Source organism: Sphingopyxis sp. (assembly GCF_036261875.1).
Classification (GTDB): Bacteria; Pseudomonadota; Alphaproteobacteria; order Sphingomonadales; family Sphingomonadaceae; genus Sphingopyxis.
The window spans coordinates 1-54,466 of record NZ_DATAJZ010000010.1; the positions used below are offsets into that span (position 1 = coordinate 1).

Annotated in this window: 57 protein-coding genes (1 of these 57 cut by a window edge); 32 read left to right on the forward strand and 25 right to left on the reverse strand. The window is 66.9% G+C overall.

The genetic code is table 11. The features are described 5' to 3' along the window. On the reverse strand, positions 1-616 hold a 616-nt coding region (locus VHO04_RS05145), incomplete at its 3' end, for a VIT family protein (RefSeq protein WP_329627300.1). Positions 617-635: 19 nt separating this feature from the next. Beyond that, complete coding sequence (locus tag VHO04_RS05150) at positions 636-1,556, reverse strand: SMP-30/gluconolactonase/LRE family protein (RefSeq protein WP_329627301.1); 921 nt, start codon at positions 1,554-1,556, stop codon at positions 636-638. A gap of 158 nt (positions 1,557-1,714) precedes the next feature. On the opposite strand from VHO04_RS05150, the gene VHO04_RS05155 reads away from it, so the two are divergent. Together VHO04_RS05155 and VHO04_RS05160 are read left to right on the forward strand one after the other, a co-directional pair. Then, complete coding sequence (locus VHO04_RS05155) at positions 1,715-2,314, forward strand: TIGR02466 family protein (RefSeq protein ID WP_329627302.1); 600 nt, start codon at positions 1,715-1,717, stop codon at positions 2,312-2,314. A gap of 137 nt (positions 2,315-2,451) precedes the next feature. Continuing rightward, positions 2,452-3,885 carry an NAD-dependent succinate-semialdehyde dehydrogenase gene (locus VHO04_RS05160; RefSeq protein ID WP_329627303.1) on the forward strand — a complete coding sequence of 478 codons (1,434 nt, stop codon included), beginning with the start codon at positions 2,452-2,454 and terminating at the stop codon, positions 3,883-3,885. A 545-nt stretch (positions 3,886-4,430) separates the two neighbouring features. On the opposite strand, the gene VHO04_RS05165 is transcribed toward VHO04_RS05160, so the two are convergent. Next, positions 4,431-5,192, reverse strand: coding sequence for an SDR family oxidoreductase (locus VHO04_RS05165; RefSeq protein ID WP_329627304.1), 762 nt, complete (start codon positions 5,190-5,192; stop codon positions 4,431-4,433). Then, positions 5,189-5,560: a dihydroneopterin aldolase gene (locus VHO04_RS05170; RefSeq protein ID WP_329627305.1), complete on the reverse strand. Its 372-nt coding sequence runs from the start codon at positions 5,558-5,560 to the stop codon at positions 5,189-5,191. Before VHO04_RS05170 ends, VHO04_RS05165 begins: the two co-directional genes overlap by 4 nt. A gap of 108 nt (positions 5,561-5,668) precedes the next feature. Here VHO04_RS05170 and VHO04_RS05175 point away from each other — a divergent pair, with 108 nt between their 5' ends. The 4 genes from VHO04_RS05175 to VHO04_RS05190 all read left to right on the forward strand — a co-directional run bounded on the left by VHO04_RS05175 (position 5,669) and on the right by VHO04_RS05190 (position 8,701). After that, entirely contained in the window at positions 5,669-6,154 is a 486-nt protein-coding gene (locus VHO04_RS05175) for an N-acetyltransferase (RefSeq protein ID WP_329627306.1), read from the forward strand. 164 nt (positions 6,155-6,318) lie between these two features. Next, positions 6,319-6,903: a DUF1285 domain-containing protein gene (locus tag VHO04_RS05180; protein WP_329627541.1), complete on the forward strand. Its 585-nt coding sequence runs from the start codon at positions 6,319-6,321 to the stop codon at positions 6,901-6,903. Then, positions 6,903-7,490 (forward strand): CoA pyrophosphatase, encoded by a 588-nt coding sequence (locus tag VHO04_RS05185; RefSeq protein WP_329627307.1) that lies wholly within the window; start codon positions 6,903-6,905, stop codon positions 7,488-7,490. Before VHO04_RS05180 ends, VHO04_RS05185 begins: the two co-directional genes overlap by 1 nt. Further along, the gene (locus VHO04_RS05190; RefSeq protein WP_329627308.1) at positions 7,487-8,701 is read left to right on the forward strand and encodes a CCA tRNA nucleotidyltransferase; all 1,215 of its coding nucleotides are present in this window, start codon (positions 7,487-7,489) and stop codon (positions 8,699-8,701) included. Before VHO04_RS05185 ends, VHO04_RS05190 begins: the two co-directional genes overlap by 4 nt. On the opposite strand, the gene VHO04_RS05195 is transcribed toward VHO04_RS05190, so the two are convergent. The 3 genes from VHO04_RS05195 to VHO04_RS05205 form a co-directional block, all read right to left on the reverse strand. Next, complete coding sequence (locus VHO04_RS05195; RefSeq protein ID WP_257547938.1) at positions 8,665-10,344, reverse strand: putative bifunctional diguanylate cyclase/phosphodiesterase; 1,680 nt, start codon at positions 10,342-10,344, stop codon at positions 8,665-8,667. The genes VHO04_RS05190 and VHO04_RS05195 overlap by 37 nt on opposite strands. Before the next feature lie 89 nt (positions 10,345-10,433). Continuing rightward, complete coding sequence (gene parC / locus VHO04_RS05200; RefSeq protein ID WP_329627309.1) at positions 10,434-12,746, reverse strand: DNA topoisomerase IV subunit A; 2,313 nt, start codon at positions 12,744-12,746, stop codon at positions 10,434-10,436. Positions 12,747-12,819: 73 nt separating this feature from the next. Further along, positions 12,820-13,821: a pyridoxamine 5'-phosphate oxidase family protein gene (locus VHO04_RS05205; RefSeq protein WP_329627310.1), complete on the reverse strand. Its 1,002-nt coding sequence runs from the start codon at positions 13,819-13,821 to the stop codon at positions 12,820-12,822. A gap of 91 nt (positions 13,822-13,912) precedes the next feature. On the opposite strand from VHO04_RS05205, the gene VHO04_RS05210 reads away from it, so the two are divergent. Then, positions 13,913-14,371: a hypothetical protein gene (locus VHO04_RS05210; protein WP_329627311.1), complete on the forward strand. Its 459-nt coding sequence runs from the start codon at positions 13,913-13,915 to the stop codon at positions 14,369-14,371. Beyond that, entirely contained in the window at positions 14,371-15,189 is an 819-nt protein-coding gene (locus VHO04_RS05215) for a ferredoxin--NADP reductase (RefSeq protein ID WP_329627312.1), read from the forward strand. The genes VHO04_RS05210 and VHO04_RS05215 overlap by 1 nt, the downstream gene beginning before the upstream one ends. A 129-nt stretch (positions 15,190-15,318) precedes the next feature. Here the strand turns inward: VHO04_RS05215 and VHO04_RS05220 are convergent, their stop codons facing one another. Beyond that, positions 15,319-16,728: a M20/M25/M40 family metallo-hydrolase gene (locus VHO04_RS05220; protein WP_329627313.1), complete on the reverse strand. Its 1,410-nt coding sequence runs from the start codon at positions 16,726-16,728 to the stop codon at positions 15,319-15,321. Between the two features lie 115 nt (positions 16,729-16,843). Between VHO04_RS05220 and VHO04_RS05225 the strand changes: the two genes are divergently transcribed. From VHO04_RS05225 to VHO04_RS05235, 3 genes are read left to right on the forward strand one after another with little or no spacing between them, the layout of a single operon-like run. Continuing rightward, the gene (locus VHO04_RS05225; protein WP_329627314.1) at positions 16,844-17,473 is read left to right on the forward strand and encodes a lysophospholipid acyltransferase family protein; all 630 of its coding nucleotides are present in this window, start codon (positions 16,844-16,846) and stop codon (positions 17,471-17,473) included. Continuing rightward, positions 17,470-18,288 carry a DUF1295 domain-containing protein gene (locus VHO04_RS05230; protein WP_329627315.1) on the forward strand — a complete coding sequence of 273 codons (819 nt, stop codon included), beginning with the start codon at positions 17,470-17,472 and terminating at the stop codon, positions 18,286-18,288. Before VHO04_RS05225 ends, VHO04_RS05230 begins: the two co-directional genes overlap by 4 nt. Continuing rightward, entirely contained in the window at positions 18,264-18,668 is a 405-nt protein-coding gene (locus VHO04_RS05235; RefSeq protein WP_329627316.1) for a ribose-phosphate pyrophosphokinase, read from the forward strand. The genes VHO04_RS05230 and VHO04_RS05235 overlap by 25 nt, the downstream gene beginning before the upstream one ends. A gap of 9 nt (positions 18,669-18,677) precedes the next feature. Here the strand turns inward: VHO04_RS05235 and VHO04_RS05240 are convergent, their stop codons facing one another. Continuing rightward, positions 18,678-19,754, reverse strand: coding sequence for an alpha/beta hydrolase family protein (locus tag VHO04_RS05240; protein WP_329627317.1), 1,077 nt, complete (start codon positions 19,752-19,754; stop codon positions 18,678-18,680). Continuing rightward, positions 19,751-20,680: an isopenicillin N synthase family dioxygenase gene (locus VHO04_RS05245; protein WP_329627318.1), complete on the reverse strand. Its 930-nt coding sequence runs from the start codon at positions 20,678-20,680 to the stop codon at positions 19,751-19,753. The genes VHO04_RS05240 and VHO04_RS05245 overlap by 4 nt, the downstream gene beginning before the upstream one ends. 134 nt (positions 20,681-20,814) lie before the next feature. On the opposite strand from VHO04_RS05245, the gene VHO04_RS05250 reads away from it, so the two are divergent. Then, the gene (locus tag VHO04_RS05250) at positions 20,815-21,240 is read left to right on the forward strand and encodes an EVE domain-containing protein (protein ID WP_329627319.1); all 426 of its coding nucleotides are present in this window, start codon (positions 20,815-20,817) and stop codon (positions 21,238-21,240) included. Between the two features lie 115 nt (positions 21,241-21,355). On the opposite strand, the gene VHO04_RS05255 is transcribed toward VHO04_RS05250, so the two are convergent. From VHO04_RS05255 to VHO04_RS05270, 4 genes are all read right to left on the reverse strand, one after another. Then, entirely contained in the window at positions 21,356-21,670 is a 315-nt protein-coding gene (locus tag VHO04_RS05255) for a PilZ domain-containing protein (RefSeq protein ID WP_329627320.1), read from the reverse strand. An 82-nt stretch (positions 21,671-21,752) separates the two neighbouring features. Beyond that, positions 21,753-22,340, reverse strand: coding sequence for an SOS response-associated peptidase family protein (locus VHO04_RS05260; protein ID WP_329627321.1), 588 nt, complete (start codon positions 22,338-22,340; stop codon positions 21,753-21,755). 14 nt (positions 22,341-22,354) lie between these two features. Continuing rightward, the gene (gene arfB, locus VHO04_RS05265; RefSeq protein ID WP_329627322.1) at positions 22,355-22,753 is read right to left on the reverse strand and encodes an alternative ribosome rescue aminoacyl-tRNA hydrolase ArfB; all 399 of its coding nucleotides are present in this window, start codon (positions 22,751-22,753) and stop codon (positions 22,355-22,357) included. Next, the gene (locus VHO04_RS05270; protein WP_329627323.1) at positions 22,746-23,429 is read right to left on the reverse strand and encodes an RNA pseudouridine synthase; all 684 of its coding nucleotides are present in this window, start codon (positions 23,427-23,429) and stop codon (positions 22,746-22,748) included. The genes arfB and VHO04_RS05270 overlap by 8 nt, the downstream gene beginning before the upstream one ends. A 142-nt stretch (positions 23,430-23,571) precedes the next feature. On the opposite strand from VHO04_RS05270, the gene VHO04_RS05275 reads away from it, so the two are divergent. Together VHO04_RS05275 and tgt are read left to right on the forward strand one after the other, a co-directional pair. Next, a complete protein-coding gene (locus tag VHO04_RS05275; RefSeq protein WP_329627324.1) occupies positions 23,572-25,782 on the forward strand; it encodes an EAL domain-containing protein in 2,211 nt (736 codons plus the stop codon). Between the two features lie 58 nt (positions 25,783-25,840). Beyond that, positions 25,841-26,965, forward strand: a complete 1,125-nt coding sequence (tgt, locus tag VHO04_RS05280; protein ID WP_329627325.1) for a tRNA guanosine(34) transglycosylase Tgt — start codon at positions 25,841-25,843, stop codon at positions 26,963-26,965. 1 nt (position 26,966) lies between these two features. On the opposite strand, the gene VHO04_RS05285 is transcribed toward tgt, so the two are convergent. Further along, positions 26,967-27,137, reverse strand: a complete 171-nt coding sequence (locus VHO04_RS05285; protein ID WP_329627326.1) for a NepR family anti-sigma factor — start codon at positions 27,135-27,137, stop codon at positions 26,967-26,969. 199 nt (positions 27,138-27,336) lie between these two features. Between VHO04_RS05285 and VHO04_RS05290 the strand changes: the two genes are divergently transcribed. The 9 genes from VHO04_RS05290 to VHO04_RS05330 all read left to right on the forward strand — a co-directional run bounded on the left by VHO04_RS05290 (position 27,337) and on the right by VHO04_RS05330 (position 36,612). Further along, positions 27,337-28,131, forward strand: a complete 795-nt coding sequence (locus tag VHO04_RS05290; protein ID WP_329627327.1) for a response regulator — start codon at positions 27,337-27,339, stop codon at positions 28,129-28,131. A gap of 163 nt (positions 28,132-28,294) precedes the next feature. After that, positions 28,295-31,003 (forward strand): bifunctional [glutamine synthetase] adenylyltransferase/[glutamine synthetase]-adenylyl-L-tyrosine phosphorylase, encoded by a 2,709-nt coding sequence (locus VHO04_RS05295; RefSeq protein WP_329627328.1) that lies wholly within the window; start codon positions 28,295-28,297, stop codon positions 31,001-31,003. Further along, a complete protein-coding gene (locus tag VHO04_RS05300; RefSeq protein ID WP_329627329.1) occupies positions 31,000-31,464 on the forward strand; it encodes a peroxiredoxin in 465 nt (154 codons plus the stop codon). The genes VHO04_RS05295 and VHO04_RS05300 overlap by 4 nt, the downstream gene beginning before the upstream one ends. 105 nt (positions 31,465-31,569) lie before the next feature. Next, complete coding sequence (locus tag VHO04_RS05305) at positions 31,570-32,361, forward strand: ferritin-like domain-containing protein (protein ID WP_329627542.1); 792 nt, start codon at positions 31,570-31,572, stop codon at positions 32,359-32,361. A gap of 115 nt (positions 32,362-32,476) precedes the next feature. Further along, positions 32,477-33,184 (forward strand): M23 family metallopeptidase, encoded by a 708-nt coding sequence (locus VHO04_RS05310; RefSeq protein WP_297662088.1) that lies wholly within the window; start codon positions 32,477-32,479, stop codon positions 33,182-33,184. 89 nt (positions 33,185-33,273) lie between these two features. After that, positions 33,274-33,615 carry an iron-sulfur cluster insertion protein ErpA gene (erpA, locus tag VHO04_RS05315; RefSeq protein WP_329627330.1) on the forward strand — a complete coding sequence of 114 codons (342 nt, stop codon included), beginning with the start codon at positions 33,274-33,276 and terminating at the stop codon, positions 33,613-33,615. Between the two features lie 352 nt (positions 33,616-33,967). Further along, positions 33,968-34,738, forward strand: a complete 771-nt coding sequence (gene xth / locus VHO04_RS05320) for an exodeoxyribonuclease III (RefSeq protein ID WP_329627331.1) — start codon at positions 33,968-33,970, stop codon at positions 34,736-34,738. Continuing rightward, a complete protein-coding gene (locus tag VHO04_RS05325; RefSeq protein WP_329627332.1) occupies positions 34,735-35,727 on the forward strand; it encodes a cyclic nucleotide-binding domain-containing protein in 993 nt (330 codons plus the stop codon). The genes xth and VHO04_RS05325 overlap by 4 nt, the downstream gene beginning before the upstream one ends. Before the next feature lie 21 nt (positions 35,728-35,748). After that, positions 35,749-36,612, forward strand: coding sequence for a class I SAM-dependent methyltransferase (locus VHO04_RS05330; RefSeq protein ID WP_329627333.1), 864 nt, complete (start codon positions 35,749-35,751; stop codon positions 36,610-36,612). Between the two features lies 1 nt (position 36,613). Here the strand turns inward: VHO04_RS05330 and VHO04_RS05335 are convergent, their stop codons facing one another. Together VHO04_RS05335 and VHO04_RS05340 are read right to left on the reverse strand one after the other, a co-directional pair. Further along, the gene (locus VHO04_RS05335; protein ID WP_329627334.1) at positions 36,614-37,540 is read right to left on the reverse strand and encodes a class II glutamine amidotransferase; all 927 of its coding nucleotides are present in this window, start codon (positions 37,538-37,540) and stop codon (positions 36,614-36,616) included. 67 nt (positions 37,541-37,607) lie between these two features. Continuing rightward, positions 37,608-38,774 carry an N-acetyltransferase gene (locus tag VHO04_RS05340; RefSeq protein ID WP_329627335.1) on the reverse strand — a complete coding sequence of 389 codons (1,167 nt, stop codon included), beginning with the start codon at positions 38,772-38,774 and terminating at the stop codon, positions 37,608-37,610. A 126-nt stretch (positions 38,775-38,900) separates the two neighbouring features. On the opposite strand from VHO04_RS05340, the gene VHO04_RS05345 reads away from it, so the two are divergent. Beyond that, on the forward strand, positions 38,901-39,989 hold the full coding sequence (locus VHO04_RS05345) for a fatty acid desaturase (RefSeq protein ID WP_329627336.1): 1,089 nt from the start codon (positions 38,901-38,903) through the stop codon (positions 39,987-39,989). Between the two features lie 10 nt (positions 39,990-39,999). On the opposite strand, the gene VHO04_RS05350 is transcribed toward VHO04_RS05345, so the two are convergent. The 3 genes from VHO04_RS05350 to VHO04_RS05360 are packed head-to-tail and all read right to left on the reverse strand — an operon-like array spanning position 40,000 to position 41,816. Next, positions 40,000-40,695, reverse strand: a complete 696-nt coding sequence (locus VHO04_RS05350; protein ID WP_329627337.1) for a class I SAM-dependent methyltransferase — start codon at positions 40,693-40,695, stop codon at positions 40,000-40,002. Further along, positions 40,688-41,146, reverse strand: a complete 459-nt coding sequence (locus tag VHO04_RS05355) for an Rrf2 family transcriptional regulator (protein WP_329627338.1) — start codon at positions 41,144-41,146, stop codon at positions 40,688-40,690. Before VHO04_RS05355 ends, VHO04_RS05350 begins: the two co-directional genes overlap by 8 nt. A gap of 31 nt (positions 41,147-41,177) precedes the next feature. Continuing rightward, positions 41,178-41,816, reverse strand: a complete 639-nt coding sequence (locus VHO04_RS05360) for a class I SAM-dependent methyltransferase (RefSeq protein ID WP_329627339.1) — start codon at positions 41,814-41,816, stop codon at positions 41,178-41,180. Between the two features lie 258 nt (positions 41,817-42,074). Between VHO04_RS05360 and VHO04_RS05365 the strand changes: the two genes are divergently transcribed. Continuing rightward, the gene (locus VHO04_RS05365; RefSeq protein ID WP_329627340.1) at positions 42,075-42,593 is read left to right on the forward strand and encodes a GNAT family N-acetyltransferase; all 519 of its coding nucleotides are present in this window, start codon (positions 42,075-42,077) and stop codon (positions 42,591-42,593) included. 7 nt (positions 42,594-42,600) lie between these two features. On the opposite strand, the gene VHO04_RS05370 is transcribed toward VHO04_RS05365, so the two are convergent. The 4 genes from VHO04_RS05370 to VHO04_RS05385 all read right to left on the reverse strand — a co-directional run bounded on the left by VHO04_RS05370 (position 42,601) and on the right by VHO04_RS05385 (position 45,714). Next, the gene (locus tag VHO04_RS05370) at positions 42,601-43,350 is read right to left on the reverse strand and encodes an esterase/lipase family protein (protein WP_329627341.1); all 750 of its coding nucleotides are present in this window, start codon (positions 43,348-43,350) and stop codon (positions 42,601-42,603) included. A gap of 120 nt (positions 43,351-43,470) precedes the next feature. Further along, positions 43,471-44,640 (reverse strand): PQQ-dependent sugar dehydrogenase, encoded by a 1,170-nt coding sequence (locus VHO04_RS05375; RefSeq protein ID WP_329627342.1) that lies wholly within the window; start codon positions 44,638-44,640, stop codon positions 43,471-43,473. Between the two features lie 184 nt (positions 44,641-44,824). Then, positions 44,825-45,460, reverse strand: coding sequence for a sigma-70 family RNA polymerase sigma factor (locus tag VHO04_RS05380; RefSeq protein ID WP_329627343.1), 636 nt, complete (start codon positions 45,458-45,460; stop codon positions 44,825-44,827). Then, positions 45,460-45,714 carry a NepR family anti-sigma factor gene (locus VHO04_RS05385; protein ID WP_329627344.1) on the reverse strand — a complete coding sequence of 85 codons (255 nt, stop codon included), beginning with the start codon at positions 45,712-45,714 and terminating at the stop codon, positions 45,460-45,462. The genes VHO04_RS05380 and VHO04_RS05385 overlap by 1 nt, the downstream gene beginning before the upstream one ends. A 260-nt stretch (positions 45,715-45,974) precedes the next feature. On the opposite strand from VHO04_RS05385, the gene VHO04_RS05390 reads away from it, so the two are divergent. After that, positions 45,975-46,529: a sigma-70 family RNA polymerase sigma factor gene (locus VHO04_RS05390; RefSeq protein WP_329627345.1), complete on the forward strand. Its 555-nt coding sequence runs from the start codon at positions 45,975-45,977 to the stop codon at positions 46,527-46,529. 33 nt (positions 46,530-46,562) lie between these two features. Here VHO04_RS05390 and VHO04_RS05395 read toward each other — a convergent pair whose 3' ends face one another. Then, on the reverse strand, positions 46,563-47,357 hold the full coding sequence (locus VHO04_RS05395) for a response regulator (protein ID WP_329627543.1): 795 nt from the start codon (positions 47,355-47,357) through the stop codon (positions 46,563-46,565). A gap of 260 nt (positions 47,358-47,617) precedes the next feature. Here VHO04_RS05395 and VHO04_RS05400 point away from each other — a divergent pair, with 260 nt between their 5' ends. From VHO04_RS05400 to VHO04_RS05425, 6 genes are all read left to right on the forward strand, one after another. Continuing rightward, entirely contained in the window at positions 47,618-49,099 is a 1,482-nt protein-coding gene (locus VHO04_RS05400; RefSeq protein ID WP_329627346.1) for a GAF domain-containing protein, read from the forward strand. A 50-nt stretch (positions 49,100-49,149) separates the two neighbouring features. Next, positions 49,150-50,166, forward strand: coding sequence for a ligase-associated DNA damage response exonuclease (locus VHO04_RS05405; protein WP_329627347.1), 1,017 nt, complete (start codon positions 49,150-49,152; stop codon positions 50,164-50,166). Next, complete coding sequence (locus VHO04_RS05410) at positions 50,163-51,758, forward strand: cisplatin damage response ATP-dependent DNA ligase (protein ID WP_329627348.1); 1,596 nt, start codon at positions 50,163-50,165, stop codon at positions 51,756-51,758. The genes VHO04_RS05405 and VHO04_RS05410 overlap by 4 nt, the downstream gene beginning before the upstream one ends. Before the next feature lie 98 nt (positions 51,759-51,856). Then, positions 51,857-52,471, forward strand: coding sequence for a superoxide dismutase (locus VHO04_RS05415; protein WP_329627349.1), 615 nt, complete (start codon positions 51,857-51,859; stop codon positions 52,469-52,471). A 197-nt stretch (positions 52,472-52,668) separates the two neighbouring features. Further along, positions 52,669-54,048, forward strand: a complete 1,380-nt coding sequence (locus VHO04_RS05420; protein ID WP_329627350.1) for an L-serine ammonia-lyase — start codon at positions 52,669-52,671, stop codon at positions 54,046-54,048. Positions 54,049-54,194: 146 nt separating this feature from the next. After that, positions 54,195-54,466, forward strand: partial view of a hypothetical protein gene (locus tag VHO04_RS05425; protein ID WP_329627351.1) — the 5' portion only. It continues 13 nt past the right edge of the window; only the first 272 of its 285 coding nucleotides appear in the window; its start codon is at positions 54,195-54,197; its stop codon lies off the right edge, out of view.

Sequence of the window (54,466 nt, forward strand, 5' to 3'; positions counted from 1 at the left end):
CACGCACGACCGGACGGAGCATCGGCGCATTGCCCGCCCAGGCGCCGAGCGCGCCGAGCAGCGCGAGGAAGACCAGCGACGCGGCTGAAACCGTCCACGGCAACGAGCCGCCGCGATCGACGAACAGCGTCGCGAGCGGCAACGCGGCGCCGACCGAAAAGCTCGCCGCCGAAGCCGCCGCCGCCTGAACCGGCCGCGCCCGCGCTTCGTGCGTCAGGCCGAGTTCGTCGCGCAAATGGCTGTCGAGCGCATTATGGTCGGTCAGCGCCTGCGCGACCTGTTCGGCGAGCGGGCGGTCGAGCCCGCGCCGCTGATAGATTTGGGTCAGCTCTTCCAGTTCATGGTCGGGATCATTCGCCAGTTCGTGCTTTTCGGTCGCGATGTCGGCTTTCTCCGCGTCGCGCTGCGAACTGACCGAGACATATTCGCCCGCCGCCATCGACATCGCCCCGGCGACGAGCCCCGCGGTGCCGGTGACGAGGATCGACGCCTGTTCCGCGCCCGCCGCCGCGACCCCCGCGATGAGGCTGGCGGTCGAGACGATCCCGTCGTTGGCGCCAAGGATCGCGGCGCGCAGCCAGCCGATGCGCGCCACGGCGTGGGTTTCGCGGTGCATGATCCCCTGATGCCCCTCGTCAATATTGCAGCTTCAGCCCCGGCCGCGCCCAACGCGTCTTCACCAGCCGCCCGCTGCCCGACAGGGTCAGATAGGCGTCGCGCATGTCTTCGCCGCCAAAAGCGATGTTCGTGGTGAAGATATCGTCGGTTGCGACGAATTCGACCAGTTCGCCCGCAGGCGAGACGACGCTGATGCCGCATTCGCCGATCGTCGCGACGCAGATATTGCCGTTCGCCTCCATCGCGAGGCTATCGAAGAATTTATAGCCCGCGGGGCGATAGAGCGGGATGCCGGGGCCGCCGGGGCCCGCGGCGTCGTCGACCTTGCCGGGGGCGATGATGTTGAACTTCATCAGCCGGCAGGTGTAAGTCTCGGCGGCATAGAGCGTGTTGCCGTCGGGCGACAGGCCGACGCCGTTCGGGTTGTTCGACGGGAAGATCACTTCCTCGATGAAGCTGCCGTCGGCCTTGGCATAGAAGATGCCGACGATGTCGTGGGCGCGCTTGGCATAATCGACCTTGCCGTGATCGGTGAACCAGAAGCCGCCGTGCGTATCGAACATGATGTCGTTCGGGCCGCGCAGGATCACGCCATTGTCGCCCGACTTGTACAGCACTTCGACTTCGCCGGTGTCGAGGTCGATGCGCTCGATCCGCCCGCCTGAATAATCGCTCGCGATGCCGTGCGGGGCGAGATAGCCGTTCGCCTCGACATAGTGGAAGCCGCCGTTGTTGCAGCAATAGAGCTTGCCGTCGGGACCGATCGCGAGCCCGTTGGGACCGCCGCCGGGAGTTGCGACGACTTCTTTTCGGCCGCCGGGCCAGCAGCGCGTGATCCGCCCCTGCTCGATCTCGACGACGATGACGCTGCCGTCGTCCATCACCACCGGCGCCTCGGGGAAGCGCAATCCGTCGGCAATCAGTTCAAACTCGGCCATATCCTCTCCCTCTCCATTGTCCGTTTCCTTTTTCGTCACCCCGGACTTGATCCGGGGTCCCGCTTGTCCCGCTGCTTAGCGGGACCCCGGATCAAGTCCGGGGTGACGATGGCGGTGTATTCCTTGCTCTTGTCCGCGTCCTATGCTTTGCGCCCATCATGCCCGTTCGCACGCTCTTCGCCACACATTTTTACGAGGCCGACATCGGCACGCCCGAACTGCTCGAAGAGCTGGAGGAAAGCTGCCGCCTGTTCGCCGAAGAAGACCGCGCGGGGCGCGCGTGGAGCCGCGAGCATGGCTATAAGGGGTACACCAGCTATGCGAGCCTCGGCGACCTGCCCGAGCGCGATCCGGCGTTTCATGATCTGAAGCGCCTGCTCGACAAGCAGGTGAAGGCCTTCGCCAAGGCGTGCCATTTCGACCTCGCGAAGCCGCTGAAGCTCGACAGCCTGTGGGTCAACATCCTGAAGCCCGGCGGCGCTCACAGCGGGCATATCCACCCGCACAGCATCGTGTCGGGCACCTTCTACGTCGCGGTTCCGCCGGGATCGGGCGCCTTGAAGCTGGAGGATCCGCGCCTGCCGATGCTGATGGCCGCGCCCGGCCGCACCGGCGACGCGCCCGAGCATCTGCAGCCCTTCGTCTATGCCGAACCGGCGGCGGGGCGCGTTTTCCTGTGGGAAAGCTGGCTGCGGCACGAAGTCATGCCCAACGCCGGAAAGGGCGAGCGGATTAGTATCAGCTTTAACTATCGCTGAGGCGTTCCTATATCGCACCCGTCATTGCGAGCGAAGCGAAGCAATCTCCAGCCATCGGGTCGAATGAGGCCGATGGCTGGAGATTGCTTCGTCGCTTCGCTCCTCGCAATGACTATGACCAGAACGGAGCCCCGCCCATGACCGCGACCTACGACGCCGACCTCCAGCTTTTCATCAACGGAGCCTGGCGGAGCGGCGAGGGGCGCGAGGAACGGCCGGTGTTCAATCCCGCGACCGCGGCCACGATCGCCGAACTGCCGGTTGCGACCGCGGCCGACCTCGACGAAGCGCTCGCCGCCGCGGCGCGCGGTTGGCCGGTGTGGCGTGCGAAGACCCCCGACGAGCGCGCGGCGCTGATGCACAAGGCGGCGGGGCTGATCCGCGAACGCGCCGATCATATCGCGACCCTGCTGACCCTCGAACAGGGCAAGCCGATTGCCGAGGCGCGCGGCGAGGTGCTGTCGGCGGCGACGCTCTTCGCCTATTTCGCCGAAGAGGGGAAGCGCATCACCGGGCGTGTCGTCCAGCGTCCCGCCGGCCAGCGGTCGATGGTGCTGAAACAGCCGGTCGGTCCGGTCGCGGCGTTCAGCCCCTGGAATTTCCCGGTCAATCTGATGGTCAAGAAGATCGCCCCCGCGCTCGCCGCGGGCTGCGTCGTGATCGCCAAGGCGCCCGAGGAGACGCCGGGCTGCACCAGCGCGATCATGCGCTGCATCGCCGATGCGGGAATCCCCGGTGACGCCGTGCAACTCGTCTACGGCAATCCCGACATGATCAGCCGCCATCTGCTCGGCAGCGACGTGATCCGCAAGGTCAGCTTCACCGGCTCGACCGCGGTCGGCAAGCATCTGATGAAGCTCGCTGCCGACCGCGTGCAGCGGATCACGATGGAACTCGGCGGCCACGCGCCGGTTCTGATCTTCGACGATTGCGACCTGGAAGCCACGCTCGACCGCGTCGTCGCGCAGAAGTTTCGCAACGCGGGGCAGGTCTGCGTGTCGCCGACGCGCTTCTATGTCCAGCAGGGCATCTACGACGCCTTTGTCACGGGCTTTGCCGAGCGCACGAAAAAGGTTCGTGTCGGCAGCGGGCTCGACCCCGACACCCAGATGGGGCCGCTCGCCAACGCCCGCCGCGCGCCCGCTTTGGAGGCGATGATCGCCGATGCGACCGCGAAGGGCGCGCGGGTCATCGCGGGCGGCGAGGCGACCGGCACCGGCTATTTCTTTCAGCCGACCGCGCTCGCCGATGTGCCGCTCGACGCCGATGCGATGAACAACGAACCCTTCGGCCCGATGGCGTTGATCCGCCCGTTCGGCACCGAGGAAGAGGCGCTCGAGCAGGCGAACCGGCTGCCCTACGGACTCGCGGCCTTTGCCTTCACCGAGAACGGCCGCCGCATCAACCGCGTCGCCGACGGCATCGAAAGCGGGATGGTCGGGATCAACAGCTTCGTCATCTCGGCGAGCGACATGCCGTTCGGCGGGATCAAGGAATCGGGCTTCGGCAGCGAAAGCGGGCCCGAGGGGCTGGATGGCTATCTGGTGACCAAGGCGGTGCATATCCATTGATCGGAAGGGTGGCTTGTTACGGGGAACGACGACCCTTTCGCATCGTCGCCACCCCGGGCCTCCGCCGGAAGTCGAAACCAACCGGATTAGAGATGTTCATAACAGGAAATATTTTCCTGCAGCCCACAATTACAGCGAAGGTATATCGTGTGTCCTATAGAACTTCCGCGAATTATCATAACATAGGTATTCGCGGGGCAGTCTTCTATCGGATAGCCATTTTCCTTTAGAGTGCTCGTGTATGATGAGCATTTATAAACATGCTCGTTCAGGAAGCGGTCATAGTTTTCGCGCTCTGAGTCGCAACTACAGAGGTCTCTCCCCAATCGAACGGGTTCCGAGTCAACCATGCACTCGCCATTTATATTATCCAAGGCGCACCTCGCGGTCTTTACAACGCGACCACGGCATAAGCTTGCATGAACCCGTTCGGGAGTCCACCCCAAGTGATCGACCACATCCATATTATGGACACGCCGGATTGACGGTTCCGGGCGACGGGGCGGATGCGGAAGAGGGCGACGAAAGACGATGGCTGTGAAAGGTCAATCGCGCTCCAGCGCCACGAAATCGCGTCCCATCGGCGCCAGATGCGCGCCGCCGTCGACGAAGATCGTCTGCCCCGTCACCGCCTCGGCGTGCGCCAGATAGACGACCGCGTCGGCGATCTGTGCGGGCGTCGGCAGCGCGCCGAGCGGCATAAGCTTCGCCAGCCGCTCGACCTGTGCGTCCGAATAATCGTCGGTCGCCATCGTCAGCCCCGGCGCGACGGCGTTGACGCGCGCGCGGTTTCCGAAGGCGACCGCGAGCGTCGCGGTCGCCTGCCACAGCGCCGATTTCGACAGGCTGTAGGCGATCTGGTCGGGGACCGGCTGCGCGACGCGCTGGTCGACGATGTTGACGATCGCCGGCCGCGCGCCGTCACTCGCCGCGACGAGCGCTTTGGCGAGCATCACCGGCGCCGACAGGTTGACCTGCATCATCTCGGCGAGCGCCGCCGCCGACAGGTCGGGCCATTCGCCCTCGGCGAACAAGGCGGCGTTGTTGACGAGCAGGTCGGGGGCGCGGCCGAAGGCTTCGGTCACCGCCGGGATCAGCGCATCGACCGCGGCCGGATCGGCGAGGTCGGCGGCGAAGCTGCGGTGCTCCGCTCCGGTTTCGGCGAGCGCCTCCGCCAGCACCGGATCGGCGGCCGCCTCGCTCCGCTTGTGCAGCGCCAGCGCATAGCCCTCGCGCGCGAGCCGCGCCGCGATGGCGGCGCCGACGCGGTGGAGACCGCCGGTGACCAGCGCCAGCTTTTGCGTCATTTCCGAGCGCGCCGCATCGTGATCCCGATCTCCTCGCCTTCCTCGGCGATCGCCAGCTTGACGATCTTGACCTCGATCTCCTCGACCTTGTCGTCCTGCAGGAAGAGGGTGTCGATGATATGGTCGGCGACGCTTTCGATCAGCACGAAATGGACATCCTTGGGGATGCCGTCGGTCGCCGCGAATTTGAGGTGCATGTAATTCTTCGAGCGGCTGAGCGGGGTCGTCGGATCATAATGATCGGCGATCGCCAGCTTTGCGCGCACCGAGATGCGCAGCGGCTGCGGCAGGTGCGTTTCTTCGGAGTAGATGCCGGTGAGCACCTGGACGGTCAGCCCGTCCACTTCCAGCCACAATGTATCGGTCACAAGACATTCCTGTTCGGCGAGACCGATATTCGGCTTTTCATCGCCGACCCCGGACCCTAAAGCGCCGCCGCATTAGCGAAAGGGTGCGCGTTGGTCGAGTTACTTCCATTGTCCGATATCGAGCCGCAGGCGGTCGAGGCTCTCCTCGACGCCGCTTTCGGGACGGACCGCTTTGGACGAACCGCCTATCGCATCCGCGAAGGTGTGGATGCGGTGCCCGACCTCAGCTTCGCGCTCGTTGAAGCTAGCGAGCTGATCGGCACGATCCAGTGCTGGCCGGTCGCGCATCGCGCCGCCGATGGCACGGCGACGCCGCTGGTGATGGTCGGCCCGGTCGCGGTGCGTCCCGACGTCCAGCGCGGCGGGCATGGCCGCGCGCTGATGGCGCATATGCTGACGGCGGCGGAGACCAGGGCCGACAGCGCGCTGATGATGATCGGCGATCCCGAATATTACGGCCGCTTCTTCGATTTCACCGCCGAGGCGACGGGGGCGTGGGATTTGCCGGGACCGTTCGAGCGGCAGCGCCTGCTGGCGCGGGTGGTGAACGGGCACGCGCTGCCGGTCGCGGCGGGGACGATCGGGCCGCGCTGAGTCCACTTCTTCGTCATTGCGAGGAGCATAGCGACGAAGCAATCCAGAGCGTGCCAAAGCCGCCCATGGTTTACGGCGCTCTGGATTGCCGCGCCCGGCTATGCCGGGCTCGCAATGACGACGGCATGGGTTGCACCGATCGCCTATCCCCCTATGTCGGTTCCATGGTCAATCCCGCGCCTTCGCTTCCCAAGGATTTTTCGCAGCTCTCGCTCGCCGAAGCTGCCGAACTGCTCGCGGCGCGCCAACTGCCCCCGGTCGAGCAATGGCACCCCGAACGCAGCGGCGACAGCGCGATGGAGATTCGCGCCGACGGGAGTTGGTATCATGAGGGCGGGCGCATCAACCGGCCCGCGATGGTCAGGCTCTTCTCGACGATCCTGCGGCGCGAGCCCGACGGCGGCCATGTCCTCGTCACTCCCGCCGAAAAGCTCAGCATCGCGGTCGAGGATATGCCGTTCCGCGCGGTCGAGATGAAGAGCGAGGGCGAAGGGCAAATGCGTAAGCTCGTCTTTCGGCTCGACACCGACGATCTGGTGATGGCGGGCGCCGATCACCCGCTGCGTTTCGGCCGCGACCCCGATGATCCCGACCCGCGTCTGCATGTGCGCGGCGTGATCGGTAACGGACTCGAAGCGCGGATCGACCGCGCGCTTTATTACGAGATCGTCGAGATGGCGCTGGCCGAGGGCGCGGAACCGCCCGCGATCTGGTCGAACGGCGCGCGCTTTCCGCTGGTGGACGCCTGATGCTGTCGGAGAAATTGCGCGTCGCGCTCGACAATCTGCTCCCCGATTCCGGATCGGACGAGGGGTATCTGCTCCACGGTCAGAGCCTGCGCGATGCCGCGGTGCTGATCGCCTTCACCGATCGGCCCGACCCCGGCGTGATCCTGACCCAGCGGCCGCAATGGCTGCGCAGCCACGCGGGGCAGGTCGCCTTTCCGGGCGGCAAGGTCGATCCCGGCGACCGCGACGTCGTCGATGCAGCGCTGCGCGAGGCCGAGGAAGAGATCGGGCTCCACCGCCGCGACGTGGCGATCGCGGGGCCGACCGACGCCTATCGTTCGGGCAGCGGCTATCACATCACTCCCGTGCTCGGCGTGATCCCGCCCGACCTGCCGCTCGACCCCAATCCCGACGAGGTCGAGGCGTGGTTCGAGGTGCCGCTCGACATATTGTTCGACCCCGGAAATTATCAGTTGCACCATGCCAATTGGCAGGGGCAGGACCGCCATTATTACGACATGGACTGGCAGGGACGACGGATCTGGGGCGTGACGGCCGATATCATCATCAACCTCGCGCGGCGGCTGCCGCCGGGCTGGCATCGATGACGGTGCTGCCCGAGGCCGAATGGAGACGCGCGCCCGGCCTACGGCGGATCGTCGCGGCGCTGCGCGCCGACGGCGGTGCGGTCAAGGTCGTCGGCGGCGCGGTGCGCGACACGCTGCTCAGGCTTGCCGTGACCGACATCGACCTTGCGACGCCGCTGCTGCCGCTGGAGGTAACGGCGCGCCTCGAGGCCGCCGACGTCAAAGTGATCCCGACCGGCATCGCGCACGGCACCGTCACCGCGATCGCCAGCGGTGAGCGGCACGAGATCACGACGCTGCGCCGCGACGTCGCCACCGACGGGCGCCGCGCGACGATCGCTTTCGCCGACGACTGGCGCGAGGATGCGGCGCGACGCGACTTCACGATCAACGCGCTCTACGCCGACCCCGATAGCGGCGCGGTCGACGACTGGTTCGGTGGCATCGCCGACCTGGAAGCCGGGTGCGTGCGCTTCATCGGCGATGCGGCGACGCGCATCGCCGAGGATCATCTGCGCATCCTCCGTTTCTACCGCTTCGCGGCGCGCTTCGGCGGCGGCCAACTGGAAGCCGCCAGCCACGCCGCCGTCGTCGCGGCGCGCCAGTCGCTCAAGAGCCTGTCGCGCGAGCGCGTCGCCGACGAACTGCTGAAGATAGTATCGCTGCCCGACCCGCGCGCCATCGCGGGGCAGATGGCGGCCGACGGCATCTTCGCGGTCATCCTGCCCGAACTCGACGACGGTTTTGCCGGCACGCTCGACCGGCTGCTCGCCAACGAGGCCGCCGCTGCGATCGATCCCGCGCCGCTGCGCCGCCTCGTCGCGCTGCTCCCCGCCGATGCCGTTCCCGCCGAACAGGTCGCGAGCCGGCTCCGGCTGTCGACGCGGCAACGCAAGCATCTGGGCGCGGTCGCGGCGCATCGCGGGGCGCCAAGCCCCGCGCGTCAGCTTGCCCACGGCATCGGGGTCGAGGCGGCGCGCGACGCCTGGCTGTTCGCGGCGAACCCGTCCGACGCTGGAGCAGCAGTCGCCGCACTGAACGGTTGGGAGGTGCCGCTGCTGCCGGTCAAGGGCGGCGATATCATCGCGCGCGGCGTGACCGCGGGCCCAGAGGTCGCCCGCATCCTGCGCGCGGTCGAGGCGCAATGGGTCGCGGAGGATTATCCCGATGCCGTGCGCGTCGGCGCCATCGTCGATCAGATGATCGGCCGCTCCAGCGCCCCGCGCCAATAGGTGAGCGCCGCTTCGGCCTCCATCGGCCGTGCGAACAGGAAGCCCTGCCCGAAGTCGCAGCCGAGCGCCGAAAGCAACCGTGCCTGGTCGGCAGTCTCGACGCCTTCCGCCGTCGTCCGCATCCCCAGCACCTCGGCCAGGCTCTGGATCGTGCGGACGATTGCCGCCTTGTCGCGATCCTCGACCATATGATCGACGAAGCTGCGGTCGATCTTGAGCACGTCGAGCGGCAGGCGCTGGAGATAGGCGAGGTTCGAATAGCCGGTGCCGAAATCGTCCATCGCGACGCGTGCTTCGAGCGCTTTCAATTCGCTGAGCACCGACAGCGCGAGGTCGGGATCGCCGATGATCGCGCTTTCGGTGAGCTCGATCATCAGCCGCTCGCCGCCGATCGCATTGGCGGCGAGCGCGTCGCGCACCACCGCCGCGACATCGTCGCGCACGAGCTGGATCGCCGAGACGTTGACCGAGATATAGCAATCGACCGACTGGCCGCCGTTCGCCCGGTCCCAGTCGGCGAGCGTCGCCGCCGCCTTGCCGATCGCCCATTGGCCGAGCGGGACGATGAGTCCCGAATCCTCGGCGATGGGAATGAACTCGGTCGGCGGGATCGACAGCCCGTCGCTGGTGTTCCAGCGCGCGAGCGCCTCGAACCCCGCGACGGTGCCGGTTGCGAGCTCGACCAGCGGCTGAAATTCGAGGTGGAGCCGATCCTCCTCGATCGCGCTCCGCAGCTCGGTTTCGAGGCCGAAGCGATTGTCGGACAGGATCGCCGCCTCGGGCTCGTAGATTTCGATGCGGTCGGTGCGCTTGGCGCGCTTCAGCGCGATCTGCGCGTGGCGGATCTGGTCGGCGATGTCGGTGTCGATGCCGGGCTGGATCGCGCAGCCGATCGCGCAATCGACGCTGACCTTCAGTTCGCCGATGCGGAACGGATGGTCGAAGCAGCCGCGGATGCGGCGCGCCATCTCGCGCACGTCGGCCTTGCCGCCGGGGACGCGCGACGAGATGGCGAATTCGTCGCCGCCGGTGCGCGCCAATATGTCGCCGCTGCGCAGGCTCGATTTCAGCCGGCGCGCGACGGTGATGATCAGTTCGTCGCCCGCCATCGGACCGATATGTTCGTTGATGCGCGAAAAGCGCGCGAGGTCGAGCAGAAGGATCGCGTGGTCGCCGCTCGCCTCGCCATCGCTGCGCTGCTCGACGAGTTCTTCGAAGCCGGCGCGGTTGGGCAGGCCGGTCAGGCTGTCGGAGACGAGTTCGCGGCGCAAATTGCGCTCGGTCATCATTTCCTGCGTGCGGTCGATCAGCGTCAGCAGGAACAGGCCGGTGTCGCCGTCTTCGCCGGGAAGCGGGCCGATCGAGCCGCGCAGGTCGCGCGCCGCGACGCCCTTGCCGAGGCGGCACGAAAATTCCTGCGCGCCGCCGACTTCCTGCGGCGCGCGTTCGATCGCGCGGCGCAGCTCGATGGGAGCGTTCACGCCGGCGGGTGACAGATCGAGCTTGTCGAACGCGGCATTGCTCGCGTGCAGGCTGAAGTTGCCGCGCGACAGCGGGCGGATCAGCGCCGCCGGAACGGGTAGGGCGTCGATCCAGCCGACGAACAAGGATGGCCGGTCTTCGCCGGTTCTATCGATAGGCATAAGAGTGGGTTTTAAGCGACCTTTCCCCATTGGTCGTTGCCTAAAGGAGCGGAAGTAAAGAAGGGATTTACGGCAACAGGTAAATGCGATCAGTCGAAGCGGTTGTTCCGCGGGAAGCCCGTGGGCGGCATCCGCCCCGATGCGCTGCGCGCGACGCGCCAGGGGCCGAGATCACTTTCGGTGCGGGTGCGGCCGGTGTCGCCGCCCATCGTCCAGCTCAGTCCCTCGGCGAAAACGAAGCTGATCGCATCGGACAGACCGCCGTCGCGATACTTCTGCAACGTTACTCCCTGTCCCCGCGCCATCACCGGCATTTCGGTGATCGGAAAGACCACGAGCTTGCGGTTCTCGCCCACCACCGCGATGCTGTCGTCGGCCGGCGCGATCGGGCGGACGACAAGAAGCTGCGCTTTCGGCTTCAGGTTGACGACGCCCCGGCCCTTGCGCGTTTCGGCGACGGCGTCGGCCATCTGGGCGATGAAGCCGTGGCCGCTGCTCGACGCGAGGAGCAGGCGCCCCTCGGCGCTCGCCGGGATCAGCGCGACGATGCGCGCATCGGGATCGATGTCGACCATCAGCCGCAGCGGTTCGCCGAAGCCGCGCCCGCCGGGCAGTTTGTCGGCGCCGACGGTGTAGAAACGCCCGTCGCTTGCGGCGACGAGCAGCTTGTCGGTCGTCTGTGCGTGCGTCGCGAAGGCGAGGTCGTCGCCTTCCTTGAACTTGAACTCGCCCCACTGGTCGGGCGCGACATGGCCGCGCTGGGCGCGAATCCAGCCGCGCTTCGAGAGGATCACCGTCACCGGCTCCTTCTCGATCATCGCATCGAGCGGAATGTCGCGCGCCGGCGCCGCCTCGGCCAGCGTCGTGCGGCGCGCGCCCAATGCGGTGTCGGGGCCGTAGACGGCGCGGAGCGCGCCGAGGTCGCGCTTCAGCCGCGTGCGCTGGCGCGCCGGGCTTTCGACCAGCTTGACCAGTTCCTCGCGCTCGGCGGTCAGCGCGTCCTGCTCGCGCTTCAATTCCATTTCCTCGAGCTTGCGCAAACTGCGCAGGCGCATGTTGAGGATCGCTTCGGCCTGGCGGTCGGTGAGCAGGAATTCGGCCATCATCACCGGCTTGGGTTCATCCTCGGTGCGGATGATCTCGATGATCCGGTCGAGGTTGAGGAAGGCGATCAAATAACCGCCGACGAGTTCGAGCCGGTCGTCGATCTTGCCGATGCGATGCTTCGAGCGGCGGACCAGCACGACGATCTGATGCTCGAGCCATTCGGTGAGAAGCTGGTGCAGCCCCATCACCTTCGGCGTCCGCGTCGCGTCGAGGACGTTCAGATTGAGCGCGAAGCGGCTTTCGAGTTCGGTCAGCCGGTAGAGGCTTTCCTTGAGGATGTCGGGGTCGACGTTGCGGCTCTTCGGCACCAGCACGATGCGCAGATCTTCGGCGCTTTCGTCGCGGACATCCTCGAGGATCGGCAGTTTCTTGTCGGCGATGAGCTGGGCGATCTGTTCGATCAGCTTGCCCTTGGCGACGCCATAGGGGATTTCGCTGACGACGAGCTGCCAGGTGCCGCCTGGCTGCTTTTCGATGCCGGTGTCTTCCCATGCTCCGTCGGCCGCCTTGCCGGTCGAGAAGCGCGCGCGGACGCGGAAGCCGCCGCGGCCGGTTTCATAGGCATGGGCGATGGTTTCAGGGCTGTCGACGATGATGCCGCCGGTCGGAAAGTCGGGGCCTTTGACATGCTCGAGCAGGTCGGCGAGCTCGGCCTTCGGATTTTCGATCAGCAGCAGCGCGGCGTCGATCACCTCGGCGGCGTTGTGCGGCGGAATGTTCGTCGCCATGCCGACCGCGATCCCGCTCGCGCCGTTGGCGAGCAGGTTCGGGAACAGGCCCGGCATGATCTCGGGCTCTTCGTCCTCGCCATTATAGGTCGGCTTGAAATCGACGGTGCCCTCGTCGAGCCCCTGCATCAGGTCGATCGCGACGCGCGTCAGCCGCGCCTCGGTATAGCGGTAGGCCGCGGCATTATCGCCGTCGATATTACCGAAATTGCCCTGGCCGTCGACGAGCGGATAGCGGAGCGAGAAATCCTGCGCGAGGCGGACCATCGCGTCATAGACCGCGGTGTCGCCGTGCGGGTGGAATTTGCCGATGACGTCGCCGACGACGCGCGCCGACTTCTTGTAGCCTTGGCTCGGGTCGAGCCGCATCGCCCGCATCGCCCACAACAGGCGGCGGTGAACGGGCTTCAGCCCGTCGCGAAGATCGGGCAGCGACCGCGCGGTGATCGTCGAGAGCGCATAGACGAGATAGCGTTCGGACAGCGCGCTGTCGAACGGGGTATCGATGCCGTCGCCCGGGGATTTTGGGGGCTCGGAAGGGGGAAGGTCGTCGGAAGTACTCGCCATTGCCCGGAGCCGATAGCAAGCGCGACGTCACATGGCAAAGGGCGATGACGGACGGGGGTTCGCTTGGCGCGTCCTAATAGAGATTGTCCTTGTAATCCTTGTCGAGCGCCTTCTGCATCAGGCCGGGGATCGATACCGCGGCGCTGGCGATGCGGGCGCCGAGTCCCTTGTCCTTGTTGAGCCGCAGATGCTCCGCGAACATCTTCGCCGGCTTGATGTCGGCGAGCGCGGGTGCGGCGGGCCAGAGCCGGGCGCGGGCCAGCGCGGCGCTGGGCCGGAGCGTGATGGCGAGGCCCTGCACCGCGGTGACGAGCAGCGGCGTCTTGCCCTGCACCGTGAAGGGCGCGCGCGCCGCTTCGTCGCTGGTTGGCGACGCGGTGCCGGTCAGCACCGCGACGGCGGACGCGCCGGGCAGCAGCAGCGCCGCGGCGATGCGCGGCTGGGCGATGATGTTGCGGAAGCTGTCGGTGCGGCGGTTGCCGGGGCGGTCGGGAAACCAGAGCGCGCCGTCCGCCAGCCGCGCCATGCATCCCGCCGGGTCGCCCTTGGGGCTGAGGTCGGCGTGTCCCTGCGGGTCGACGGTCGCCAGCGCCATGAAGCGGCTCGCCGCGACGAAAGCGGCGACCTCGCCGGGCGCGGCGGCCAGTGGCTCTGCCGACCAGAAGTCGGAGCGGATCAGCGCCTTGGCGCAATGAACATAGCATTCCTCGACCGCGATCCGCGCGATGCCGCCGTCGATGTCCGCGACCCGGCCGTTGATGCGCAGCGTCTCGCCGATGCCGGGCAGCAGGAACAGCGAACTGAACCCCGCGCCCGCCCGGAACGGAGCAATATCGTCGATCAGGTCGAGCGGCACCGACAGCGTCGCGGCATCGGCGCTGGCAAAGCCTGGTTCGCCGCCGCCGATGGTGATCGCGATCGAGGCGCCGTCGCCGATCCCTGCGAACATCAGCGGCGATGCGGCGAGCCAGCGCCGCGCGGTCGCATCGACATGATCGATCACCTTCAGGTTGATCGCGGGCGGCGGCTTGCCGACCACCGCTTCGAGCGCGGCGATGCTGTCGATGACGCTCATGCGGTTCCTTTCGTGCAGATTTTCATCATGGCATAATTGCAAATGACTTGCAATAACATATAAGCGCGCGGCATCCTGCACGGAGAATAGCATGTACGCCCTTGTCGACCGGCCGGTCGAAAGCCTGACCAACAGCGGCCGCTTCCTTTTATGGGCGATGCGCGGTTGGGCCCATGCCGCGACGCGCGGCGCCTGTCCGCCGTCGGCGCTGCGCCGCGGCTTTGCCGATACGGGCGCACTGGCGGCGCTTCCCGATTTCCATGTCGCGATGGCGCTCCTCGCCACCGGAGCGTCCGCGCCGATCGAGCTGGCGCCGATGCCCTGTGTCCAGATTTCAGAGCATGAAGCAATTCTGCTTGGACTCTGGCGCGATTTTTCGCTGGAGGACGGGGCTGCCGCCCGTACCACCCTCGCCCTGCTCGTCGGCAATTCCAGCGTCGGACCGGTCGCCCATGCGATGTGCGCGGCGATCGAAAGACTGGCCTTCGCGGGATTCCACCTGTCGGTCCTCACGGCCGGCGCCATGAAGCATCAGGAAAGTCCAAAGTGATGAGTGATCGTATTGCCGCAGCCGCCAAACTGGCCCCCTCCGCCTCGCTGACCGTCGAGGACGTGCTGCGGGTGCGCCACTGGAACGAGCATCTGTTCAGCTTCTCGATCACCCGCCCGCCGAGCTTTCGCTTCCGTTCGGGTGAGTTCGTGATGATCGGGTTGCCGGGCGGCGAAGGACGGCCGCTGCTGCGCGCCTATTCGATCGCGAGCCCCGCCTGGTCGGACGAGATCGAATTTCTGTCGATCAAGGTGCCCGACGGCCCGCTGACCTCGCGCCTGCAGAAGATCGCGCCGGGCGACCCCATCTACCTTGGCCGCAAGCCGACCGGGACGCTCGTCGCCGATGCGCTGCTGCCGGGCAAGCGGCTATTCCTGCTCTCGACCGGCACCGGCCTCGCGCCCTTTCTCAGCCTGGCGCGCGATCCCGACATCTATGACCGCTTCAGCCAGGTCGTGATCGTCCATTGCGTCCGGCAGGTCAGCGACCTTGCGTTCCGCGAGGAGCTCGAAAGCCAGCTCGCGGGCGATCCGCTGGTGCAGGATCAGGCGCTGCTGCAATTCCATTATCTGCCGACGGTGACGCGCGAGCCCTTCCGTATCGAGGGGCGCATCGATGCGCTGATCGACAATGGCCGCTTGTTCGGCCATCCGCTGACCGGCCCCGGCGAGTTCGACCCCGCGACCGATCGCATCATGATGTGCGGCAGCATGGCGATGATCCGCGATCTGCAGGCCCGCTTCCTGTCGCTCGGCTTCAAGGAGGGCTCGAACGCCGCGCCCGGCGACTTCGTGATCGAGCGCGCGTTCGTGGGGTAATACGCCTCGTCATTGCGAGGAGCGAAGCGACGCGGCAATCTCCAGCCCTCGGCGTTGCGCAACGCCGAGGGCTGGAGATTGCTTCCCCCGGCTTTCGCCGGGGTCGCAATGACGGATTAGAGACGGCGTTCAGGGCTTCCCTGCGTAAGCCTTCACCAGATCGTACATATAGTCGCGCCCGACATAGACCGACCGCACCTCCATGCGTTCGTTGAGGCCGTGCGCGCCATTGCCGTCGGGGTCGCCCCACATGCCGGGGATGCCATAGGTCGGGATGCCGACCGCGCCGAGGAAGGTCGCGTCGGTATAGCCGTTCGCCATCGCGGGAACGACCTTCAGCCCCGGCCAATATTTGTCGACCAGCGTCTGCATCGGCCCGATCACCTTGGGGTCGAGCGGCGGCGCGGGCGGGGCGGGGCGCTTGGGCGGTAGCTGGGTGACGGTGACGCCCGAATCGCCGATCAACGTCGCCAGTTCGTCGCGGATCGATTCGATGCTGTGCCCCGGAAAGATACGGCAATTGATGTTCGCCCCGGCGCGCTGCGGCAGCGCGTTCGCCGCGTGCCCGCCGTCGAGCAACGTCGCGACGCAGGTCGTGCGCAGATTGCTGTGCAGGAAGGGGTCCTTGTTGACGATCGCCTCCGCCGCCTTGTCGGCAGGGTTCTTCGCGAGCGCGGCCATCGCGCGGCCGGTCTCGTCGCCGCGCGCCGCCCCGGCTTCGGTGAAGAAGCGCCGCGTCGTGTCGGTCATCTCGAGCGGGAAGTCATAGGCGGCGATCTTTCCCAGCGCGGCGGCGAGCTGATAGATCGCGTTGGCGGGAACCGGCGCCGAGCTGTGGCCGCCGGGGTTGCGGGTTTCGAGGCGGAAATTGGCGAAGGTCTTCTCGCCGACCTGCACCGACTGGCCGAGCACCTTGCCCTTTCCGTCACTGTCGCCGCCGCCGCCTTCGTTGAGGGCGAATTCGGCATCGATCAGGTCACGCTTGTTCGCGGCGAGCCATTCGGCGCCGTTGAACGCGCCGTTGGTCTCCTCGCCGCAGGTCAGCGCGACCTTGACCGTGCGTTTGGGCTTATAGCCTTCCTGCTTGAAGCGGATCAGCGTGTCGATCCAGACCGCCGCCTGCGCTTTGTCGTCGGCAGTGCCGCGGCCATAGAAATAGCCATTCTCCTCGACCATCGTGAACGGGTCGCGCTCCCAATCCGCGCGCTTCGCCTCGACGACGTCGATATGCGCGATCAGCAGGATCGGCTTCGCGCGCTTCGCCGTGCCGGGATAGACGGCGACGAGGCCGCCTTCCTTCGGATGTTCGGGGGTCGCGAACAAAGTGAGCTGGCCGTCGGCGAAACCCGCGGCCTTGAGCCGCGCCGCCATGCGCTCGGCGGCGAGGGTGCAGCTTCCCGACGAGAGCGTCGTGTTGGTCTCGACCAGCTCCTTATAGAGGTCGCGGAAAGCGAGCTGGTCGGGACGCGGCGCCTCCTCAGCCAGACCCGGCGTCGCCATCATCAGCGCGGACGCCAGCAGCGCGGTCGCCTTCCTCATCGTCTCTCCCCTCTTCCTGAAAGCTGAGAAAGCTAAGGAGCAGAAAGCGGAGCGGGCCGCAAGCCGCTTGCGCCCCCGCGGGCTTTCGCGCAAGTGCTGCGAAGGGGAGACGATTTTGACCGCTATCGCAGACGATCCGCCGGGACTGGTGGCGCGCGCCGTGCGGCGCTTGCTGTTGCTGCTCTATCGGATGCGCGGCTGGAAGGCAGTGGGCGAGGTGCCCGAACCGCGGCGCTTCATCATCATCGCCGCGCCGCACACGAGCAACTGGGATTTCGTCAACTATCTGGGGCTCACCGCTGACCTGGGGGTGCGGCCGCATTTCATGGGCAAGCTGTCGCTGTTCCGCTGGCCGATCGGCGGTTTCATGCGCCAGATGGGCGGGGTGCCGGTCGACCGCGCCCATGCGAGCAACGCGGTGCAGCAGATGGTGGACGAGTTCGCGCGCCGCGCCGAATTCATGCTGACCGTCGCGCCCGAGGGAACGCGCGGCAAGGCACGGAAATGGCGCACCGGCTTTTATCAGATCGCGCTGGCGGCGAAGGTGCCGATGGTCGTCGGGCTGATGGATTATGGGACCAAGACCGGCGGGCTCGGGCCGCTGATCTGGCCGACGGGCGATTTTCGCGCCGACATGATGAAGGTGTTCGACGTCTATAAAAACTGTATTCCCAAATTCCCCGAACGCGCGGTCCGTTCGATCGACGACATCGTGGGGACGGAGGAGGAAGGAGCGCGCGGATGAGCGATGCGCTGGCGATGCTGGGGCTGAATTTCGCGGCGTTGATCGCGGTGGTGCTGATCCTGTGGGGGGTCGCCGTTCGCATCCGCGACGTGTCGTTCATCGATGCCTTCTGGGCGTTCGGCATGGTGCTCTTGGCTTGGGCAAGCGTCTTGCAGGTCGGAGTCGGCGCGCCGCATGGTCTGCTGCTGCTGGGCCTCTCGACCCTGTGGGGACTGCGCCTCGCGATCCATCTGTTCCGGCGCTGGCGGGCCGAGGGCGAGGATCCGCGCTATCAGAAGATCCTCGGCGGCGTCATGAAGCAGCGCGGCTGGAGTTGGCCGCGTTCGGCGCTGGTGATGGTGTTCCTGATGCAGGCGCCGCTGCTCTTCCTCACCTGCCTTCCCGTGCAGGTCGGCATCTGGGCGAGTGCGGCGAACACGGCGTCCGCCATCGGCCTCATCGGTTGGATCGGTGCTGCGGCGGCGCTGATCGGAATCGCGTTCGAGAGCATCGGCGACGCGCAGCTCGCCCGCTTTCGCGCCGACCCAGCGAACAAGGGCAAGGTGCTCGACACCGGTCTCTGGCGCTATACGCGGCATCCCAATTATTTCGGCGATACGCTGACCTGGTGGGGGCTGTGGCTGATCGCTGCCGACCTTGGCCCGTGGGTCGCGCTGGCGAGCGTTGCGGGGCCCGTCTTCCTCACCTTCACGCTCACGCGCTGGTCGGGCAAGGCCCTGCTCGAAAAGGGGCTGCACAAGACGCGCCCCGCCTATGCCGACTATGTCCGGCGCACTTCGGGATTTATTCCATGGCCGCCAAAGACCAGGGGCTAGGCGCGCCCGAAACCGCCGCCGACGTTTCGGCGCTCGGCGATGCGCCGCGCATCCGCGCGATCCTGACCGCGGCGGCGCGCGAGGGGCGGAGCGTCAGCTACTCCGAGCTGCTGGGCGACCTCGGCTTCCGTTTCACCCGGCCCAAGATGCGCGCGGTGTGCCGGACGCTGGCCGAGGTTGACCGCCTCTGCGCGCTCGATGGCGAGCCCGACCTCGCGGTGCTGGTGGTGCGCGAGAGCGACCGGCTGCCGGGGCAGGGCTGGTGGGTCGGTGGCACCGCGCTGCTCCTAGGCTACGACGGCCCGTGGGAGGGCGCCGCGGCGGCGCGCTTCATCCGCGAGCAGCAGCAGGCGGTGTTCGATTATTGGGAGGGACGGTAGGGGAAGGCGTCAGTTCCCGATGAACCCTTGGGCCGCAAGCCAGCTCGACAGCAGCGCAAAATATTCCGGGGAATCCGGTCGCTCGGTGCCGTCGTACTTCGGATCGAGCGACGTCTTGAGGTCTTCCGACATTTGCATCGCGTGATCGGCGCCGGCGATCACATGCACCTCCATCTTCGGCATTTGCGGTGCGATGGCTTTCAGGCGTTTCATCGAGTCGGCGACCGGTACCACGGCATCATCGGCGCCATAGAGGACGAGGGTCGGCACGGTGACCGCCTTCAGATTCACCAGCGGATCATTTTCAATCTCCTTGCGCCAACCCGACACGTCGCGGTCGCGAAAGGTTTCGCCCATGTAGAGATATTTGAACCACGGCTTGGTCTTGATCCCGTCGAGCTTCGCCTGCGCCTCGGTTCGGCTCACGGAGCCGCGCATATAATCGTCGACGGCCTTTCGCGCCGCGACCATCTGGTCGACGTCGGCCTGCGAATAGCCGTTGGCCTTCAGATGGTTCGTCGAGGAGAAGATCATCTGCACGTCGGCGGTCACGACCGGCGCCGACACGGCGACGACAAAGGCGATATCGGGGCTTCGCGATGCGGCGAGCGGCGAAATCCAGCCGCCCTGGCTCAGCCCCCACGTCCCGATACGCCGCGGATCGATGCGCGGATCGGTTTTCAGATGCCTTACGGCCGCGACCGCGTCGTCGGCCAGGATCGTAAAGTCGCCCCCGGCATCCTGTTTGCCCGACGCACCCGATCCGCGCCGGTCATAGGTGAAGACGGCAATACCCAGCGTGGGTAGGATCGTTTTGAGATGATCGTAGAGGGAGGCGGACCGCAGCGGCGACGAGGCGCTGTGCGTCACGACCACCGCTGCCACGGGCTTGCCGCTGACGGGGAGATAGAGGGTTCCCGAAAGCTCCGCATCGCCGCTGGCAAACCGGCGATCCTCGGTCACCACCCTGGTCGTCGCGGGCGCGCTCCAGGGCAGGCCGCGCGGTTCCGGCGCCGCCAGGGCGGGGGTCAGCGACCCGCCGAGGCTCGCCGCGAGCGCGAACACACCGGCGGCCTTGCGCATCATGTCTTCAGCCCGATCTCGCGCAGCCGCTCCTGCAGATAGTCGTCGGCGGTGATCGGTGTCGGGTAGAGATTCGGGTGCGACGCATCGATGCAGCTTTCCAGCGTCCGAATCGGATAATCCGAGCGGAAATGCAGGAAGAAGGGCATCGAATAGCGCGCGACGCTGGCGCGGCCCGCGTCGGGGTTGCGGACGCGGTGGGTGGTCGAGGGGAGGCGGTTGTTGGTCAGCCGCTGGAGCATGTCGCCGACATTGACCGCCATCGCGCCCGGCGGCGGGCTGACCGGAAGCCACGATCCGTCCTTGTCGAGGATTTCGAGCCCCGCTTCCTCGGCGCCCAGGAGGAGCGTGATCGTGTTGATGTCCTCATGCGCCTCGGCGCGAATGCCCTTCGCGGGGCCCGCGACCGGCGGATAATGGAGCAGGCGCATCACGCTGTTGCCGTCGGCAACCGTGTCGTCGAAGAAATCGGGCGCGAGGCCGAGGTAGCGCGCGATCCCGGACAGGAGCCGGCCGCCGACGCGGTCGAATTCGGCGAAGAGCTTATCATAGACGGCGCGGAAGCCGTCGACTTCGGCGGGCCAGACGTTGTTCGGCTGCTGCGCGGCGAGCCGATGGCCTTCGGGCAGGTCGCGGCCGACGTGCCAGAATTCCTTGAGGTCGACCTCCTTCGCGCCCTTGGCGATCTCGGTCCCGAACGGCGTATAGCCGCGCGCGCCTCCGCCGCCGGGTATATGATAAGCGCGCTTCGCCTCCTCGGGCAGCGCGAAGAAGGCCTTCGCCTTCGTCCAGGCATCGTCGATCAGCGCGGGGTCGATGCCATGATCGGTGATCATCGCGAAGCCGAAGCGCTCGAACGAGGCGCCGAAGTCGTGCGCGAACTGCTCGGCGGGGAGCGACATGGAAATGACGGGAACGGCAGCGGTCATGCGTGGGAAGTCCATTCGATTCAGGGGCGGCGCCCGGCGGGCGCTGGATGAGTCGCGATTTAGGCGCTGCGGCGCGCGGGTTAAAGGGAAAAAGGCGGTTTCGCCGCGCGCGGGGCTCGGCTAGACCCGCTGCCATGGCAAAGCAATATTGGCTGATGAAATCCGAACCCGACGCCTATGCGTGGGACCAGCTTGTCAAGGACGGCACCGGTATCTGGGACGGCGTGCGCAACCACAGCGCCAAGCTCAACATGAAGGCGATGAAGGTCGGCGACGAAGCGCTCTTCTATCACAGCAATATCGGCAAGGAATGCGTTGGGGTCATGACGATCACCGAAGAGGCCTTTCCCGACCCGACCGCCGAAGAGGGTTCGCCGTGGGTGGTGGTGCGCGTCGCGCCGGTGCGCGCGCTGAAACATTCCGTAACGCTGGCGGCGATCAAGGCCGACCCGAAGCTCGCCGACATGGACCTGATTCGCCTATCGCGCCTGTCGGTCGGGCGCGTCACGCCTGTTGAGTGGAAGCATATCCTGAAGATGTCGGAGAAGGCGGAGGGCTGACGATCTCGTCATTGCGAGCGCAGCGAAGCAATCTCCAGCTTTCGAAATCGCGCGACGTTGATGGCTGGAGATTGCTTCGTCGCTGCGCTCCTCGCAATGACAGACGTGGCTGATCTCAGCGCAGCTTTACCTGCAGATGCTTTGCCACCGACGGGTGCAGCGGATGCACGAACTCGCAGCCGAAATTATTGCCGTCGGCGCGGCGGACTACTGCTTCGAGTTGTTGCAGGCCGGGCAGGTTCACCCAGATATGCTTGCCGATCTGCGGCCGCGCGAAGGTCACCATCCGGAATCCGGTCGAGGACAGGTCGAACAACTCGACGTCGAACGGATTGAAGCCTGGCTCGCGAAAGCGCGCGCGGCCGCACACGGGCGCGCGCTCGGCGCCTCGCGTCCGCGCTGCCGGTTTGCCGTTGGTTGTCGTCTGCACGGTCCTGCGTCCCAGCCTCATCTGATTCGGGCCGAAACTAGCGCCCCATTGGTTATCTCAAAGTGAAGAAGCATGGTGAATTTCACGGGTGCGGCGGCGCGTCTCCGACCGCCATCAAATGGCCGGGATAGGGCGCGACGAGCCCGCTCGCCTCGCGCCAGTCGGCGGTCAACCAGCGTTCCTGGTCCTCGGGATGGAGGATCAGCGGCATGGCGTTCGGCTGATAACGTTCGACGAGGCTGTTGGGATCGGTGATGAGCAGCGCGAAGCTCGGCCAGTCCTCGGTCTGGCGCTGGATCCCGGCAAAGGCGAAGATCGGGCGGCCGGGAAGCGAGAACCAATGCTGGCGGCGTGCGCCGTCCGGACCCGACCATTCGGCATAGCTCGTCGCCGGAATCAGGCAGCGAAGTTCGGGATGGCGCAGCGTGCCGATCCAGAAAGGGCTCGCGAGGTTGCGGACGCTGGTGATCGGCCGCGTCCCGCGTGGCGGCGGCGGGACGCCCCACAATCGCGGGCGCAGGAAACGGCGCGGCCCGCGGCTGTCGGGGACGATCACCGGCGCCGGGCGGCCCGGCGCGACATAGTCGCCTGTCCATGGATCGTCGCCGGTCTCGACCCCGAAAGCGCTGGAAATCTGCGCCGCCGTGGCGTCGAGGCGATAGAGTTGCATCGCCTCGGCGTCCGCTAGTCGAAGGACACGCGGCCGCGCCCGGCCTTGACCGTGGCGCGGGCTTTCTTGCTGTCGACGCGTCGTGCCTTGGCCGCCTTGCTCGGCTTGGTCTTGATGCGCTTTTCGGGGCGGACGAGGGCCGCATCGATCAGTTCGTTCAGCCGTTGCCGCGCGTCGGCGCGGTTCGCTTCCTGGGTGCGGAAGCGGCGCGCGAGGATGACGAGTTCGCCCTCGGTCGTCATCCGGCTGCCCGCGAGCGTCTTCAATCGCCGATAAGCGTCGGGGGGCAGGCCGAGCGCATAGACGTCAACGCGAAGCTGGCACGCGGTCGCGACCTTGTTGACATTCTGCCCGCCCGGCCCCGTGCCCGCGAGGAATTTTTCCGTGATCGCGCTTTCGGGAATATCAGCCACGGGTCGGCGCCGCGCCTTCCGGCGGCTCGAACCCCAGCGCCGCGAAGCGATCGGGGAAGGGGGCTTCCGCGATGATTGGCGGCTTGACGTCACGTTTCACGACGAGCCGTTCGGCATGGAGCATCGTGCGGTCCCTCCGCCCGCCGGTGCCATAAACGGGATCGCCGACGATCGGAAAGCCGAGCCCTTCGAGCGCGTGGACGCGAAGCTGGTGCGTGCGCCCGGTCTCGGGACGAAAGCGGAGCAGGGCGCGGCCGTTCGCGACTGCCAGCGTCTCCCAATGTGACACCGACGGCTTGCCCTTCGGGTCGACGACCATCCGCCAGCCCGCCTCGGCGGTCGACGTCTTGCCGAGCGGCAGGTCGATGGTGCCGCGATCGTCCGTCGGCACACCGGCCAGGATCGCGAGATATTGCTTCTCGACCTCGCGCCCCTCGAAGGCGCGGGTGAAGCGCCCGTGCGCCTTGGGATTGCGCGCGAGCAGCAGGCAGCCCGAGGTGTCGCGGTCGAGCCGGTGGACCGCGAGCGGCCAGCGCTTGAAGCCGAAGCGCAGGCTGTCCAAATGATTTTCGAGGCTGAGGCTGCCGTCGCGCGGCGGATCGACCGGCAGGCCTTCGGGCTTGTCGATGACGAGGGCCTCGCCGTCGAGGAAGAGAATGCGATCGGAAAGCAGCATGGCGCGCCTATAGGCGAAGCGGGGCGCGACGCCAACTTTCCCTATATGGGACAGGAGCGAGCGCCGGGAGCCCCGATATTTACATTATGGCAAGGCATTGCGGGCATTGCGGACCCCGGACTTAAGGGGTGGGTAAGGCTTCGTGGCAGCGGGGATCGAGAAGAGCGCCGGGGACAAGAACGAGCGCGACGAAAGCGCGGCGAACGACGGCGCGCGCGGATTTTTCGGCAAGATCGGCGCGCGCAAAGCGCGGTCGCGCGGCGATGCATCCGAACCCGCCGCGCATCTCGACACGCGCGAAGCGCTGTTGCTCGTTCGCAATTACGAGGAAAGCAACCGCGGCTGGTTCTGGTCGACCGATGCGAACGGGCGGCTGACCTATATCACCGACGCGGTCGCGCGGCTGATGGGACGGACGGGCGGCGCGCTGCTCGGCACCAGCTTCACCGACCTTTTCCTTCCCGTCGACAGCCATGGCGAGCGCCAGCGCACCTTGCCGTTCCTGATGACCCGCCAGTCGAAATTCGACGAACTGCCATTGCGCAGCGCCTTCGAGGGCGACGATCGCTGGTGGGCGGTGTCGGGATCGCCGCATTTCGACGGCGGCGGCCGCTTCACCGGCTATCGCGGCAGCGGTGCCGACATCACCGCGCAGCGCCGTTCGGCCGAGGACGCTTCGCGCCTCGCGCTCTATGATTCGCTGACCGGGCTCGCGAATCGCTTCCATATTTCGAAGAAGCTCGACACGACGCTCGCCGCCTTCGCGCAGCAGCAGCGGAGCTGCGCGATCATGCTGCTCGACCTCGACCGCTTCAAACAGGTCAACGACACGCTGGGTCACCCGGCGGGCGACGCGCTGCTCAAGCAGGTCGCCGAGCGGCTGCTCAAGATCGTCGGCGACAAGGAGATGGTCAGCCGCCTCGGCGGCGACGAGTTCCAGATCATCCTTCCCGACGTCGAGGATCGCGGCAAGCTGGGCGACATGGCCGCCGACATCATCGCCAGCCTGTCGCAGCCCTATTCGGTCGAGGGCAGCCGCTGCATCATCGGCGCCTCGGTCGGGGTCGCGATCGCGCCCTTCGACGGACTGACCAGCGACGACCTCGTCCGCAACGCCGACCTCGCGCTCTACGCCGCAAAGGGCAACGGCCGCGGCCGCTTCGCTTTCTATTCGAGCGATCTTCACCAGGCGGCCGAGGATCGCCGCAAGCTCGAGGAGGATCTGCGCGACGCGCTCGCGCGTGGCGAGATGGAATTGCGCTACCAGCCCGTCGTCAACGCCCAGTCGAACATGGTGACGGGGGTCGAGGCGCTGGTCCGCTGGACGCATCCCGACCGCGGCGTGATTTCGCCGTCGGTCTTCATCCCGATCGCCGAGGAAGCCAATCTCATCTGGCCGCTCGGCGAATGGGTGCTGCGCAAAGCCTGCGAAGAAGCCGCGCGCTGGCCCGGCGAGCTGCGCGTCGCGGTCAACGTCTCGCCGATCCAGTTCGCCAATGCTGACCTGCCCAAGGTCGTCGCGAGCGCGCTCGCCGCCGCGGGGCTGCCGCCCGACCGGCTCGAGCTTGAGATCACCGAAAGCGTGTTCCTCGCCGATTCGAACGAGACGGCGCGGATGTTCAAGGCGCTGAAGGGGCTCGGCGTGCGGCTGGCGCTCGACGATTTCGGCACCGGCTATTCCTCGCTCGGCTATCTGCAATCGGCGCCGTTCGACAAGATCAAGATCGACCAGAGCTTCGTGCGCGGGGCGACCCAGAAGGGATCGCGCAACGCCGCGATCATCGCCGCGATCGTCGCGCTCGCCGAGGCGCTCGACATGGAGACGACCGCCGAAGGCATCGAATCGCACGACCAGCTCGACCTGATCCGCAAGCTCGCGGTCAGCCATGTGCAGGGCTATATCTACAGCCAGCCGGTATCGAGCGACGAACTGCTGGGTCATGCCGAGGCGGGATCGTGGATCATCAAGCCATCGGGCCCGGCGCGCCAGCGCAACGACCGCTTCCAGATGTTCCGCAAGGTCGGCGCGGTGCACGGCAACCACCGTTACAATGTCGTCATCCGCAACCTGTCGGCGACGGGCGCCTTCATCGAGGGCATATTGGACGTGCCGAAGGGGACGCAGTTCGTGATCGATTTCGGCGAAGGCCAGCTCGCGACCGCGACGGTCCGCCGCTCGATGAAGCACCAGCAGGGCGTCGAATTCGAGCAGTCGCTGGTCAGCGACGGCAACGGCGGTCTCTGCACCCGGCACCGCGTCTCGCCCTATCTGATCGCGGCGGCGAGCCAGCAGGCGCAGGCGAATCTGGCGCTGCCCGCCTTCACCACGGCCAACGACTGGCAGGCGGCCTGACGGCGCCTGCGGGGGCAATCCTCGACTTTTGGCGCGGGCGCGGCCATAGGCGCGCGCCATGACCGACAGATTCGCTTTTCAGGTCGCCGCGACCGACGGCGCCGCGCGCACCGGCGTCATCACCATGCGGCGCGGCGAGATCCGCACCCCCGCCTTCATGCCCGTCGGCACCGCGGCGACGGTGAAGGCGATGCGCCCCGCCGAGGTGCGCAGGGCCGGCGCCGACATCATTCTCGGCAATACCTATCATCTGATGCTGCGGCCCGGCGCAGAGCGGATGGCGCGGCTCGGCGGGCTGCACGATTTCATGGGTTGGGACCGCCCGATCCTGACCGACAGCGGCGGCTATCAGGTGATGAGCCTGTCGGCGCTGACCAAGCAGAGCGAAGAGGGGGTGGCGTTCAAGAGCCACCTCGACGGCTCGCGCCACATGCTGACCCCCGAACGCTCGATGGAAATCCAGCGCCTGCTCGGCAGCGATATCGTCATGGCGTTCGACGAATGTCCGCCGAACGGCGTCGATGCAAAGCGCGCCGAAGCGAGCATGGAGCGCTCGATGCGCTGGGCGGCGCGGAGCCGTGCGGGGTTCGACGCGGGCGGGGACCATGCCGAGCGTTCGGCGCTGTTCGGGATTCAGCAGGGTTCGCTCGACGAGAGACTGCGCGCGCGCTCGGCGTCGGTGCTGATCGAGATCGGTTTCGACGGCTATGCGATCGGCGGATTGGCCGTCGGCGAAGGCCAGGAGGCGATGTTCGGCGTGCTCGACTTCGCCCCCGGCCAGCTTCCCGCCGACAAGCCGCGCTATCTGATGGGGGTGGGGAAGCCCGACGATCTGGTCGGCGCGGTCGCGCGTGGGGTCGACATGTTCGACTGCGTGCTGCCGACGCGCTCGGGCCGCAATGGTCAGGCCTTCACCTGGGACGGGCCGGTCAATATCCGCAACGCCAAACATGCCGAGGATCTGGGGCCGCTCGATGCGTCGTGCGACTGTCCGGTCTGCACGACCTGGTCGCGCGCCTATCTCCACCATCTCGTCCGTGCGGGCGAGATGCTGGGCGCGATGCTGATGACGCAGCATAATCTGCATTTTTATCAGGCGCTGATGCAGGCGATGCGCGATGCCATCGCGGCGGGGACGTTCGCGGCGTTCCAGACGGATTTCGCCGCGCGCTACCGGAAATGAATCAGTTCAGCTTGTTTAAGAGGTCGAGCATCGATTGGGGGATGGTTTCGTCGACGGCAGAGTCGTAGGCGCGGCGCAGGGCGATATTAATCTCCTGCACCTTCCCGGGGAGTTTCTTCTCGGCGTCCTTTCCGGCCGGCTTTTCGGGCGGCGAACCGGATTCAGACGACATCATATTGCCAGACGCTCGACATGGGCCCTTTTGCTAACCGCATGGTAACCAAAGCGCAATGCGCCTTTGTTGCTTCCCTATGAAACTAATTTACGGCTAAATCGTTCCCAAGGGGTGAAATTATGCCGGGTGCCGCGGATTTTTTCGTGGGGCCCGGTTCGGAATCGGCCGGTTTCTGCGCCGAATCAGGAGGGTATCCATGTCATTAGGCCAGGCGATCGCGCCGCATCTTCCCTATCTCAGGCGCTATGGCCGCGCGATTTCGGGAAGTCAGCAGAGCGGCGATGCGCTGGTCGCGCGCCTGCTCGAAACGCTGGTCGCGCATCCGGACGCGATCGACACCGGGAATGAGCTTCGGATTCAGCTCTATCGCATGGTCCACGACAATTTCGGTCTGATGACGGACCAAGCTGCGGCTGGCGACGAGACTATTCCCGCCGAGATCGCGGTCGCCGACGCGCGGCTGCGCCGCATTCCGTCGCTGGCGCGCCAGGCGCTGCTGCTGACCGCGGTCGAAGGCTTCAATGCCGCGGAGACCGGGCGGATCATCGGCCGCGACGCCGCCGCGGTCGAGGCGCTGATCGCCGAGGCGATGGAGGAGATCGACCGCCAGACGCGCGCGCGCATCCTGATCATCGAGGACGAACCGATCATCGCGATGGATATCGAGATGATCGTCCGCGAACTCGGCCATGATGTCGTCGCGGTCGCGACCACCCATGCCGAGGCGGTGGCCGACGCACAGACGCATCAGCCGGGCCTCGTGCTCGCCGACATCCAGCTCGCCGACAACAGTTCGGGGATCGAGGCGGTGCAGGAGATATTGACCGCCATGACGGTGCCGGTGATTTTCATCACCGCTTTCCCCGAACGGCTGCTGACCGGTGACCGGCCCGAGCCGGCATTCCTGCTCACCAAGCCCTATCAGCCCGCGACGCTGCGCGCGGCGATTTCGCAGGTGCTGTTCTTCGACGAAAGCACCGTGCCGGCCTGACGCCGATATCCTGACCCTTCGTCATTGAGAGCGAAGCGAAGCAATCTCCAGCCATCGGTCCTGCGCAAGGCCGATGGCTGGAGATTGCTTCGTCGCCTGCGGCGCCTCGCAATGACGAGGTGGGGGTTGCTACCCGTTCCATCGCAGGCGATAGCGGCACTCGATGACCGCACTCGACGCATCCGCGCGCCAGTCCGCGCTCGACCGGCTGACCGCCAACGCGCCTTTTCTCGCCCGGCTCGCCGACCTCAATCCCGATGACGTGACGCGGTTCCTGACCGACGGCACCGACGCCGCGCTCGCGCAGGTCGTGCCGCCCCCGGTCGACGACGACATCATGCGCACGCTGCGCCAATGGCGCGGGCGCACGGCATTGCTGCTCGCGCTCGGCGATCTGTCGGGTGAGCATGATGTCGCCGCGACGACGCGCCTGCTCTCGGCCTTCGCCGACCAGGCGTGCGACGCGGCGATCCAAGCCGCCTTCGCCGAACGCGTGCCCGATGAGGAAGCGCGCGGGCTCGCGGTGATCGCGCTCGGCAAGCTCGGCAGCCACGAGCTCAATTATTCGTCGGATATCGACCCGATCCTGATCTTCGACCCCGCAACGCTGCCACGCCGTTCGCGCGATGATCCCGACGAAGCGGCGGTGCGGATCGCGCGGCGGATGGTCGAAATCCTCTCGGCGCGCACGGCCGACGGCCATGTCCTGCGCGTCGACCTGCGGCTGCGGCCGCATCCCGAGGTGACGCCGATCGTTCTCCCCGAAAGCGCCGCCATCTCCTATTATGAGTCCGAGGCGCTGGCGTGGGAGCAGGCGGCGTTCATCCGCAGCCGCGCGTCGGCGGGCGACCGTGCGCTCGGCGCGAATTTTCTCGCCGCGATCCAGCCCTTCATCTGGCGCCGCAGCCTCGATTTCCGGCAGCTCAAGGAAATCGGTGCGATGAGCGACCGTATCCGCGATCATTTCTCGCAAGGGCAGGCGTTCGGCCCCGGCTACGACCTCAAGCGCGGGCGCGGCGGCATTCGCGAGATCGAGTTCTTCGCGCAGGTGCATCAGCTTATCTACGGCGGGCGCGACCCGTCGCTGCGCGTTCCCGCGACTGTCGACGCGCTCGCCGCACTGGCAAAGGTGGGGCGGATCGACGGCGCGGTCGCCGAACGGCTGACCGGCCACTACGCCACGCTACGCCGGATCGAGCATCGCTTGCAGATGATCGAGGATCAGCAGACGCATTCGCTGCCGACGCAGGCCGAGGCGCTCGACGCCGTGGCGCGGCTCGACGGCGAGGCCGACGGCGCCGGCCTGCTCGCGGCGCTGCTGCCCGTCGTGACCGACGTCGGCGCCTGCTACGACAGCCTGGTGGTCGAACGTGCCGCGACCGGCGGGCTGCCGCGCGATGAAGGCGAGCTGGCGGGCGCGCTGATGGCGACGGGCTTCGATCCGCCCGACGCGGCGCTGCGCACGATCGCCGACTGGCGCGGTGGCAAGCTGCGCGCGCTGCGCAGCCCGGCGGCGCTCGACGCGCTCGAGACGGTGCTGCCCGAATTGATGAAGGCGATCGGCGCGGCGCCCGATCCGCAGGCGACATTGCTCCGCTTCGACACGCTCGTCGGCGGGCTGCCGAGCGCGGTGGGCTTCTTTCACCTGCTCGCCGCGCAGCCCGAGCTGGCGCGGATCGCGACGCGCGTCCTCTCGCTCGCCCCCACCTTGGCCGACGCGCTCGGCGCGCGGGTCGAGCTGATCGAAGGGTTGATCGACAAGCGAGCGTTCGAGGCGCCGGCGACCAGGACCGAGCTGATGTCCGAATGGGCGCCGGGGCTGGCGGGGCTCGACTATGAACGCCTGCTCGATCGCGTCCGCGACCGCGTCGGCGAACGGCGCTTCGCCTATGGGGTGCAACTCGTTGCCGGGGCGAGCGACCCGATGACGATCGCCTGCGGCTATGCGGAGCTGGCCGAGGCGGCGTTGCAGGTACTCGCCGATGCGACGGTGGCGGAGTTCGTCCAGGCGCATGGCCGCGTCCCGGGCAGCGAACTGGTCGTCCTTGCGCTCGGCCGGCTCGGGGGCCGGGCGCTGACGCACGCTTCGGATCTCGACCTCATCTATCTTTTCACCGGCGATCATCTCGCCGAATCGGACGGGCCGCGTCCGCTCGGCGCGACGACCTATTACAACCGTCTCGCGCAGCGCGTGACCGTGGCGATGTCGGTGCCGACCGCGGCGGGCAAGCTCTATGACGTCGATACAAGGCTGCGGCCCCAGGGCGCGCAAGGCCCGCTCGTCGTCACCCTCGACAGTTTCGAGCGCTATCAGCGCGAGGAGGCGTGGACGTGGGAGCATATGGCGCTGCTCCGCGCGCGGCCGGTCTATGGTTCGGACGGCGCGAAGGCGGAGCTTCACCGCATCATCGACGATCTGCTCGCGAGCCCGCGCGATCGCGATGCGGTGGCGAAGGACGCCGCCGAGATGCGCGACAAGATCGCTGCGCACAAGCCGCCGAAAGGCCCGCTGGACATCAAGGGCGGTCCCGGCGGCCTCGTCGACCTCGAATTCGCGATGCAGGTGACACAGCTTGCCACCGGCCGCTGTCACGACCCCAATATCGGCTCGGCGCTGGCCTGTATGCGCGTCGATGGTCTGGCGCCCGCCGCGGTTTGCGACGCGCACGCGCTGCTCGGCCGGATGCTCGTCATGCTGCGCCTGACCGCGCCCGACGGGGAACCCGCGACGCCCGCCGCGCGTCAGCTTGTCGCGAGCGCGTGCGGCGAGCCAGGCTGGCCGCAATTGCTTGCCGCGCACGATGCGGCACGGCACGAGATCGCCAACTGGTGGGCCTCGATTCGCCCGCCGCAGCAGGAGACACAGCCATGAGCCTCGCAATCGGCGACGCCATTCCCACGGTTACCTTGCTCGACGCCGACGGGGCGACGATCGACCTTGCGGCGATGAAGGGCGCGCCGCTGGTCGTCTATTTCTACCCCAAGGCCGACACGCCGGGCTGCACCACCGAGGCGCAGGATTTCACGCGCCTCGCGCCCGAGTTCGCGCATCTGAACGCGCAGGTGCTGGCGGTATCGCGCGACGCACCGGCGAAGCTCTGCAAGTTCCGCGACAAATATGGCCTGACCGTGCGGCTTGCCGCCGACGAGGATGGCAAAGTGTGCGAGGCGTTCGGCACCTGGGTCGAGAAGCAGAATTACGGCCGCACCTATATGGGGATCGAACGCTCGACCTTCCTGTTCGGCGCCGACGGCAAGCTGGCCAAGGAGTGGCGCAAGGTCCGCGTGAAGGGCCATGCCGAGGCCGTGCTGGAGGCGGCGAAGGCGCTATAGGATTCTTCGTCACCCCGGACTTGATCCGGGGTCCCGCTAAACAACGCCCGAAAAGCGGGACCCCGGATCAAGTCCGGGGTGACGGATGGAGGAAATGGCAGCATGATGACCACTCTTGGCGAAGCTGCGCGCGGGGTGCTGCTAACGCCGGACCCGCACGACAAGCGCCGCGCAGCGCGCGCGCTGGCGCGGGCGTGGCGGCGCGGCGAACTCGCGCATCGCTGCGATGTGTCGATGCCCGATCGTCCGGCGTGGCCTGACAAGCCCGAATTGCTGCCGCCCAACCGGATGCCGCGCCGCCGCAAGGGTGGGTCGGATCGCGGGCGGATCGCGATGCTTCATGCGCTCGCGCATATCGAATTCGTCGCGATCGATCTCGCCGTCGATCTCGTCGGGCGCTTCGGCGGCGAATTTCCACGCGGCTTCGTCGACGACTGGATCGGGGTCGCCGCCGACGAGGCGATGCATTTCGCGCTGCTCGACCGGCGATTGCGCCAGCTTGGCAGTTTCTATGGTGAACTCCCCGCCCACGCCGGCCTGTGGGAGGCCGCCGAGGCAACCAGCGACGATGCGCTGGCGCGGCTCGCGATCGTCCCGATGGTGCTCGAAGCGCGCGGGCTCGACGTCACGCCCGCGACCGTCGAGCGCTTCCGCGCCGCCGGCGACGCGCCGTCTGCGAAGATTTTATCGCGTATTTACAAGGATGAAGTCCGGCATGTGCGCGCCGGCACAGCCTGGTTTAACCAAAAGTGCGACGAAATGGGATTCAACGCCGTCGAAACGTGGCAAAGCCTCGTAAAATCGCGATTCCGGGGTTCCGTTAAGCCGCCGTTCAACGACTCGGCGCGCGGTGAAGCCGGTTTAACGCAAGACTATTACGCCGTTATTGCTTGGTAAGGCTTGGGCCGTCATCAACACTCGCGGGCAGGGACGAGTTCCCATCCGAACATAACATCCGGCACCAGCGGCCCTTAAGAAAGGGCACTGGCGACAAGGACTGCGGGGTCGATACGTGCGATACGCTTCTCTGGCGCAAAAGTTTCATCTTGGCCTCATTGTCTGCGCCGGTGCGCTGACGGGCCTTGCCGCTCCGGCGGCGTATGCGGCGGACGCTGCCGGTGCCGATGCCGGCATCGCCGTTCCCGACGAACCCGATCAGGACAATTTCCCGGCGAGTCTGGTCGCGCAGACCGAGGATCGCGAAGCGCGCGCGATCTTCCAGGCGTGGAAGCGCCTCGACACCGGGCTGGCCGCGAACATCGGCGTCTCGGTGCCCTCGCGCCGCCCGATCGAGCAGATGTCGCTCTCGTCTTCCTATGGGATGCGCGTCCATCCGATCACCGGCAAGCTCGCGCGCCACAATGGCGTCGATATTCCGGCGCCCTATGGCACTCCCATCTATGCGACCGCCGACGGCATCGTCGGCCGCGCCCAGCGGCTCGGCGGCTATGGCAATTATGTCGAGATCGAGCATGGCAACCAGATCGAGACGCGCTACGGCCATATGTCGTCCTACATCGTCCGCTCGGGTCAGCAGGTGAAGAAGGGCGACGTGATCGGCTATGTCGGCTCGACCGGCCGCTCGACCGGCAATCATCTCCATTATGAAGTCCGCATCGAAGGGTCGCCGGTCAATCCGCTGCCCTTCTGCGCATCGGATTCGATGACGATCGCGGCGATGACGGGTAACAAGAAGCTCGCAATGGGCGGTCCCGAATAAAGCTTCTCTGGGTCGGAGAGGAGGGGCGCCCCACGGTAAACGGCCGGGGCGCCCTTTTCATTTGGGCGCGCGCCTCCTATCTTGCGGCCATGGCCACGCAGATTTCCGACATTAGCCTGTCCCCCGCCGCCGCGGCGCGCGTCCGCTGGATCGCGACCCGCAAGGGCGATGCCGAGGCGGCGCTGCGCCTCGCAGTCGACGGCGGCGGCTGTTCGGGCTTCACCTACCGCTTTGGCCTCGCCGAGAGCATCGATGCCGATGACGTCGTCACCGAGACCGATGGAGTGAAGCTGGTCGTCGATCCGGTCAGCATCGACCTGGTGCGCGGCTGCGTCGTCGATTTCGTCGATTCGCTTGGCGGTTCGTCGTTCAAGGTCGAAAATCCCAACGCGGCTTCGGGCTGCGGCTGCGGATCGAGCTTCTCGATCTGACCCGTCCCTTATAATTTTCGTCTAATTTTCCTCATGCTGAACTCGTTTCAGCATCCATGGTCTGCCCTTTCGTCGGACGCTGCGCTTTTTTGTTTCGCACGAAGACACAAAGCCACGAAGATGTCGCGCTTGCCGCGAAGCGGCTTCCCTCTCTCGACGTCGTGGCAGGGTGCGCCGTTGTTAAAGAATATGGGGCCTGCCGGCCCAAGTCGTCTTCTTCGTGGCTTTGTGTCTTTGTGCGAACCATAATTGGCACGGCTCTATCAGGCGAACGCCGGGCCATGGACACCGAAACAAGTGCAGGGTGACGAAGGGGCTGGGATCGGCCCACTCTTCCTGTCATAGCGGACGCATGAAAGTCGCGACCTTCAATATCAACGGGATCAAGGCCCGCCTGCCGCGCCTCGTCGAATGGCTCGAGGAAACCCAGCCCGACGTCGCCTGCCTGCAGGAACTCAAGTCGAGCGACGAGACGATGCCGACCAAGGAGATCGAGGCGGCGGGCTACGGCTTTCTCTATCACGGGCAAAAGGGCTTCAACGGCGTCGCGATCCTCGCCAGGGGGACCGAACCGCTCGAAATCCAGCGCGGCCTCGCGGGCGAGGCCGAGGACGAGCAGTCGCGCTATCTGGAGGCCGACGTGTTCGGCGTGCGCATCGGCTGCATCTACCTGCCCAACGGCAATCCGCAGCCGGGGCCGAAGTTCGATTACAAGCTGCGCTGGATGGCGCGGCTGCGCGAACGCGCGAAGGCGCTGCTCGCCGCCGAGGTGCCGGCGATCCTGACCGGCGACTATAATGTCATCCCGCACGACGACGATGTGTGGGATCGCCAAGCGATGGCGAACGACGCGCTGATGCAGCCCGATTCGCGCGATGCCTTTTTCCGCATCCTCGGCGACGGCTGGACCGACGCGATCCGTAGCCGCCATCCGGCGGGCGGCGTGTGGACCTTCTGGGACTATCAGGCGGGCGGCTGGCAGCGCGACCATGGCTTTCGCATCGACCATCTGCTGCTGAGCCCCGCGATGGCCGACCGGCTGACCGATGCCGGGGTCGACAAGGATCATCGCGGACGCGAGAAGGCGAGCGACCACGCGCCGACCTGGGCGGTCTTCGCATGAGCCTGCTGTCGGCCACTCACCTGGCCGACGCGCCGCTCTTCGCGGGACTGGGCAAAGCCGAGCGTGCCGAGCTTGCCGACGCCTTCGTGCCGCGCCATTTCGCCGACGGCGCCGCGATCCTCGTCCAGAACGAGCGCGCCAAGGGGCTGTTCCTGATCGAGGAGGGCCGCGTCGATATCGGCAAGCGGCTGCCCGGCGGGGGCCTCGCGAAGCTCGCCGAGGTCGGACCGGGCGAGGTGATCGGCGACATGGCGCTGATCGGCCGCGACCTGAGGCGGTCGGCGATGGGCATCGCGCGCGGTCCCGTTGCGACCTGGTATCTTCCCGCCGATCAGTTCCGCGCGGCGCTGGCGCGGCTGCGTCCCGCGTCGTTGCAATTGCAGGCCGAACTCGGGCGGCTGATCGCCGGGCGCGTCGTCGCCAAGGCGGCCGACATCGCGGCGCTGCTGGTCGCCGAGCCCGGCGCCTTCACCCCCCGGCCGCGGCGCGGTCTCGCGCCGGTGATCGAGGATGGCTTCACGCCCGAAGCCTTTCTCGCGAAATTGCCGTGCTGTGCGGCGATGACGCCGGCGCAGCGACTGGCCTTCTGGAACGCCGGTGAGCGGATCGAGGCGCCGGCCGACGCCGACCTTGCGCCCGTCGGCGGAGCGGCGGACCAGGTCTGGCTTGTCGTGCGCGGCGCGGTGCGCAGCGCGCTGCCGCATCGCGGCGGCATTTATCAACTCACCGTCACCGGCCCCGGCCAACTCGTCGGCATCGCCGCGATGCTCGCGGGCAGCACGCACGACCGGCTGCTCAGGACAAGCGAACAGGCGACGCTGCTCGCCTTCGACCGCGCGACCTTTGCCGAGATGATCGCGACCGGCGACGCGCTGAGCCGCGAGCTCGGCGCGTCGGTCAACGCCGATCTGGTCACCGCGCTCGATGCGCTCGATCAGGTCGAGGCGCGTATCCTCGCGATGCGCCGCGGCCACGCGGTGGCGGCCTGAACGAAGCAGTAAGGAAAGAGGATGACCGAAAGCAAAGCCTATCAGGTCGCCGACTGGAACGGCCGCAGCGGCGAGCAATGGGTTGCCAATCAGGCGCGGCTCGACGCGATGCTCGACGCGTTCGGCGACGCGGCGATTGAAGCGGCAGCGATCGGTGAGGGCGAGCAGATACTCGATGTCGGCTGCGGCGCGGGCGCCACCAGCCAGGCGCTCGCCGCGCGCGTCGGGCCGCGCGGGCATGTGCTCGGCGTCGATATTTCGGCGCCGCTGATCGACCGCGCGCGCGAGGCGGCTCTCGCCGGGGCGCCGCTGGCGTTCGAGCTCGCCGATGCGGGCACCGCGGCGTTGCCGGGGCAGGCGTTCGACCTGCTGTTCTCGCGCTTCGGGGTGATGTTCTTCGACGATCCCGCCGCGGCCTTCGCGCATATGCGCGGGGCGTTGAAGCCCGGGGGGCGGCTGGCGTTCGTCTGCTGGCGGGGCGGGGCGGAAAATGACTGGGTGCGCCTGCCGATGGCGGCGGTCGCGGACCTGATTCCCCTGCCGCCGCCGCCCGATCCCGAAGCGCCCGGCCCCTTCTCGTTCGGCGACAGCGGCCGTGTCGCGCGCATCCTGACCGACGCGGGGTTCGTCGACGTCTCCATCGCTCCTTTCGACCATCCCGTTCCCTTCGGGCATGGTGAGACGCGCGAGGCGGCGGTCGACAATGCGGTGGACATGGCCTTTCAGGTGGGTCCGCTGGCGCGCCTGCTCGCGCAGCAGCCCGATGAGATTCGCGCGCGGGCGGCGGCGGCGGTGCGGCGCGCGTTCGCGGCGAAACCGGGCGACCGGTCGGTGATGATCGACGGCGCGGCCTGGATCGTCACCGCGCGCAACCCGGCGGGTTAGCCTATCGCGCCAGCGGAACCACCCGGAATGCGGGGCGAGTTCCGTCCATTTCGGCATGGATCATCGCATATTCGGGCACCGGCATCCACGTCGCGCTGTTCGACGACAGCGGCTCCGACGCGACGATCACCGCGCGCGGCTCCTCCTCGCCGCCGACCATCTGCCACTCGCCGTCGTGCAGGCCGTAATCGCGCCCGGTCGTGAACCACATCGAGAGGAAATTCATATTCGCCTCGTGGAGCTGGTCGGGCGATCCGGTGCGGTAGTGGCCAAAGTCGAAGCAATGGCGCAGCCCCAATATCTGCCGCCCCGTGGTGACGAACAGGTTGCAACTCGACGAGATGGCGATGCCGTGATGCCGCCGCGCCGCCTCGATCAGATCCACCGTCTTCTGCACCGCCGCGATCAGCGCGTCGCGCGCCGGTTCGACCCGCCAGTCGGGAAGCTGCGATAGCAGCAGCGCATAGACCCACTCGCTGTCGGTCGATCCCGAAATCTGCGCGAGCAGTTCGGGGTCGATGTCGGCCATCAGCGTCCCCTTCATTTCGCCGATGCGATAGATGTCGCCATTATGCGCCATCGCGACCGCCGCGCCGGGAAAATGAAAGGGGTGGGTGTTCTGCTCGCTGACCTTGACGCTGGTCGAATAGGCGACGCCGCGGACATGCGCGATCACGCATTCGGCGCGCGTCTTGATCGCCAGCGATTTCAGATTGCCGTCGAAAATGGGCAGCGAGGGCGAGCGATAGCGGTGCGGCAGCTCGGGGACGAAGCTCGCGCTGTCCCATGCCATCATCCCGAACCCCGCGAGGTTCAGCATGTGCAGCATCCGCGGCATATAGGCCTGGTTGACGAGGCTGCTATCGGGCTTGAACAGCAGGTCGTCGAGCTGCACCGGCTCGCCCAGATACATCATCGCCCGGCACATAGACTGTCCCCGCCCGCTGGTTGTGCACGAAGCCTACACCGCTTGCAGGGTCAAGGCGAGCGACCAATCAGAGCGGCTTGTCGTATATCTGGTAGACGCGGTTCACCGTCGCGTTGATCGCCTCGGCGACCGCGTTCATCCCCTGATTGTCGTCGAGCACCCAGCCGATATCGCCATGTTGCGTGCCATAGTCGCGCACCGCGTCGCGGCGGATGAACTCGATCATCATGAAGGCGAGCGTACTTGCCATGCGGCTGTTCTGGAGTTTCTTGACGACGCCCATCAACGGTACGCGGAGCGTGCGGCTTTTCGGCTTGCGCAGCCACCAGAGCAGCTTCGCCCAATTGAAGGGCAGCAGCGAGCCGTCCATGTCGATCAGCTTTTCGTTGATGTTGGGCAGCACGATCATGAAGGCGACCGGCTCGCCGTCGACTTCGGCAACGCGGATCAGATCCTCGAAGACGATGTCCTTCAGCTTCTTGCCGACATAGGCGATCTCGCCGTCGGTCAGCGGGACGAAGCCCCAATTGTCCGACCAGGCGTCGTTCAATATGCCCATGATCAGCTTGGCCTCGGCATCGAACTTGCTCTTGTCGACGCGGCGGATGCGAATGCGCGCATTCTTCTCGCCCGCCGCGACGATGCGGTTCACGATCGGCGGAAAGCCGTCGACGATTTCGACCCCATAATTGTAGAGCGTCTTGACCGGGCGATAACCCTCGGCCTCGATCCACGCCCGATAGAGCGGGCTGTTGTGGCCGAGCATGATCGTCGGCGGCGTGTCGAAGCCCTCGATCAACAGCCCGGGCTCGTCCCAGATCGAGATCGACAGCGGGCCGAGCGCGCGGTTCATCCCCTGAGTGCGCAGCCAGTCCTCGGCCGCGACGATCAGCGCGTGCGCGGTTTCGCTGTCCTCGGCCTCGAGCAGGCCCCAGTTGCCGGTGCCCGGCCCCATGCCCTGTGCCGCGGGCTGTTCGAGCGCGAGAAAGTCGATATGCGCCGAAATGCGCCCCACCGTGCGTCCGCCGCGCCGCGCGAGGAAAAGCTGCGCCTTGCCATGCTCGAACCAGGGATTCTCGCCGGGGGTCAACAGGCCGTAAACCTCGCCCTTCAGCGGCGGCACCCACGCAGGATCGCCGCGATTGAGGCGATAGGCGAGCTCGACGAACTCGCGCTTTTCGGTCTTGCCCTGGACGGGATGGATGGTGATCGGGCCTTCGTTATGGGCGGTCATGCTGGTTTCCTGAAGAAGCGATCCTATATGATTGGCGACGCATTAGGGCATTGCCGTGGCGCTGGCGACCCGCATTCGGCCATTTTGCTGCCACGAAATCATGGTGAAGATATAGGCATGTTAGCGATGAACACTCTTGTCGACCGGATGTCGGAGTCGCCGGTGGTGAAGGCGCCCAAATCGGCGATCGCCGACGATATGGCGATGATCCGCGCGGCGTCGGAGCTGACGCGCGATCTCGTCGTGCCGAGCGCGCGCGTCTATTGGATGGATTTTCTCGCTTCGACGCTGGTCGGCTATGCCGGGGTCGCGGCAGCGATCCTTGCGCCGTCGGTAGTGTGGATGCTGCTCGCCGCCTTCGTCGCGGTGCTCGCGCTCTATCGCGCGGGCAGCTTCATCCACGAGCTCACCCATATCCGCAAGAATGCGCTGCCGGGATTCCGCCTCGCGTGGAACATCCTCGTCGGCGTGCCGCTGCTCATCCCCTCCTTCATGTATGAGGGCATTCACAGCCTGCACCACAACCGCACCAAATATGGCACGGTCGAGGATCCCGAATATCTGCCGCTCGCGCTGATGAAGCCGTGGACGGTGCCTTTGTTCGTCGTCGCGGCCGCCTTCGCGCCGCTCGCGCTCGTCTTCCGCTATGCGGTGCTGACGCCGCTGTCGTTCGTGCTTCCGCCGCTGCGCCGCGTGGTGCGCGAGCGTTATTCGGGGATGATCATCAACCCGATGTTCCGCCGCAAAGCGCCCGAGGGCGAGTTTCGCCGTCAGTGGGCGTGGCAGGAGGCCGGCGCGTGGGTCTGGTCGAGCCTGCTCGTGGCTGCGGGCGTCTTCGGTTGGGTGCCGCTGCGCGCGCTGATCATCTTCGGTTCGATCGCGGCGGCGACGCTGGTGCTCAACCAGATCCGCACCCTCGTCGCGCACCTCTGGGAAAATGACGGCGCGGTGCTGACCGTGACCGGCCAGTTCCTCGACAGCGTCAACGTGCCGCCGCCGGGCTTGCTGCCCGAACTCTGGGCGCCGGTGGGGCTGCGCTATCACGCGCTGCATCATCTGCTGCCGGGCGTGCCCTATCACGCGCTGCCCGAGGCGCACCGCCGCCTGAAGGATGCGCTGCCTGCGGACTCGCAATATCATGGCGCCAATTATCGCAGCCTGCCGAAGCTGGTGATGAACCTCGTCGCCGGCTCGGCGCGCGGCGCCGCGGCCTAAGGTCAGGACCCTAGGCGTATCCGACCCATCCCCGCCAGGTGAAGGCGGCATAGAAGGGCTCGACGCCGGTGAAGCCGGCGGCGCGCAGGATCGCTTCATCCTCCTCGGGGCTCAGCATCGCGACATGCGTGGCGACGGCTTCGCGGCCCTTGGCGACCTGTTCGGGATCGCCGCCCGACGCGATGGCATAGGCGGCATAGCGGTCGAGCCAGCGGTCGCGCTCGCCCGGTCCCTGCGGAAAGCTGCCGTGCGCGGCGACGAAGGGCGCGCCGGGTTTCAGGCGGCGGCGGATTTCGGCCGCGGTGCGGATGCGCTCCGCCCGGTCGAGAAAGTGCAGGGTGAGGAGGCAGGTCGCGCCGTCGAAGGGGCCGGCAGGCGCGTCGTCGATATAGCCTTCGACCAGATCGGCGCGGCCGACATCGGGCCCGAGCACCTGGGCCGCAAGGTCCAGCATCGGGCCGGCGGGATCGACGCCGGTGAAGCGCCAGGCGGGATACGCGTCGGCCATCGCCTTCATCTCGCTGCCGCCGCCCGCGCCGAGAACGAGGATATGGGCGTCTGCGGGCACGCGCTCGGCGAGCAGCAGCCCGGTCATGCGGTGGAGGCCGTCGAGGCCGGGGACGAAGCGCCGCGGCCCTTCGGCATAGCGCGCGACCGCGGCCGGATCCTTGAAGCTGTCGAGGAAATGCTGCGCGCCTTCAGCCATGAATATGCTCCTGTGCAGATATGGTGCGCGCCGCCATGCGCGCGTGAAAATCGGCCGCGAGCATCGCGAGCGTCACTTGCCCGAAGCGGTCGAGCAGCAGCGCCTCGGCGCCGCGAAAGCTCGTATCGAGCGCCGCGTTGACCGCCTGTTCGACGAGGCAGCCGGGCGCTTCGGTGCGATTGCCCATCGCCATCAGATGGGGACGGCCGATCGCGTCATAGACGTCGCGCATCGTGATCGCAGTCAGATCGCGCGCGATCGTCCAGCCGCCCCCATGGCCCTTTTCCGACCGGACGAAGCCGGCCTCGCGCAGGCCCGCCAATATGCGGCGGATCACGACCGGGTTGGTCTGCATCGCCTTTGCAAGACTTTCGGAGGTCGCTGGGCCGCCCGCCTCGGCCATGTGGAGAAGGACGTGGAGCACGCCCGATAATCGGCTGTCGCGTTTCATGTAACTTTACATATTACATGAATGCGGAAAATCAAGGCCCGTCGCGATGGAAGCGGAAGACGCCGCTCGGCTTCGTTGCTCCGCCGGTCTCGGCGACCTCGTAGCGGGCGATTTCGTCGAGGCGTGCGAGCGGCAGCGGGCGGCGCCACGGATCGCCGACGAGCGCGTCGATGCCGCGATCGAGGCAGCGGTCGAGAAAGGTGGTAACGGTTTCCGCGAGTTCGTCCGAATAGAAAAGGTCGCCGACCAGCACCGTGTCGACATTGGGGAGGTCGAGCGCGGCGACGTCCGCCGCGCGAACCTCGATCCTGACATCGTTGAGCGCCGCGTTGAGCGCGAGCGCGGCCATGGCGTGGCGGTCGGGCTCGACGGCGATCACCTGCGCCGCGCCGGCCTTGGCGGCGGCGATCGCGACCAGTCCCGATCCCGCGCCAAGGTCGAGGACGCGGCGCCCGGCGACGCTCCCGGGATGATCGAGGACATGGCGCGCAAGCGCGAGCCCGCCGGCCCAATGATGCGCCCAATAGGGCGGCCGCCCGTCGCCGTCCGCCGCGAGACGTCCGACGCGGCTCGACGGCACCGCCTTGTGCAGGCGGATTTCGGCGATGCCGGGAACCGGCAGCACGGGCAGGTTGGCGCGGATGAAGGCGGCGGCGTCGGGGAGGGTCATGCGCCGGATTTAGAGCCTTTGCGGGCCGATCCGCCAGCCCGAACCCCGCCGATGGTTGATCGAACCCCGCAAAGCTGATAGGCGCGGCGGCGATGACCAACGACCGATCCCTTCGATTCAAGGCGTATTGGCGCTCCTTTATCTAGGAGCGGCATGGCATCACCCTGTGACCATCGCCGCCGTGTTCGGACAGGCGAATGGTCATCATCACACCACCAACCCCCCGGGCCCGGCGCGCGCTTTTCAAGAAGACGCGACATGACCGATACTTTGCTTGCCCTCTCGACCGACCATTGCCGCATCGCGCCGCTGCACGCTGACGACGCCGGTGCGCTTGCTGCGATCACCGACGAATCGGTGACCTCGCAAATCCATTTCCTGCCGGAGCCCTTCACTGAAAACGATGCGCGCGCCCTGATCGCGCGGTCGGGCGGCGGCGACGTCTTTCACGCGGTGCGCGACGGCAGCGGCGGCGGTCTGAGCGGGGTGATCGGCGTCCACCGCCGCGCGGGCCGCGAATATGAGATCGGCTATTGGTTCGCCGCCCGCGCGCGCGGCCGCGGCATCGCCACCGAGGCGGTGCGCGCCGTCGTCGATGCGCTCGCTGCATCGCGGCCGGGCTGTGCGATCGTCGCCGAATGCCGTCCGGAGAATGAAAGGTCGCGCGCGCTGCTGCGCCGGGTCGGCTTCGTCTCGACCGGGCTCGCAGGACGGCGGCCGGGGCGGATGCTGCTGAGCTGGCGCGCGGCGCCGCTCGATCGCATCGACGTGTGCTGAGCGGCGCTCAGGCGGGCGGGGCGACCTCTTCGGTCAGCGCCTTGACGATCGCGGCGATCGAGGTGGGGGCATAGGCGAAGCCCATATGGCCGCAATCGACCTCGATCCGCCGGTCGCTTTCGTGGGCGGACCCGCGCGCGCTGTTCACCGCGACGACCCCGTCGTGGCTCGACCAGAGCGCGAAGGTCGGCATCGCCGGGCGCGGCGCGGGGTGGAAGTCGATCGGCGGATTGTCGACCGGGTGGCGCGCGATCAGGTGATAGAGGCGCCATGCGCGATTGGCGCGGCGGCTCCCCGAAAAGGGCGAGCCGAGCGTGACGACGCGCGCGACCTTGCCCGGATGATGCTTCGCATATTCGCGCGCGTAGATGCCGCCGAGGCTCCACCCGACGAGCGCAGGGGCGTGGCCGGTGCGGTCGATGATCCATTGCACGCGGGTGTCGATGCGGTCGATGGTGTCGGGGGTCGCGCCGCGGTTGAAGCCGAGGCCCCAGGCATAGCAGCGGAACCCCGCGCGGCGGAGGTCGCCGCGCAGCGCCTTGGTCGCCCAGTCGCCCGACAGGAAGCCGGGGAGGACCATCACCGGCGGATGCGCGCTGTCGGGATTGGGCTCGGGCGGCAGCGGGCGGATGCGCCCGCCGAGCGCGCGCAGCAGCGCGCCCGCCTCGCGCCACAGCAGCGACAGCGGCGGCGGCGCATCGGGATCGGCGATGCGCGCCGGCCATTCGGCGCGCCGGGTGAGGAAACCGCGAAGCATCTTAGATCTAATCCCATAATCGTCATTCCCGCGAAAGCGGGAATCCAGCTGTCCCTTACCCTGTGACGAGATGGGAAAGCGGGACCCCGGATCAAGTCCGGGGTGACGAAAAGCAAAGAGTCAGCCCTTCGGAACCAGTTCGAGCAGCTTGCCGTCCTTGCCGTCGCTGAGCAGCCACACCGAACCGTCCTCGCGCACCTCGACTTCGCGGATGCGCTGGCCGAAGTCCCAGCGATCGGCCTTGTGGAGCGTGTCGCCGTCTATGCTCATGCGGATCAGCCCCTGACCCGACAGTGCGCCCATCAGCAGGCTGTTCTTCCAGCCCGGATACAGGTCGCTGCCGTACCAGGCGAGCCCGGCGGGCGAGATCGACGGATTCCACCAGAGTTTCGGTGCGGCGAACTCCGGGCGCGTCGGGTGATCGGGGATGTCCTTGCCGTCGTAATGGTCGCCATTCGAGACGATCGGATAGCCGTAATTGGCGCCGCGCTCGACCAGATTGACCTCGTCGCCGCCCTTCGGCCCCATCTCCTGCTGCCACAGCCTGCCGCTGCCGTCGAACGCCAGCCCGAGCAGGTTGCGGTGGCCGAGCGACCAGATTTGCGCGGTGACGCCGCCCTTTTTGGCAAAGGGATTGTCGGCGGGCCCGCTGCCGTCGGGCTTGAGGCGGATGACCTTGCCGAGATTCTTTCCCATGTCCTGCGCGGGATCGAACTTCTGCCGCTCGCCCGAGGTGATGAAGAGATATTGGCCGTCGGGCGAGAAGGCGAGGCGGTGCGAGAAATGGCCGCGGCCGGGAACTTTCGGATCCTGTTTCCAGATCACTTGCAACTCGTCGAGCCGCGGCGCCGCGCCCTGCACCAGCGTTGCCTTGCCGACGACCGCGCCGAAATTGTCGCCATCGCCCGCCTCGACCCAGCTCAGATAGACGGTGCCGCTCGCCGCGAAATCGGGCGCGAGGATCACGTCGCCGAGCCCGCCCTGGCCGCCATAGGCGACCGCCGGCACGCCCGCGACGTCGAGCGCCGGGCCATTTTCCTGCCAGAGCTTGAGCTTGCCCGCCCGCTCGGTAACCAGCGCCTGCTTGCCGCCGGGGAGGAAGGTCATCGCCCAGGGCTCGTCGAAGGACGCGACTTCGCGCACCGTGAAAGGCGCGTCGGCGAGCGGCGTCGCGGGCTGGGCGCCCGATGCGTCGAGCGCCGCACTATCGGCGGCATTGCTCGCCGGACCCGAGGAGCAGGCGGCAACGGCGATCGCGGCCGACAGGGCGAGGGCGGACAGGCTTTTCATGGGCGGAGCTCGCTTTGCTGGGGAGGCCGCCAGTGTGGCGCGGCCATTCGGGAATGTCCAGAGCGACGAGATCGGCGGTCACGCGGTTTCCCTTTGAAGGCGCGATACTTTCCTCGTCACCCCGGATCAAGTCCGGGGTGACGAGGAAGCTGATCATCTCTTCGCGTTCTGCGCGAATCGCAAATCAGCGCCCCGATGCCTCGCGGCGCGCCGTAATCGCTTCGACGCTGTCCATGATCGCGTCGATCGCCTCGCTCGCGGCGGGGGCGTCGGCGCGCTTCTGCGCGAATTGCCCGCGCGCCATGATGTCCTCGAGCGCGGCGCGCGCGCGCGATACCCGACTTTTCATCGTGCCGAGCGCGCAATCGCAGATGGCGGCCGCTTCCTCGTAGGCCAGGCCGCCGGCGCCGACGAGGATCAGCGCCTCGCGCTGGTCCTGCGGCAATTCCATCAGCGCGCGCTGGAGGTCGGCCATCTCGCTCGCATCTTCCTGCCGGGCCGGGGTCGACAGCGTGCGCTCGACCGCACCCTCGTCATATTCGCCGTGGAATTTGTTGCGGCGCATCTGCGACAGGAAGGTGTTGCGCAGGATGACGAAGGTCCATGCCTTGATCGAGGTGCCCTTCTCGAACCGGTCGCGCGAGGCCCAGGCCTTGACCATCGTGTCCTGCGTCAGGTCGTCGGCAAGGTCGGGGTTGCCCGACAGGCTGCGGCCATAGGCGCGAAGGTGCGGGATCACGCCCGCGAGCAACTGCTTGAACTCACTGTCCGAAAGCGAATTGTCGTCCTGCGGTGGCGGCGCCGTATCGGTTCGGGCCATTATTGCTTCGGGCTTTTGCTGTCGAGCCGCGACAGAAGGTCGAGCATATGATCGGGCAATTGTTCGGCGACGATATTGCCATAGATCATGCGCAGCTTCGCGCCCACCGGTTCGGGAGCCTGCCGCCCGGTGAGCGTGCGATGCCACTGGTCGCTGCCGCTGCCGGGAAAGCTGCCGTTCGCCCGGCGCGGCGCATCGGATACGAGCGGATGCCGGTCCGCGCCATTGATGCCATTGTTGCCGTGCGTTGCCATGCCGAAGCAACGACAGACTTGGCCGCGGGTTCCCGCAGCTCGTCGATTTTTGTCGCCGACTGTGGCGCGAAAGGCACATCGGCGACACGCGGCCAATATGAAAGCATATGAGTTACTTAGGGTTTTCAAGCCTTGCATCGGGCGCTAAGCCTGTGCTTCACTCCGCTATTGGTTCCGGCCTCTGCAACGAAAGCCCTTTTATCAGCGACGAATCCGCCCGCCCCCTCGACGATGTCAGCTTCAAGAACGAACTGGCGGCGATGTTGCCGCATCTGCGCGCTTTCGGTCGCAGCCTGACCGGCAATGCGGACCTTGCCGACGATCTGGTCCAGGAAACGATGCTCAAGGCGTGGAAGGCGCGCGCCTCCTATATTCCCGGCGGGTCGAGCATGAAGAGCTGGGCCTTCGTCATCCTGCGCAACTGCTTTTTGTCGCAGATGCGGCGGCGGAAATTCACCGCCGACTATGACGAACTCGCCGCCGAGCGCCTGCTCGTCGCGCCCGACGACCAGGCCGACAGCCTGCACCTTGCCGACGTCCAGCGCGCGCTGATGCTGCTACCGGTCGACCAGCGCGAGGCGCTGGTGCTGATCGGCGCGGGGCAGCTTTCCTACGAGGAAGGGGCGGAGATATGCGGCTGCGCGGTCGGCACGATGAAGAGCCGGGTGTCGCGCGCGCGCGCCGCGCTGCACGCGATCCTCGAAAGCGGCGAGATGCCGCTGCGGAGCGAGACGCCGCTGGCGCCGAGCGAAGCTTTTGCCGCGATCATGGGCGATGTCGATCGACTGGCCGGCGGCGGTCCTTCGCCGGATTGAAGCGCCGGCATCCCCCTACGCATCGGGAAAAGGTCAGGCCGCGAGTTGCGGCGTGAAAAGCAGGCTCTGGCTGATCGCCGCGCGCACCGTATTCTCGCGGAAGGGCTTGGAGATCAGGAAGGTCGGCTCGACGCAATGGCCGGTCAGCAGCCGCTCGGGAAAAGCGGTGATGAAGATCGCCGGCACCGGCGCGACCGCCAATATGTCCTGGACCGCGTCGATCCCCGACGAGCCGTCGGCGAGCTGAATGTCGGCGAGGACGAGCCCCGCATCGCTGTCCTCGAAAGCGGCGACCGCGTCCTCGTGCGTCGTGGCAATGCCCGCGACGTCGTGGCCGAGGCCGCGGACGATCTGTTCGAGCTCCATCGCAATCAGCGGTTCGTCCTCGATGATCAGGACCGAGGTGCGCGCTTCGCGGTCGATGTCGCCCGCGGCTTCGCCGAGCAGCGTTTCGACCGTGGCGGCATCGGTGCCGGTGATCCGCGCGGTCTCGGCGACCGAAAAACCTTCGAGCGCGGTGAGCAGCAGCATCTGGCGGCCGAGCGGCGTGATCTGCGCGAGGCGGCGGTTCGCGGCGCGAACGAGCGGGTCCTCTTCCTCGTCAGCGCCTTCGCCGTCGTCGAGGAAGGCGCTTTCCCAGATGCGGTGGAAATTGCGGTAGAGATCGATGCGGGTGTCGGGGCCGGTGCGGAATTCGTCGGGGGCCGCTACGATCACCTCCAGCGTCGTGTGAACGAAATTGTCGCCATGCTGCTGGCTGCCGGTCAGCGCGCGCGCGTAGCGCCGCAGAAAGGGCAGATGTCCGCGGATTTCTTCTCCCAAGCTCATCATGATGCTCCCTCTTGTCGATAAGGATACGCGGGGCGCGTGCATCGGGTTCCCGCCGTCAAAGCGTCCCACTTTGCTGCAACTTGTTGGCGCGCAAAGCGTAGACTCTGCCGGGACGCGACCGAATTGGGCCTAAGGGAGCGGAATTGTTCCGTTTTTCCTGGGGTCGCCACAATGCTTTTTTAGGAACTCGATTCATGGCAGAGCGGCCCGGCGCGGACATCGGTGCAGCGACACTGGCGGGGACAGGAAGAGGGGGGGTGGCCTTGGCGGACGGTGGGGAAAGCGATGCCACGCAGCGCGAGACGTGGCGACTCGATACGCTCCGCGAATACCGATTGCTGGGAAGCGGCCCCGAGGCCGCGTTCGACCGGGTCACCAAGCTGGTCGCCGACCTGTTCGACACCCCGATTTCGCTCGTGACGCTCGTCGACGATTGCCGCCAATGGTTCAAGTCGGCCTATGGCCTCGATATCGAGGAAACCCCGCGCGACATCAGCTTCTGCCAGCATGTGGTGACCGGCGACGCGCCGCTGATCGTCACCGACGCCCGCGCCGACGATCGCTTTCGCGACAATATATTGGTGACGGGGGAGCCCTTCATCCGCTTTTACGCGGGCGTGCCGCTGCGCGCCTATAATGGCGCGGTGCTCGGCACCCTCTGCATCATCGACCGGCGCGAGCGCGCGCTTCTGGAAGACCGCGAGCTCGAGCGGCTCGAGGACTTCGCGGCGATCATCATGGCCGAGGCCGAACTGCGCCGCATCGTCGTCGAGCGCGACGAGGCGCGCCGCACGCTCGAGCGCGCGCTCGACTATTCGGGGATCGCGACGTGGCGCTATGACTCGCGCACCGCGCTGGCGACCTGGCGCGGCGCGGTCGCGGACCTGTGGGGCGCCGACTGGGAAAGCGCGCTGCGCACCCGCGAAGGGATTTTCGAGCGCATCCACCCCGACGACCGCGAGCGCGTGCAGGCGGCGATCGACGAGGCAGTGGCAAACGGCACCCCCTATGCGGTCGAGCACCGCATCGTCCATCCCGAGCGCGGCGTGCGCTGGCTGGGCATCCGCGGCGACTGGGACGTCCACAACGACGACGCGGTGCTGACCGGTATCAGCATCGACATCACCGAGCAGAAGAGCCGGCAGGAAAACGCCAATCTGCTGATGCGCGAGCTGCACCACCGGATGCGCAACCTGTTCGCGACGGTCAGCGCGATCATCTCGCTGACGCGGCACGCGGCGCGCGATGTCGACGATTATGTCGAGCGGATCAGCAGCCGCCTCGACGCGCTCAATCGCGCGCAGAACGTCCTGCTCGGCGCCAATTTCATGACCGGGTCGATGCACGCGCTGATGCGCGAGGTCGAGGCGAGCTTTCCGCGCATCCGCTGGTCGGGGCCCGACCTGCTGCTCCCCGAAAATGCGCTGGTCGCGATGGCGCTGCTGTTCAACGAACTGGCAACGAACGCCGCCAAGCATGGCGCGCTGACCGGCCCCGAAGGCCAGGTCGAGGTGACGTGGACGCAGGACCCGGAGGGGAGCGAGCCGCGCCTGTTCCGCCTCACCTGGACCGAAAGCGGCGGCGCGCCCGTCGTCGGCCCGCCCGAGCGGACGAGTTTCGGCACGCTGCTGATGGAACGCAGCGTGCGCAATAATCTGGGCGGCACGATCGAACGGCGCTGGGAGCCGGGCGGGCTGATCGTCGACATCGCGCTGCCCGCGCGCTGGCGCGAGGCCTGAACCATCGAAGGGGTTTGTTCCTTCTTTGTTCTTTGTGCTAAGCGGGCAAGATGACGACGCGTGTCAAACCCTGGCTCGAACCGCACCCGCATGGGCTCTACGTAAAGCCCGCCGACCTCTGGATCGATCCGTCGCGCCCGGTCGAACGCGCCGCGGTGACGCACGGTCATGCCGACCATGCGCGCAGCGGCCATGGCGCGGTGTTCGCGACGCCCGAGACGCTGGCGATCATGGCGCTGCGCTATGGCGTCGACGCCGAGGCGAGCCATAATCAGGCTTTTCCCTATGGCGACGGGTTCGAGCGCGGCGGGGTGCGGTTCAGCTTCCACCCGGCGGGGCATGTGCTCGGCAGCGCGCAGATAGCGATGGAATATCGCGGCGAGCGGATCGTCGTCACCGGCGACTACAAGCGGCGGCCCGACCCGACCTGCGCGCCGTTCGAGGTCGTGCCGTGCGACATCTTCATCACCGAGGCGACCTTTGGTCTGCCGGTGTTCCGTCACCCGCCGACCGCGGACGAGATCGCCAAGCTGATCGGCGCGGTGCGCGCCGAGCCCGACCGTTCGGTGCTCGTCGGCGCCTATGCGCTCGGCAAGGCGCAGCGGGTGATCGCCGAACTGCGCGCCGCCGGATGGAGCGCCCCCATCTATATCCACGGCGCGCTCGAACGCATGTGCGATCTTTATGCGGTGCATGGCGTCGACCTCGGCGACCTGCGGCTGGTGAGCGAAGCGGACAAGGCCGAGATGGCGGGGCAGATCGTCCTCGCGCCGCCCTCGGCGCTGAACGACCGCTGGTCGCGGCGCCTGCCCGATCCGGTCACCGCGATGGCGTCGGGCTGGATGCGCGTGCGTCAGCGCGCGCGGCAGCGGATGGTCGAACTGCCGCTCGTCATCTCCGACCATGCCGACTGGGACGAGCTCACCGCGACCATCGAGGAGGTGAACCCCAAGGAAAGCTGGATCACCCACGGCAGCGAAGAGGGCCTGCTGCGCTGGTGCGAGTTGACCCAGCGCAAGGCGCGCGCGCTGCACCTCGTCGGCCGCGATCTGGAGGAGGAGGCGTGAAGCGCTTCGCGGCCCTGATCGACCGGCTGATCTACACGCGCTCGCGCAATACGAAGCTGGCGCTGATCGTCGATTACCTCCGCCACACCCCCGATCCCGACCGCGGCTGGGCGATCGCCGCGCTGACCGAAAGCCTCGACTTTCCAGCGGTGAAGGCGGGGACGGTGCGCGCGCTGCTGGCTTCGCGGGTGGACGAGGAATTGTTCCGCCTGTCGCGGCATTTCGTCGGCGACACGGCGGAGACGGCGGCGTTGCTGTGGCCCGATGCGGTAAGGCCGAAGGTCGATCTCAGCGTCACCGAAGCCGTCGACGCGCTCTCCGCCGCGACCCGCAGCGACGCGCCCGCGATTCTCGCTTCGCTGCTCGACCGGCTCGACGCCGACGGGCGCTATGCTCTGCTCAAGCTCGCGCTCGGCGGGATGCGCGTCGGCGTGTCGGCGCGGCTCGCGAAGCAGGCGTTTGCGCAGGCCTTCGCGGTGCCCGTCGACGATGTCGAGGAGCTGTGGCACGCGATTCCGCCGCCCTATGCGCCGCTCTTCGCGTGGGGCGAGGGGAGAGCGCCGCGGCCCGACCTCGCCGACGTCGCTTTCTTCCGCCCCTTCATGCTGGCGCATCCGTTGGAGGATCGGGCGTTGGAAGGGGAGGCGATCGACTTCGACAGTTTCGCGGCCGAATGGAAATGGGACGGCATCCGCGTCCAGATCGTGCGCGGAGGTGGCGGGGGTGGCGGCGAGACGCGTATCTACAGCCGCGGCGGCGAGGAGATCAGCAGCGCTTTTCCCGAACTGGTCGCGGCCTTCGACCAGGATGCGGTGATCGATGGCGAGCTGCTCGTGCGCGGCGAGGCGCAGGGGGGCGAAGCGGCAAGCTTCAACGCGCTGCAACAGCGGCTCGGGCGCAAGACGGTCTCGAAGAAGATGCTCGCCGACTATCCGGCCTTCGTGCGCGTCTACGACCTGCTCGCCGTCGACGGCAACGACCTGCGCGGCCTGCCGTGGAGCGAGCGGCGGCGGCAGCTGGAGGCGTTCGTGCCGCGCCTCGCCGCCAGCCATTTCGACCTGTCGCAGGTGATCGAGGCGCGCGATTTCGAGCATCTGGCGGAGCTTCGCGCCGGCGCGCGTGATGCGGCGATCGAGGGGGTGATGCTGAAGCGGCGCGACGCGCCCTATGTGGCGGGCCGCCACGCCGGGCTCTGGTACAAGTGGAAGCGCGACCCGCTCGTCGCCGATTGTGTGATGATGTATGCGCAGCGCGGCAACGGGCGGCGCGCGAGCTTCTATTCGGATTACACCTTCGGCTGCTGGAGCGACGCGGGCGAATTGCTGCCGGTCGGCAAGGCCTATTCGGGCTTCACCGACGAGGAGCTGAAATGGCTCGACAAATTCGTGCGCGACCACACGCTGAACCGCTTCGGCCCGGTGCGCGAGGTCGAGAAGTCGCTCGTGCTCGAAGTCGCCTTCGATTCGATCCATGCGTCGAAGCGCCACAAGTCGGGATTGGCGATGCGTTTCCCGCGCATCGCGCGCATCCGCCGCGACAAGCCCGCCGAAGAAGCCGACCGGATCGCGGCGCTGCGCGCGATGGTGACCTGAGTTGAGGGCAGGGAAGGAAAAATTGCCCGCGTGGGGCTTGCAACCATCCGGCGAAGCGCCGAATTAAGGGGCTATCCAATCAGAAAATGGAGACTGCCATGACGATCGCTTTCCCGCCGCTGCCCTATGCCGAGGACGCGCTGGCGCCGCATATTTCGGCCGACACGCTCGCGACCCATCATGGCAAGCACCACAAGGCCTATGTCGACAAGACCAACGCCGCGATCGAAGGCACCGAGCTTGCCGGCAAAGCCCTTGAGGAAATCATCCACCATGCCGAGGGCGCGGGCAACAAGGGGCTGTTCAACAACAGCGCCCAGTCGTGGAACCACGCCTTCTACTGGAACAGCCTGTCGCCGAAGAAGAGCGCACCGGCGGGCGATCTCGCCGCGGCGATCGACCGCGATTTCGGTTCGCTCGACGACCTCAAGAAGAAACTGAAGGACACCGCGGTCAACCATTTCGCGTCGGGCTGGGCCTGGCTCGTCGCCAAGGACGGCAAGCTGTCGGTCACCGACACGCATGACGCCGGCACCGAAGTCACTGCGGGGATCAAGCCGCTGCTCGTGATCGACGTCTGGGAACATGCCTATTACATCGACCGCAAGAATCTGCGTCCCGCCTATGTCGACGCGGTGGTTGACGAACTGCTGAACTGGGACTTCGCCGCCGAGAACCTCGCGCGCGATGGCGCCTGGACCTATCCGGGCTGACGAACCGATCCTCCCTGCCGCGAAGCGGTGGGGAGGGGGACCATCCGAAGGATGGTGGAGGGGTTACGGCGCCAGCGCTCTTGCCCCTCCGTCAGCCCTGCGGGCTGCCACCTCCCCACGGCTTCGCCGCGGGGAGGATTTTTATTTCGGCGTTGCTGTCCCTATCGCCCCGACGATGCGTCTTATATAGCGCCGCCATGACGATCAGCCTCTTCGAACTCTTCAAAATCGGTGTCGGACCTTCGAGCTCGCATACCGTCGGCCCGATGGTCGCGGCGCGGCGCTTCGCGGTCTGGCTGGGCGAGCACGGGCCGCTCGCGAAAACCGCGCACGTCGAGGCCGATCTCTACGGCTCGCTCGCGCTGACCGGCAAGGGGCACGCCGCCGACACCGCGGTCGTCGCGGGGCTCGCCGGCGAAATCCCGGCTTCGACCAGCTTTGCCGCGATCAAGGCGCATTGGGACCGCGCGACGAGCGAGGGCTTCCTCTATCTGCTCGGCCGCCAGCGCGTCCGGTTCCAGCCGGCCAGCGACCTGCATTTCCAGATGAAGCAGCGCCAGCCCTTCCACAGCAACGCCCTCAGCTTCACCGCGCGCGACGGCGATGGGGAAATCCTTGCGAAGCGCATGTATTTCTCGATCGGCGGCGGCTTCGTCGTCGACGAGGACGAGGCGGGGCGCAACAGTCGCGGCGCCGAGGATGAGGTGGAACTGCCCTTTGCCTTCACCTCGGGCGCCGACCTGATGGAAATGGGCGCTGCGTCGGGCAAGAGCTTCGCCGAAATGATGCTCGACAATGAACTGGTTCACCGCAGCCTCGAACAGGTCGAGGCCGGGATCGACGAGATCGCCGCGGCGATGGATGGCTCGATCGACGCGGGATGCAGCAGCACCGGCGTCCTCCCCGGTGGGCTCAAGGTCAAGCGCCGCGCGCCGCAGATCGCCGCCGACATCCGCGAGCGGCACGAGGCGAACCTGTCCGATCCGATGGCGATGATGGACTGGATCAACCTGTGGGCGATGGCGGTGAACGAGGAAAATGCCGCGGGCGGCAAGGTCGTCACCGCACCGACCAACGGCGCGGCGGGGATCATCCCCGCGGTGATCCGCTATTACCGCCGCAGTTATCGCGGCGACGCGGCGGGCGTGCGCACCTTCCTGCTCGCCGCGGCCGCGGTCGGCGCATTGTATAAACGCAACGCCAGCATCTCGGGCGCCGAGGTCGGCTGCCAGGGCGAGGTCGGCGTCGCCTGTTCGATGGCGGCGGCGGGACTGACCGCCGCCTTGGGTGGCACCAACGCGCAGGTCGAGAACGCCGCCGAGATCGGCATGGAACACAACCTCGGCCTGACCTGCGACCCGATCGGCGGCCTCGTCCAGATCCCGTGCATCGAGCGCAATGCGATGGGCGCGATCAAGGCGATCGACGCCAGCCGCATCGCGATGATCGGCGACGGCACGCATGTCGTCAGCCTCGACACGGTGATCGCGACGATGCTGCAAACCGGCCGCGATATGCGCGATAAATATAAGGAAACGTCGAAGGGCGGGCTGGCGGTTAGTGTGGTGGAGTGTTGAGCCCGACATCCTTTTCATCGTCACCCCGGACTTGATCCGGGGTCCATTCACGCCAGCGTTGGAATAATGGATCCCGGATCAAGTCCGGGATGACGAGAGGAAAAATAGTCGATTGCAACGTCGGCGACTTCAAGCATAATTGGCCAATGCGTTACTTTTGGCTTGCTGCTGCAATCATTCTTCTCATCGTAATGGTGAACTTCAACGCGGTAGGCGCGACCTTGAAAGTCACAATTATGCTCGCTGGTAGTATTTTCTTTGGATATTATCTTTGGGTGGGCTTCCGCACGGAAACAATGGAGGCACCAGGCGTTGGCTACCTAGCGGGGCATCGAACAGAAAACCCTATTCTCTTCTGGTTCTGCGCCACATTCAACGCGATCATGCTCATTCTCACGATCGTAGTCGCGGCAAAGCT

Excerpts from the sequence above, each read along its gene's own strand:
- VHO04_RS05215 (WP_329627312.1), top strand. The coding sequence starts at position 14,371 with ATGAGTGATCGTATTGCCGCAGCCGCCAAACTGGCCCCCTCCGCCTCG.
- VHO04_RS05190 (WP_329627308.1), top strand. The coding sequence starts at position 7,487 with ATGACGGTGCTGCCCGAGGCCGAATGGAGACGCGCGCCCGGCCTACGG.
- VHO04_RS05380 (WP_329627343.1), bottom strand. The coding sequence starts at position 45,460 with ATGGCCCGAACCGATACGGCGCCGCCACCGCAGGACGACAATTCGCTT.
- VHO04_RS05300 (WP_329627329.1), top strand. The coding sequence starts at position 31,000 with ATGAGCCTCGCAATCGGCGACGCCATTCCCACGGTTACCTTGCTCGAC.
- VHO04_RS05360 (WP_329627339.1), bottom strand. The coding sequence starts at position 41,816 with ATGACCCTCCCCGACGCCGCCGCCTTCATCCGCGCCAACCTGCCCGTG.
- VHO04_RS05325 (WP_329627332.1), top strand. The coding sequence starts at position 34,735 with ATGAGCCTGCTGTCGGCCACTCACCTGGCCGACGCGCCGCTCTTCGCG.
- VHO04_RS05355 (WP_329627338.1), bottom strand. The coding sequence starts at position 41,146 with ATGAAACGCGACAGCCGATTATCGGGCGTGCTCCACGTCCTTCTCCAC.
- VHO04_RS05345 (WP_329627336.1), top strand. The coding sequence starts at position 38,901 with ATGAACACTCTTGTCGACCGGATGTCGGAGTCGCCGGTGGTGAAGGCG.
- VHO04_RS05230 (WP_329627315.1), top strand. The coding sequence starts at position 17,470 with ATGAGCGATGCGCTGGCGATGCTGGGGCTGAATTTCGCGGCGTTGATC.
- VHO04_RS05165 (WP_329627304.1), bottom strand. The coding sequence starts at position 5,192 with ATGACGCAAAAGCTGGCGCTGGTCACCGGCGGTCTCCACCGCGTCGGC.
- VHO04_RS05340 (WP_329627335.1), bottom strand. The coding sequence starts at position 38,774 with ATGACCGCCCATAACGAAGGCCCGATCACCATCCATCCCGTCCAGGGC.
- VHO04_RS05160 (WP_329627303.1), top strand. The coding sequence starts at position 2,452 with ATGACCGCGACCTACGACGCCGACCTCCAGCTTTTCATCAACGGAGCC.
- VHO04_RS05245 (WP_329627318.1), bottom strand. The coding sequence starts at position 20,680 with ATGACCGCTGCCGTTCCCGTCATTTCCATGTCGCTCCCCGCCGAGCAG.
- VHO04_RS05235 (WP_329627316.1), top strand. The coding sequence starts at position 18,264 with ATGGCCGCCAAAGACCAGGGGCTAGGCGCGCCCGAAACCGCCGCCGAC.
- VHO04_RS05375 (WP_329627342.1), bottom strand. The coding sequence starts at position 44,640 with ATGAAAAGCCTGTCCGCCCTCGCCCTGTCGGCCGCGATCGCCGTTGCC.
- VHO04_RS05370 (WP_329627341.1), bottom strand. The coding sequence starts at position 43,350 with ATGCTTCGCGGTTTCCTCACCCGGCGCGCCGAATGGCCGGCGCGCATC.
- VHO04_RS05335 (WP_329627334.1), bottom strand. The coding sequence starts at position 37,540 with ATGTGCCGGGCGATGATGTATCTGGGCGAGCCGGTGCAGCTCGACGAC.
- VHO04_RS05220 (WP_329627313.1), bottom strand. The coding sequence starts at position 16,728 with ATGAGGAAGGCGACCGCGCTGCTGGCGTCCGCGCTGATGATGGCGACG.
- VHO04_RS05390 (WP_329627345.1), top strand. The coding sequence starts at position 45,975 with ATGTTGCCGCATCTGCGCGCTTTCGGTCGCAGCCTGACCGGCAATGCG.
- VHO04_RS05330 (WP_329627333.1), top strand. The coding sequence starts at position 35,749 with ATGACCGAAAGCAAAGCCTATCAGGTCGCCGACTGGAACGGCCGCAGC.
- VHO04_RS05405 (WP_329627347.1), top strand. The coding sequence starts at position 49,150 with ATGACGACGCGTGTCAAACCCTGGCTCGAACCGCACCCGCATGGGCTC.
- VHO04_RS05395 (WP_329627543.1), bottom strand. The coding sequence starts at position 47,357 with ATGAGCTTGGGAGAAGAAATCCGCGGACATCTGCCCTTTCTGCGGCGC.
- VHO04_RS05260 (WP_329627321.1), bottom strand. The coding sequence starts at position 22,340 with ATGCAACTCTATCGCCTCGACGCCACGGCGGCGCAGATTTCCAGCGCT.
- VHO04_RS05205 (WP_329627310.1), bottom strand. The coding sequence starts at position 13,821 with ATGAGCGTCATCGACAGCATCGCCGCGCTCGAAGCGGTGGTCGGCAAG.
- VHO04_RS05240 (WP_329627317.1), bottom strand. The coding sequence starts at position 19,754 with ATGATGCGCAAGGCCGCCGGTGTGTTCGCGCTCGCGGCGAGCCTCGGC.
- VHO04_RS05270 (WP_329627323.1), bottom strand. The coding sequence starts at position 23,429 with ATGCTGCTTTCCGATCGCATTCTCTTCCTCGACGGCGAGGCCCTCGTC.
- VHO04_RS05210 (WP_329627311.1), top strand. The coding sequence starts at position 13,913 with ATGTACGCCCTTGTCGACCGGCCGGTCGAAAGCCTGACCAACAGCGGC.
- VHO04_RS05155 (WP_329627302.1), top strand. The coding sequence starts at position 1,715 with ATGCCCGTTCGCACGCTCTTCGCCACACATTTTTACGAGGCCGACATC.
- VHO04_RS05385 (WP_329627344.1), bottom strand. The coding sequence starts at position 45,714 with ATGGCAACGCACGGCAACAATGGCATCAATGGCGCGGACCGGCATCCG.
- VHO04_RS05185 (WP_329627307.1), top strand. The coding sequence starts at position 6,903 with ATGCTGTCGGAGAAATTGCGCGTCGCGCTCGACAATCTGCTCCCCGAT.
- VHO04_RS05365 (WP_329627340.1), top strand. The coding sequence starts at position 42,075 with ATGACCGATACTTTGCTTGCCCTCTCGACCGACCATTGCCGCATCGCG.
- VHO04_RS05350 (WP_329627337.1), bottom strand. The coding sequence starts at position 40,695 with ATGGCTGAAGGCGCGCAGCATTTCCTCGACAGCTTCAAGGATCCGGCC.
- xth (WP_329627331.1), top strand. The coding sequence starts at position 33,968 with ATGAAAGTCGCGACCTTCAATATCAACGGGATCAAGGCCCGCCTGCCG.
- VHO04_RS05195 (WP_257547938.1), bottom strand. The coding sequence starts at position 10,344 with ATGCCTATCGATAGAACCGGCGAAGACCGGCCATCCTTGTTCGTCGGC.
- erpA (WP_329627330.1), top strand. The coding sequence starts at position 33,274 with ATGGCCACGCAGATTTCCGACATTAGCCTGTCCCCCGCCGCCGCGGCG.
- VHO04_RS05290 (WP_329627327.1), top strand. The coding sequence starts at position 27,337 with ATGTCATTAGGCCAGGCGATCGCGCCGCATCTTCCCTATCTCAGGCGC.
- VHO04_RS05150 (WP_329627301.1), bottom strand. The coding sequence starts at position 1,556 with ATGGCCGAGTTTGAACTGATTGCCGACGGATTGCGCTTCCCCGAGGCG.
- VHO04_RS05180 (WP_329627541.1), top strand. The coding sequence starts at position 6,319 with ATGGTCAATCCCGCGCCTTCGCTTCCCAAGGATTTTTCGCAGCTCTCG.
- tgt (WP_329627325.1), top strand. The coding sequence starts at position 25,841 with ATGACCGACAGATTCGCTTTTCAGGTCGCCGCGACCGACGGCGCCGCG.
- VHO04_RS05415 (WP_329627349.1), top strand. The coding sequence starts at position 51,857 with ATGACGATCGCTTTCCCGCCGCTGCCCTATGCCGAGGACGCGCTGGCG.
- parC (WP_329627309.1), bottom strand. The coding sequence starts at position 12,746 with ATGGCGAGTACTTCCGACGACCTTCCCCCTTCCGAGCCCCCAAAATCC.
- VHO04_RS05285 (WP_329627326.1), bottom strand. The coding sequence starts at position 27,137 with ATGTCGTCTGAATCCGGTTCGCCGCCCGAAAAGCCGGCCGGAAAGGAC.
- VHO04_RS05420 (WP_329627350.1), top strand. The coding sequence starts at position 52,669 with ATGACGATCAGCCTCTTCGAACTCTTCAAAATCGGTGTCGGACCTTCG.
- VHO04_RS05250 (WP_329627319.1), top strand. The coding sequence starts at position 20,815 with ATGGCAAAGCAATATTGGCTGATGAAATCCGAACCCGACGCCTATGCG.
- VHO04_RS05295 (WP_329627328.1), top strand. The coding sequence starts at position 28,295 with ATGACCGCACTCGACGCATCCGCGCGCCAGTCCGCGCTCGACCGGCTG.
- VHO04_RS05305 (WP_329627542.1), top strand. The coding sequence starts at position 31,570 with ATGACCACTCTTGGCGAAGCTGCGCGCGGGGTGCTGCTAACGCCGGAC.